Below are 57,671 nucleotides of genomic sequence, written 5' to 3' on the forward strand. Positions count from 1 at the left end.
GCTGCCTTTATACATCTGGGTCCGTGTACGGCCATGAATGGTAAGGGCTTTAATACCTACATCCTGGAGCCTTTCAGCTACATCTTCAATATTTTTTGTTTCCTCATCCCAGCCCAAACGGGTTTTAATGGTTACCGGCAGCTTGGTGGCCTTTACCACGGCAGCAGTAAGTTTAACCATTTTAGGGATGTCTTTCAGGATACCGGCGCCGGCGCCTTTACAGGCTACCTTTTTCACCGGGCAGCCAAAATTTATATCCAGCAGATCGGGGTTGGTGGCTTCCACGATTTGTGCGGCCAGCGACAGGGATTCCTCGTCTCCCCCGAAGATCTGGATACCTACCGGCCGTTCATAATCGAAGATGTCCAGTTTTTTCCGGCTTTTGATAGCATCACGTATCAACCCTTCAGAAGATATGAACTCTGTATACATGAGATCAGCCCCGTTATCCTTGCACACCGCACGAAAAGGCGGGTCGCTCACATCTTCCATGGGCGCCAGTAATAAAGGGAATTCTCCCAGTTCAATATTTCCTATCTTCACCATAATTTATATAACCAGCGCAGCTTTTGCCGGAGTTATTATTTTAATATTTTATATACTATTTCTTTTACAAGCAGGATTTCTTTGCAGTAACGGCTATCGTTCAGCAGTTGCGGTAAGCGGTAAGCATCTGCAAAAACTTAATTTCGCGCTGTAAATTTACGCAAAAAATACAGTATCTTTTTATGTCCGGTTATCTGAAGCAGTCACCCGTTTCATTGCAGTTTGTAACATTCCTGGGCTTTGCCTTTGGGTTCTTTGCCCTGTACCTTTATGGGCTTCAGGCGATTACACCGGGTGTAACCGGTCAAACGCTGGAAGCGCTTCAGTCGGGCACACTTACCGACCCTAACTCGATCGGCTATCTGAAAATAACACAATTCCTTTACACCCTCATCGCCTTCTTTGTGCCGGCGGCGCTTTTTGCTTACCTGTGGCAGCCTTATCCTGCAAAATACCTGGGTCTGAAAACACCATCCGGTTTGCAGATAATACTGGCATTACTGGCTATGTACGGCAGTTTACCCTTCGCCAATCTTTTGGGCCAGTGGAATGAAACCTGGCCTATTTCACAATCCGCCCGCGACCTGCAAAGTATGGCTGAAAAGCTGCTGGGCGTTATGCTGAAAATGCCCACCCTGCAGGATCTGTTCATCAACCTGGTACTGGTGGCCATTGTACCGGCCATTGCAGAAGAGCTTTTTTTCCGCGGCGTTTTTCAGCGGCTTATCATCAAAGCTACCGGGAAGGTATGGCTGAGTGTATTTATTACATCTATCCTGTTCAGCGCTATTCATGGTGAAATGCTGGGCTTCCTGCCCCGCGTGGTAATGGGGTTTGCCCTGGGAGCCATTTATGTGCTCAGCGGCAATCTCTGGCTGAGCATCTTTGCACATATCCTGAACAACGGGCTGCAGGTAATACTGCTATACCTGTTCCAACACGGAATGGTAAAAGAAGACCCGATGAAAAATACACCCGTAGAATGGTATTATATCGTCTTGAGCATTCCCGTAACCATTGGGCTGTTCTGGGCGTTAAGTAAGAAATCAACACCCATGCTGATGACAGACCCGGTGAACAGAAAGGATGGGGCAGAAGTAGAAGAAATAGGAGCAGACGAAAATTTTTAATCTTTATAAAAGATATTAAAGCAAATATTATGGAAAAAGACTGGGTGAAAATTTTCTCGAGCGACCGGCCATTTGAAGCCGAAATAGTAAAGGGAATGTTATTGGATAACGATATTGAGGCGGTTCTGCTCAACCGGCAATCCTCCTCTTACAATATTACCCTGCCCGGACAGGTAGAATTATATGTGCATGAGTCGCAGGAAAAAATAGCCAAAGACCTGGTGCATAATCACAATAACCTGCCTACCGGCGATCCGAACCAGCTGGAAGAGGAAGAATAGTGAGATCTCCTGCAAATAGTGCTCCTGGTAGCTTCCCTGAAAGGAATTTGCTCTGTAGGGTATTTTTATCCACTTTTGCGGGTAGAATTTAATCAACAGATACAACCATAATGAAGACATTTTTCACCCGCACTGCCTCTGCGCTTGTGTTTGTGGCAGTAATGCTGGGAGGGATCCTGTGGGCCGACTATACCTTTTTCCTGCTTTTCTTCCTGATCGGCTGTTTCGCCCTCCAGGAATACTTCAGGCTGCTTCGGGGGATTGACCCGGATTATACCAGTGTTTCCTCCTGGCATAAATGGGGCGCTACTATTGCAGGAGCGGCTATCCTGCTTACTTTTACCGGAGATAACTTTGAAATAGGCGGCATCCCCACAGGACTGCTGGGCTGGTGGACAGCTGTGATTTTCCTGCTGGTTATGCCTTTGGGAGAAGTGCTGATGAGTAAGGACTTTTCTTTAAAGAATATCGGTTACTCGGCTATCGGGTTACTGTATGTGATCATTCCCTTCGGATTGCTGATCCATATCCGGGTAAATGCCATCAATATTCATTATACCCCCGAAAATGTGGGCACAGCACCTGGCTGGTTGATTCCCCTGCTGCTTATTATATTCATCTGGATCAATGATACCATGGCCTATATTGTAGGCTCGCTGATAGGGCGCACACCATTTGCCCCGGCCATATCGCCCAAGAAAACCATTGAAGGCACAGTAGGGGGAATGATCCTGGCGGTGGCTACAGCCGGCGTTTACGGGCATTTCTGGGGCTACCGGTACCTGGCCCTGCAGCATTGGATAGTACTGGCCCTCATTGCCGCTATATTCGGCACCATTGGTGACCTGATAGAATCTAAGCTGAAAAGGATGGCTGGCGTAAAAGATTCAGGTAAGATCATGCCTGGCCATGGGGGATTTATGGACCGGTTCGATTCCCTGCTGCTGGCGGCTCCTTTCGCCTGGATCTATGTTCAGTTTTTTATGATGCGTTAACAAAACATTCGTATTCGAAAAAAATTGAATTAAAGTAACTTTGCACCCAGATTAAACACAAACATCAATCATCTAATAAAAAAACAATGAAGATCCATCGTGAAGGATTTGCTACCATTTCCCTTGTATTCCTGGTACTGGCGTTAATAAACGGAGCAGTATTTTATTGGTTCGGTAACGCGCCGGCGCTGTGCTGGACGGTATCCATTATTTCCCTTGCGTTCTTCCTGTTCATCGTTTCATTCTTCCGTATTCCCTCCCGGCAATATACAACTGGTGATTCGCTGGTAATTTCTCCCTGCGATGGTAAAGTAGTGGTAATTGAAGAAGTATATGAGCCGGAGTATTTCAAGGATAAACGCCTGCAGGTATCCATTTTTATGAGCCCTGCCAATGTGCATGTAAACCGTAACCCTATCAGTGGTAACGTGAAACTGTCGCAATACCACGCCGGTAAATACCTTGTGGCCTGGCATCCGAAATCATCCACAGAAAACGAGAGACATTCCGTGGTAATCGGCAATGGCAAAACGGATATCCTGGTAAGGCAAATTGCAGGCGCACTGGCCCGCAGGATTGTAAACTACCTGAAACCAGGCATGGAAGTAAGCCAGAACGAAGAAATGGGCTTTATCAAGTTCGGCTCACGTGTAGACCTTTACCTGCCCATTGGTACGGAAGTAACCGTTCAGCTGGGGCAGGTAGTCCAGGGCGGTATTACAGTTGTTGCTAAAATCTAGTATCTTTAAAAGCTAAACGGCATTTATCATGATAAAGAAAGCTTTTACCGGCGCAGCCGCATTACTGCTGATAGCAGGCATAGCATTGGCACAGGAAAAAACCCAAACAGCTTCCAAATCCAAAAAGGATTGTTCCGCTGCTACCTGTAAATCTACCGCTAAAGGTAAAAGCTGCTGCCAGCAGCCGTCAAAAACCGCCAGCCTGAGAATGGCCGCAGCCAACAAAACAAAAGCAAAAGCACAGCGATGAGCGCCTGTTAATACAGGGCTTCATTTGTTCCGGCATAAAGCAAAAAAGCGGGTGTATCAAAAGTATGATACACCCGCTTTTTATTCAGATACCCTGGCTACCATTTAAGTAAAGCTTAGCGCCTGAATTTATTTTGATACCTCTTCTTCTGCCTATAAAATATTTCTCAGTTCCCGCAGATGCCCGATCACATAAGTGGGTTGAAAATCGACCGGCGGCTTGGCCGGGTTAAAATATACCTGGTCCATACCCACACCATGCGCCCCTTTGATATCCAGCTCCATGGCATCCCCGACCATAATGCTCTCTGTTGCGCTGGTATTGGCTTTGCCAATGGCGTAGTCAAAAATTTCCCGGTAAGGTTTCAGGCTGCCTGCTGCTTCCGATGTAACAATATGGGTGAAGTAATGATCAATCCCGGCGTTCTTCATTTTCAGCAACTGCGTTTCCTCGAAGCCGTTAGTGATCATGTGCATAGGGTACCCCTTTGCGGCAAGGTATTCCAGCGTTTCTTTCGTTTCCGGGAACAACGCTTTTTTATACGGCAATATTTCGAGGAATTCATCGCTGATCTTCTGGGTCAGCTTTTCGTCTCCTATTTTGAAATCGACCAGTGTAAGGCGGAAGCGCTTGTCGCGCAACTCACGGCGCGTAATAAATCCTTTACGGAAGCGATCCCACAGGCGTTCGTTATGCGCCACATAAGAAACCGAGAATGCTTCAAAAGATGGTATCCCCCTGCTTTCCAGGCCATGGCTGTTGTAAAGCTCCAGCAGTGTTTCCTGTTCATTTGTTTCAAAGTCCCAGAGCGTATGATCCAGGTCAAAGAAAAGATGTTTGTATTTCATGACGCCGCAAAGGTACAAAATACCACAGAGATGGGAGAAGGGCGCTGGTGTATTCCAAAGTAAATTCCTTATTTTACTGCATTAATGAAAGAAACTATGAATGCAGTAATTACGGGCGCCAGCAAGGGCATCGGAAAGGCAATAGCGGAAAAACTGGCGCTGGAAGGATTCAATGTAGCGATTTGTGCGAGACATGCAGATACGCTCGCTTTGGCTAAAGCAGATATCCAACGGAAAAACCCTGCAGTAATGGTATTGGCAGAAGTGGTGGATATGGGGGATCAATCACAGGTACTGGCATTTGCCGATAAAGTGACTGCTGCATTCCCGCAGGTGGATATCCTGGTGAACAACGCCGGTATTTTTGTACCCGGAGCGCTTCACCAGGAAGAAGAAGGGCTACTTGAAAAGATGATGGCAGTAAATGTATACAGCGCTTATCATCTCACCCGTGCCTTATTACCCGCTATGATCACCCGGCGCAAAGGATATATTTTTAACATGTGCTCTACTGCCAGTTACCGGGCCTATCCCAATGGCGGCGCCTACAGCATCACCAAATACGCCTTGCTCGGTTTTACGAAGAACCTGCGGGAAGAGCTGAAACAACATTACATCGGGGTTTCAGCAGTTAGTCCCGGACCTACCTTAACCGCTTCCTGGGAAGGCTTTGAGGCCCCTCCCGACAGGATGATGCCCCCTGAAGACATTGCCGCTGTAATATGGGCTGCCTGGACCATGGCAAAGCAAACTGTAGTGGAGGAAATTATACTGAGACCCATGTTGGGAGATATTTAAACATCTTATTATATTGGATTTTTCAGCGGGCAGAAAATGTTCTTTCTCAAGATAACTAAATAAGAACATATTAGAATGATTTAACTAACTTTTAACGGGGTCTTACAGCGCTTCCGGCGCGGCTTTGGTTAAATTTGTTGACATAATTATGATGTACAGTTTTTGCATAAGGAAGTGTATTTACGCCATTTTGATTTGTATAGGATCGGTAGCCTGTGCCCAGGCGCAGGAGTTCCGCTTTACTACCACTGTGAGCAATAATGCCGTGACGTTGGATGAACCATTCCAGATCCAGTTTATGCTGGAGAATGGTGTGAATATCTCAAGTTTTACTCCCCCCAGTTTCAAGGATTTTGAAGTGTTGCAGGGCCCTTCTCAAATGCAGGGGCAATCCATTTTCAATGGTAAACGTTCTGAGTATATTGCGTTGAGTTACCTGCTGCAACCGAAACATGTGGGCAGCTTCACCATTGCCGGCGCCCAGGCGCGTGTAAACGGCAATCTCGTTAAATCAAACCCGGTTTTAATTGAAGTAAGGAAAGGCAATGCCCAGCAACAACAGCAGGCCCCGTCTCCCTCGTCCGGCTTCCCGCCACACCGCGGGTCCGGTGGCAATGAAGACATACAGGAAGGTATCCTGAAGAAAGGAGAAGATATCAATGAAAAACTGAAGAAGAATATTTTCCTGAAAGTAGAAGTAGATAAAACCAATTTATATGAAGGGGAGCAACTAACGGCCACGTATAAACTTTTTACCCGTCTTCCTACAAATTCCAGTGTTACCAAAGTACCCGCTTTCAAAGGATTTTCCGCCAAGGATATTGAACTGCCTAACCCTCCGCAGGCTACGGAAGAAAGGGTGAATGGTGTTCCCTATAAAGTGTTCACCATCCGGAAAACATTGCTTTTCCCACTGCAGTCGGGCACCCTGGAACTGGATCCCGTGGAAGTAGACAACCAGGTGCGCCTGGTAAAAATGGTGAGTAAAAAAGGAGGTAGCAACAGGGGCAGGGATCCTTTTGAAGATTTTTTCAACGATCCTGCATTCAGGGATCCTTTCTTCGACGATTTCTTCAATCGTCCGGAAGTGGAATACCAGGATGTTCCTTACAAAATTCAGAGCAACCCTATAAAGATCACGGTTAAACCAGTTCCTGTAGATGGACGCCCGATCAGCTACAACGGCGCCGTAGGCAACTTTAACATGACTGCCGTGGTGGATAAAAAGAAACTCACTACCGATGACGCCCTCACATTGAAGGTAACCATCAGCGGCCAGGGTAATGTGAACCTGCTGAATTCCCCTAAAGTGGAAACACCTACCGGCTTCGAAAAATATGATCCGAAAGTAACCGACGATATAGAGAAAAACAGCAATCCTCTTTCCGGCAGCCGCACTTTTGAATATGTGCTGATGCCACAGGAAGCCGGCGACCATACCATACCGGCGGTGGAATTCTCTTACTTCGACCCTGCAGCCAACAGTTACAAAACATTGCACTCCCAGCCTTTCAACATCCAGATTGAACAGGGCAAACATATCAAGCAGGATAAACAGGATTTCAGCGCCGGCAAAAATGAGCTGGTAAAAAATGAAACAGGTATCCTCGACTGGACACGGAATCATAGCTGGTTTATTCTCAGCCCCTGGTTCTATGCCCTACTGATTTTACCATTGCTGATAGCCGCTGGCATTATTTTCTACAAACGCCGCAGGGACTACAATACTACCAACGCCGCAGTATTGAAGCACCGCTACGCCAATAAAGTAGCGCTGAAACGGCTGGAACTGGCTGCCCGCTACCTGAAAGAAGGCAAGGATAAAGCCTTTTATGAAGAAACATCACGCGCAGTATGGGGTTACCTCAGTTCCAAACTGAAAATACCAATGGCCGATCTGAGCAAACAACTGATACAGGATAAACTGAGCGCCCGCCATATTAACGGCAGTAATACGCACGACCTGTTTAACCTGATCGATAACTGTGAAGTGGCCTTGTATGCACCGGGACAGGATAACCGGAAAATGCAGGGAACTTACGAACAGGCGGTGAGCATTATCACCAACCTGGAAGATGCGTTAAAGAACTAATTACTTAACGAAAGGCGAAATGCTGAACTACAGAAAAATTAAACCGGTATTATTGGCTGTTATATGCCTGTTGGCTTTCACAATGAGCCATGCACAAACGCCTTCGCAGCAGCAGCGGTTTGAGGATGCGAACAAACTCTTTAATCAAAGCAAGTTCACAGAGGCGGCCAGGATTTACCAGCAATTGCTGGATGAAGGTCATACACAGAAAGCGCTTTACTTCAACGCAGGTAATGCCTGGTATAAAGCAGGTAAAACCGGGCAGGCGGTTTATAATTACGAGAAAGCACTACAACTATCGCCCAACGATGGGGCTGTGAAGCATAACCTTGCCATAGCCAATCAGAAAGTAAACGGCTATGTGGAAGAGTTGCCGATGGTGTTTTTCCAGCAGTGGTGGTTACAGCTGCAACATCTCCATAAAGCCAATGGCTGGGCAGCAGGTACGGTGATCCTTTTCTGGTTGTTTATTGCCGCTATTGTGCTCAATGTATATCTTCCCGGGTGGAGGAATAAATTTTTACGTTGGGGCGCCTATGTACTGGGCACATTATGTGCGTTGTACCTCATCATGGCTGTAGATACTTACCTGTGGTCCAATAACCATGAAGCGGGGATTGTAATGAACGGTAATATCAGGGCAAAAACTTCTCCCGACGAAAACAGCCGGGATGCCTTTGAAGTGGGAGAGGGCATGAAAGTGCGGATTACAGATGCCACCCGCGACTTCTGCAAAATTGAGCTGGCAGATGGTAAAAACGGTTGGATCAGTTGTAATTATATCAAACGGTTATAGTTTTTCAATACGCTGCAGGAAATCCTGTTTCTTATCCCGCGCCAGCGGTACGCTGTAACCATCGCTCATTATAATCTCCCCGCCATCCCCCTTTATATATTTTTCCATAAAAGACAGGTTGATGAGGAAACTGCTGTGTACACGGAAGAATCCTTTATCTGCCAGCCACTGCTCCATTTCCATCAGGGTGCGGCATACCATTACCGGCTTTTCAGGTTCCTGTAAATGCAACCGGGTTTGCGTACCCGCGCCTTTGCAATAGATGATGTTCCTGGCGGTTACCATCCGCAAACCGTCTGACGTGGGCAGTGCCAGCCGTTCGTCCTGGTTCAGCTGCTCCTGCAGGAAATGAAGGAGGTCATCCACTTTTCCGGCCGTAACAGCGGTGGATTGGGAACCGGCCTTTTCTACAGCGTCTTTCAGCTCATTGCTGTCTATAGGCTTAAGGAGATAATCCAATGCACTGTGATGGATGGCCTGGAGGGCATACTGATCATAGGCAGTGATGAAAATAACGACGAAAGAGTGGTAATTACAGGCCTCCAGTACCTGGAATCCATCCATTCCCGGCATTTCGATATCCAGGAATACCAAATCGGGATGTAGTTGTTCAATGGCAGCCAGGGCTTCGGGGCCACTGCTGCAAAGTGCCTGTACAGCAACGTGCGGGCAGTACCTCTCCAACATCATATGCAGTGCATCCCGGCTGTGCTTCTCGTCGTCCACGATAATGGTACGCATGTAGGATCAGATTATGATAGGTAGTTCAGATGTAATGTTGCAGGTAAAAGTATATGGTCTTTGATTCCATTATCCGTGTAGAAATTAAGCAATTTACCGGACATTACCAATTAAAGCCTAGCCAGCCAGGGATTGGCGGGCGGCTACATGCTGCATACTGATAATAAGACGGTTACCGGAAGGCTCCCGTTCTTCATTATATACCTGTAAGGATTTTATGCTGGCTTTCATCTGGTATTTTTCGCTCATCATGTATAGCCGCTCTGAGGCGATATCGATCCCGGATGCCTGCCGCTCACCGGTATTGTCAAGCATTTCGGTGATCAGGATACCGTTGTCTTCCAGCTGGATCTGGAGCCGGTCGTTTTCCTTTGAGAGGATGATCCTGAGTTGCCCGCCTGATTTTTCGGGCCTTAGCAGGATCCTGTGCCAGATGGCATACTGCACATAGGGCTGGATGATCAGGGGAGGGATGAGGGTGAACTGCCGGTTCACTTCAGGGCTTACCACCAGCTGGTAGTTGAACTGTTCATCAAAACGCAGCTGTTCCAGCTGGATATACAGTTCCAGGGCATCCAGCTCGTCCTGGAGGGAGATCCATTCCTTATTGAAATTACCGATCATCAACCGCATAAGCCGGGAGAAGCGGGTAAGGTACAGGGAGGCCATGTCTGTACTGGTGGTAAGAATATAGTGGTGGATGGCATTAAGACTGTTGAATATGAAATGCGGGTCCATCTGCGCCTGGAAAGCATGGAGTTCCAGGTTAATCAACGCATGGGTTTTGGTGATTTCTTTCGCTGAGGCTCTCCTGATTTTTCTTTCCCGCAGGGTAAAAAATACTATTAGGGTAACGAGACTTAACAAAAAAAACAGCCAGAAGGGCCACTCCGCAGCAAAGACGATATCAGTATAATGTGCCACTAACTAGGTTTATAGGAAGTATACTTCTCTATTCTTATAAGCGCAATAAATATCGGCTAATTAATCTCCAATAGAAAGTGGGATTTACTATGAGGCGGGTTTTTACAGGAAACTGGGGAGAATGGGGTGAAAAGTGGCTATCGGGCTAATAGCCCTTAGCATTAAGCAAATACAGCGGAGATGGGTATACTTATCTACTGCTGCATTTGCCTAATGCCCGGATCAGGCTTCCGTGAACTTATAGCCCACACCCCTTACGGAGTGGAAGTAGCGGGAGTTCCGGCTGTCTTCTTCAAAATACTTACGGAAATTGAGGATGAAATTATCGATAGTCCTCGTGGTAGGATATACATTATAACCCCAAACCACCTGGAGGATCTTTTCACGGGTAACTACTTCCCCTTTATTTTCGATAAGCAGCTTCAGCAGCATGGCTTCTTTCTTACTCAGCTCATAGTGTTTACCATCTTTGCCCACACATTCCTGCGCGGCAAAGTCTATTACGTTATCACCAAAGCGGTATACATTGGGTACGCTGTCTTTATCCTGGATCTTTTTATTTTTTACGATGAGCTTTTCCACTCTTAAAAGGAGTTCTTCCAGGTTAAAGGGTTTGGTCATGTAGTCATCGCCGCCTTTTTTGAGGCCCAGTACACGGTCTGCACTGCTGTTTTTGGCGCTCAGGAAAAGAATGGGGATTTCATTATTCTGAATACGGATGTTTTCGCATACGGCGATACCATCCATTTCAGGTAGCATAATGTCCAGTATAATAAGATCGAAATATTCGTTTTTAACTGCTTTCAGTGCAGCTGTGCCGTTGTCCACTGCAGTAACCTCGTAACCTTCCAGCTCCAGGTTCAGCTTCAGGGCTTCCTGGAGATTTTCCTCGTCTTCCACCAGCAGTATTGATGCCTTTGTCGCTTCCTTCATGTGTTATTGTTTGATTTTACATCGAATCCGGATCCCGGTATTCATCAATCCGTTATCTAATTTACGCCGTTTGCACGGAATATTCAGGCCATGATATTTCAAAACAGCTGCCGGTGGGTACATTGTCTTTCACTTCAATGTTGCCACGGTGTTGTTCCACTATCTTGGCGGTGAGGAACAGGCCAAGGCCGGAGCCTTTCGCCTTACGGGTGTTTTCATTGCCTACCCGGTAAAATTTCAGGAAGATCCTGAGTTTTTCTTCTTCCGGGATTCCCGGACCTTCATCTATCACCTGTAATTTCAGCTGCTGGTTGCTTTCAAAGAGTTTTACAAAGATGGTGGTATTTTTAGGGGCATATTTTGCGGCATTCTCCACCAGATTGCTCAGTACAATTTGTAAGGTCAGCTTATCACCCTCCATCCACACATGCGGTAAAATATCTGCTATGATCTGGTGGGTGCCAATGCGGCCATCAAGATCCTTGATACTGTTTTCCACCAGGGCTGAAAAATCCAGGGGCTCTTTAAACACCTGGTACTTGTGTGTTTCCAGCTGCGCTGCCAGCAGGATGTTATTACACAGCTGGTCGAGGCGGTTGGTTTCACGGATGGTGTTATTGATCAGCTTCAGTTGTTTTTCTTCATCGAGCCGGTGTTTACGGATTGTTTCAAGATTCAGCTTGGCTGCAGCGATAGGCGATTTCAGTTCATGCGTAACTGCCATCATAAAATTCTGCTGTTGCCTGCTGAGCTTCATATATTTCCACACGGCCCTGTATACAAAGAGTGCGCCGAGTAAAATGATCCCTAAAAAGATAAGGCCTTCACCGAGGTATTTGAAAGCGCGCATCCGTTCTTCTTTATTGATGCGTTGCAGTTCCAGCTGGTGCTCTACCGGCTGTGTAAGGCTATCTACCCTGAGGGAAAGGTTCTGCTGTTCGAAGGCGCGGATCTGTTCACTTTGTCTGAACAACAAAATGCCCCACCATACCAGTGCGGCAATTGTATACGCCATTACTAAAAAATAGACGAAGGAAACGGACTTCCCTTCCTGCATTTTATTGAAAATTCTTTTCATCATGGCCTTGTGCCGGCTTTCTCAATCCGCAAGCCAACATTCATTACATAGGGGAGCGGATTTTGCCGCATATTTTGTTCAAAGGTAAACCTGTAGGTACCCGGTTTATTAAAAATAGCGCGTTGCTGGATGAAGATACGGTGCTCATAAATATCATCCAGGCCTGTACCGGACCATTTACCGGTTACATCCGCAAGCGGCAGTTCCACCCGCTGTTCTTTTACTGTACTGTCGCCGGGATATTGCGTACCTACCAACACCCAGATATTACTGTAAGGATAGGCATCTGTATGCCTGATGTTTACACAGATATTGTAAAGGTACGCAGTATCTTCCGGTTGTATTTTTACTTCAAAAGATGGTTTATAGTCATATGTCCACTCATGCCCGGGAATTTCCAGGTTCTTTTCGTAAGTGTCCATTTTAGGTGGCTTGCAGGCTGCAGCCAAAAGTAACAAGCCTGCTGTGGCCATGAAAAGTTTGTTCATACGGTATTCGCCTTACTATAAAACGTTTAATACTTGTTCTTTGGCTTTTTCCAGTTCATCTTTCATCAGCACCACCCATTGCTGTATACCGGCATCATTGGCTTTGGAGCCGGTAGTATTGATTTCCCGGCCTATTTCCTGTAACACAAAACCCAGTTTCTTTCCTTTGGCAGAATCGTTGTCTTTCAGGATTTCCCTGAAATACCGGAGATGATTCTCCAGGCGCGACAGTTCTTCTGAAATATCCAGTTTCTCCAGGTAGAAGATGAGTTCCTGTTCCAGGCGGTTGGCATCTACATTTTCTTTTCCCACATGCTCGGCCAGCAGCCCTTCAAGACGCTGGCGTATACGGTCTTTGCGGAGCGGGTCCAGCTCGCGGACCTTCTGCATATAGGCATCTATATTATCGATGCGCTGCTGCAGATCGGCTTCCAGCATCTGCCCTTCATCCTGGCGATGCGTATCCAGGTCTATCAGTGCTTCACGCAATGTATCTTCCACATCTTTCCATTCTTCTTCAGTTATTTGCTCTGTAGCCGGGCTTACCACTTCGGGCAGTTTCATCAGTACATTGAGCATATCTCCCTGGGGAAGCTCCAGCTGGTTAGCCAGCATGGTAATAGATTGATAGTAATATTTTGCAAGGTCTGTATTAATCACAACCGGGCGGGTGGCGCCATTCTGGCGGATATTAATGGTTGCATCCAGGGTTCCGCGCTGCAAGGTTTGCTGCATAAGGGTACGGATGTCAAATTCATAGGGTCTTAACAAAGGAGAAAACTTCAGATTCACCTCAAACTGCTTTCCATTCAGCGATTTGATCTCCACTACGATACTAGTTTCGCCTCTTGCGCTTTCTGCCCTTCCGAAGCCGGTCATTGATTTCAGCATAATACAAATTTGTAGGTGACAAACCTAGTTAAAAAAGCTGAAAGCATAAAGCGTAAAGCAAAAAGCGGGAGCCTCAGCCAACGGGGAGGATATCTTTACGCCGGGAATGCAACAGTTACCGCGCCCTTAGCTTTAATTTCCGGTAGATCTCTTCCCGGCCCATTTCCATGATGTCGCCCGACCGCATGCCTGCAACGGTGATATGCTCCATGCGATAACGGACAAGCCTCAACGTAGGAAAACCGACAGCAGCTGTCATACGGCGTACCTGCCTGTTTTTGCCTTCCTGCAATACCATTTTGATCCAGGGGGCAGGAATAGATTTGCGGAAACGGATGGGAGGATTACGCGGAGGCAGCAACGGCTCTTCATCAAATATTTCTGCCCGGCACTTTTTGGTGCGGTATAGCTTACCATCTACATTGATCTGTACACCCGCCTCCAGCTGCTGTATTGCTCCCGGCGTAACAGCGCCATCCACCTGTACCCAGTATTCCCGCTCATGGGCATGTTGCGGCAACAGCAACTGCTGGTTCAGCGCTTTATCGTTGGTAAGGATCAGCAACCCTTCACTATCGTAGTCCAAACGCCCCACGGGGTATACATCGGGAGGCACTTTAAAATAGTCTGCCAGGCAGGCCTTATTTCCTTCCGGCGTAAACCGGGTTAATACCTCATATGGCTTATAAATAATATAATAATAAAGCGACACGAATGCTTTTGCTTTGGTTAAGGAGCCGTAATTTAGTACTTTTGCAAATTGATTATGGCTACACCGTTCCACAATCCTTCATGCCATCATTGCAAGGATCGTTTCTCGTCAATTTTCTGCAAGGCAGAGCAATGCAATCTCGACCAGATTGCAGAAGCCAAAGTATGCTCTGTATACAGGAAAGGCCAGGTGATCTTCCATGAAGGCGCCTATCCTTTTGGCGTATACTGTGTGAATGATGGCAAAATAAAACTCTCGCACAGCGGAGACGATGGCCGGGAACAGATCATACGCCTGGTCAAGGCAGGGGATATCATGGGTTACAAAGCGCTGTTAAGTAATGAAAGATATACGGCTACCGCTACCGCCCTGGAAGATTCTTCGATCTGCTTTATACCTAAAGACCTGTTTCTCAACATTCTGCAGAAAGATGCATCTCTTTCTTTTGAGATGATGCGCATTTTATCCAGCGAACTGCGCAAAGCAGAGCTGAAAATCACCCACCTTGCACAAAAACCGGTAAGGGAACGCCTTGCCGAAACCCTGCTTTTTATCAAGGAAACCTACGGCCTTGAGGAAGATGGCCACACCCTCAGCGTCCGCCTATCCCGCGAAGAGATCGCCAACCTGGTAGGCACTGCCACAGAATCCGCCATCCGCCTGCTTTCTGAATTCAAGAAAGACGGTATGATAGAGCTGGAAGGTAAAAAGATCCGCCTGCTGGATATGGGCGAGATTATCAGAACCGCCAACCTGCAGGAGTAATGCCCTGTTCCTGACAAATATCATATTCTCCCTTGACGCATATCATTGCCCCCCTCTGCAGCTACCGGTACTTTTGTAACAGTTCAAAAAACCACCATGCTCGCGTACTCCGCCAATACTCATACCGCCTGCTATCACTGCGGGGAAAACTGTACTGCTAACGATATCACCTTGCAGGATAAGGTATTTTGCTGTACCGGATGTAAAACAGTATATGAAATACTGCACCAGCACAATCTTTGCGAATATTATAACCTTAATGATAAACCGGGCATCAGCCGGCGGGTAATAGTGCGAAGCGATAAATTTGCTTTTCTTGACGATGAGAAAATTGCACAACAGCTCTATCTTTTCAAAGACAACACTCAAACACATATTTCCTTTTACATACCGCAGATCCACTGCAGCTCCTGTTTATGGCTGCTGGAAAACCTGCATCGTTTAGAGGAGGGAGTACAGCGGGTAACTGTTAATTTCAGTAAGAAAGAAATACTTGTCATTTTTAACCACACCCTCACCTCTTTAAGAAAGATCGCCGAGGTTCTGACGGCCACCGGGTATGAACCTTATATCAGCCTGCAGGACCTGCAACACAAAAAGCCTGCTGTTAACCGGCAGCTGGTATACAAGCTGGGCGTTGCAGGATTTTGCTTCGGTAATATTATGTTGCTGAGTTTCCCCGACTACTTCGCCGGCGCGGGCGGTCTTGATGCAACATTTAACCAACTGTTCAGGTATATGAACCTGGCATTGGCATTACCGGTACTGCTGTACAGCGCACAGGCATTTTATAAGCCGGCCTGGAGCGGCTTAAAGCATGGCTTCCTCAACATAGACATACCCATTGTGCTCGCCATCTTCGTCACCTTTATACGTAGCCTCTCAGAGGTATTCAACGGTGAGCCCGGATACTTTGATTCTATGACAGGTATTGTTTTCTTTATGCTCATTGGAAGGATGCTACAGGACAAAACCTACCGGGGGCTTACATTTGACCGGGACTACACTGCCTATTTTCCTATAGCCGTGAGCGTTATAAAAGAAGAAAAAGAAGTTCCTGTCACGCTGCCAGAGCTTAGATCCGGCGATACCATCCGCATTCATAACAATGAACTGGTACCTGCGGATGGCATTATTGTAAGGGGCAAAGCGCTGATAGATTACAGCTTTGTTACGGGGGAGAGTGCTCCTGTAAGCAAAGCCATCGGCGAAATTATTTATGCCGGTGGAAGGCAGCTGGATGGTAACCTGGAAATACTGGTCATCAAGGAAGTAGCGCAAAGCTACCTGACCAGTTTATGGAACCGCGATGAGCTAAAAAACAGGAAAGAAAAACAGGTATCGTTTGTACACTTGCTGAGCCGTTATTTTACCTGGATAGTACTATTGATTGCCACACTTACCGCCTGCTATTGGTGGATGTATGAGCCCGCCCGTATATGGCCGGCGGTTACGGCTATCCTCATCATTGCCTGCCCCTGTGCATTGCTCCTGGCCTCCTCTTTTACCAACGGCCATATCCTGCGGATCCTGAGCCGGCATAAGTTTTACCTGCGCAATGCACAAGCCATTGAAAACATGGCCGGCGTTACACATATTGTATTTGACAAAACGGGCACCCTCACCGGCAAAACAGGCAGCTCCGTTATTTATTACGGCAATTCGCTTACACCTGCAGAAGAAGTAAGAATAGCCGCGCTGGCAGCACAATCAACACACCCTTTAAGCAGGGCGATAGTTCAGTATTGCGGCGATCCATTGCCACAACAAACACAGGATTTCCAGTCGTTCCCCGGCAAAGGCGTATGCGGATGGGTGGATGGATATTTTATCCGGCTGGGCAATGCAGATTTCGCAGGCGCCCATCGTAAAAATGAACAAACAGGAAGCGTGGTGTATGTATCCATCAACGAAAAACTCTATGGCCTGTTTACGATCCGCAACAGCTACCGCAGCGGCTTGCGCCCGCTGATACAACAGTTGCAAACCAGGTATCCGTTGTCTGTGCTTTCCGGCGACAATAACCATACTATCAGTCAGTTGCAGCAGCTGATGGGCAGTGATGCCACGCTCCTGTTTGAGCAACAGCCGGCCGACAAACTCGCTTATATCATCTCCCTGCAAAAACAAGGAGAAAAGGTAATGATGATCGGCGATGGATTAAATGATGCAGGTGCGCTGAAACAGAGCGATATCGGTATTTCATTAACTGAAGACAGCAACAATTTTACTCCTGCAAGCGATGGTATATTACATGCGCAGCAATTGCCCCTGCTGCTGTCTTTCATCCGTTTATGCAAAGCGAACAAACGGATCATCCTGATCAGTTTTGTGTTGTCGTTGTTATATAATATTACCGGGTTATACTTTGCCGTGCAGGGAATTTTATCACCGCTGGTAGCTGCTATACTGATGCCTGCCAGCTCTATCAGTATTATCCTGCTCACCTTCGCATGCAGCGAATGGCAGGGCAAAATACTGTACAGTAAAGCGTTAGCGCAATTGAATGATAAAAGTCATATTCCTGGTTGAGTAAAGTCATTGTAGTAACGGTAGGCTCCTTTTACCTTTGCTATCATACGATGCATACACAATAAATCTAAGCAACACCTCAAATAAGCCCGTGCGAAATGGGCGTGTAAACAGCCGCTGAAAAGGCTGTTTACACGCAACGGGTGAGGCATGCCGCAAAAGCAGGGTAATTACATCACAACACAACATCCATGAAAGGAATGAACGTAATGCAGGTAGCTGGAAATGAAAAAGTGAAGAGTTGTGCTATACTGAAAACAAAACGCTTTGACGCCACCCTGCTCATTATGCAGCAGGGGCACCAGATTCCGCCGCATACATCGCCGGCTCATGCCATGATCCTTATACTGGAAGGGAAGGTAGCGTTTATGCTCAATGAAGAAGTGACCATCCTCGAATCCGGTGATGTTTTTTCCTTTGGCGCCAACGAAATACATGCCCTGCAGGCGCTGGAAACAGCAAGATTTATTCTCATTAAATAAATAGCCATGAGCGTTATCATCATTTTACTGGGCGTTAGTTTACTCGTAGCAATGGGCTTTCTCGCCGCCTTTATCTGGTCTGTAAAAAACGGTCAGTTTGAAGATGATTTCTCGCCGGCTCACCGCATTCTCTTTGACGATAAGACAGATAACGTGAACGAATAAACGCATTTATCAACACCTTCAAATACCGCTATGTCACTCGAAAAATTTTATTACGACAACCGCACGGTAAAATGGTTTGCCTACGCCTGCATGTTCTGGGGGCTGATAGGTATGCTGGCCGGGTTGTGGGCTGCGCTGGAACTGGTGCTTCCCGGGCTTAACATGGGATTTGCGCCCGTTACATTCGGCCGGCTGAGGCCCGTACATACCAACGCCGTCATTTTTGCATTTGTAGGCAATGGTATTTTCATGGGCGTATATTATTCGCTGCAAAGACTTTGTAAAGCGCGTATGTTCAGCGACCTGCTGAGTAAGCTCCATTTCTGGGGATGGCAGGCCATCATTGCAGGAGGCGCGCTCACGCTGTTCCTGGGTTATACTACCGGTAAGGAATATGCGGAACTGGAATGGCCTTTCGATATTGCCATTACACTTGTATGGCTGGTGTTTGGTGCTAATATGTTGGGCACAATCCTCCGCAGACGCGAATCGCACTTGTACGTGGCCATCTGGTTTTACATTGGTACATGGGTAGCCATTGCCATGCTGCATATTATTAACTCCTTTGAATTCCCTTTATCCCTGTTCAAAAGTTACAGCTGGTATGCGGGCGTACAGGATGCGCTGGTACAGTGGTGGTACGGGCATAATGCGGTCGCATTTTTTCTTACCACGCCTTACCTCGGACTGATGTACTACTTTGTACCAAAGGCCGCCAACAGGCCGGTGTATTCCTATCGCTGGTCCATCATCCACTTTTGGTCGCTGATCTTTATTTATATCTGGGCCGGCCCGCATCACCTGCTGTACACTGCTTTGCCTGAATGGGCACAATCGCTGGGAACAGCCTTCAGCATTATGCTCATTGCCCCTTCCTGGGGAGGTATGCTCAACGGCCTGCTTACCCTTCGCGGCGCATGGGACCGCGTGCGGGAAGATGCCATCCTGAAATTTTTTGTGGTAGCGCTTACCTGTTATGGTATGGCTACTTTCGAGGGACCGATGCTATCGCTGAAAAATGTGAATGCTATCAGTCACTATACCGACTGGACCATTGCACATGTGCACGTAGGCGCACTTGGCTGGAATGGCTTCCTTACGTTTGGTATCCTCTACTGGATGATCCCCCGCATCTTCGGCACACAGCTCTATTCCCGCAAATGGGCCAACACCCACTTCTGGATCGGCACACTGGGCATCATCTTTTATGTAATTCCCCTTTACTGGGCAGCCTTTACACAAAGCATGATGTGGAAACAGTTTACGGAGGAAGGACAACTGAAATACCAGTTCCTGGAAACAGTCACCACCATAGTGCCTATGTATGCGTTACGCGCACTGGGGGGCATACTATACATCAGCGGCCTGGTGCTCATGGTGGTAAACCTCTCCAAAACGATCCGGAAGGGCGCGTTTGTTGCCAACGAAGCAGCAGAAGCACCGGCGTTGCCTAAAGAAATTGTTACTCATGGTAAAGCGCACTGGCACAACTGGATAGAGCGCCGGCCTATACAGCTGGTAGTATTCAGTTTGGTGGTAGTAGCTATTGGCGGACTGCTGGAAATGATGCCCACGTTTCTTATCCGCAGCAACATCCCTACTATCAGCAGCGTAAAGCCCTATACACCGCTGGAATTACATGGCCGGGATATTTACCTGAGAGAAGGCTGTTATACCTGTCACTCGCAGATGATCCGCCCTTTCCGCGATGAAGTAGCCAGGTACGGCGAATACTCCAAAGCCGGTGAGTTTGTATACGACCATCCTTTCCAATGGGGCTCCAAGCGTACCGGCCCTGACCTGGCGCGGATCGGCGGCAAGTACCCTGATTCCTGGCACTTCAACCATATGCTGGATCCTACTTCTATGTCGCCGGGCTCTATTATGCCCGCTTATCCATGGTTATTTGAAGAGCGGGTAGATAAAAGCAAAACGCCTGCTATGATCAACGTAATGCGGAAACTGGGCGTTCCGTATGCCACCGGTTATGAACAACAGGCCTATACTGACCTTGAAAAACAGGCGCAACAAATTGCAGCATCCCTGCAAAAGGATAAGCTGCCTATTAAAGCAGATCGTGAAATTATCGCGTTAATCGCCTACCTGCAAAGGATGGGGAAAGATATTAAGTCGGCCTCCCAACCAGCGCCGGTAGCAGATAAAGCTGAATTCTAAAATCCAATATCATGAAGTTCATTAACTACCTGGAATCTATCGCCGGCATCAGTGTTTACCCGATGGCATCGCTGCTGTTGTTTACCACTTTTTTTGTGGCGGCTTCGCTATGGGCGCTCAAAGCTGATAAAAAAATGGTGGATCATATCAGCCGTATTCCATTAGAAAATGACGATACAAATCCCCAATAAAAGCAACATCATGAATAAGCAGTTTATACAGTTATTAACCGGCAGTTTATTATGTAGTATCCCCGCTTTTGCTGATAACGGCGCCAAGGGGCCTTCGGAGCTATCGGACCCCGTGGCGATCACTCTGCTGGTAGTAGCAGGAGCGCTATTACTGGCCATTGGTATACTGGCCAACGCGGTACTGGGCGCCATGGATATTTTCCGGGAGAAGATGAAAAAAGATGCCGGCAAAATGCTGGTAACCGGGGGGATTGTCGCGCTGACACTCATTGGCAACAGCGCCATTGCACAAGACGCCTCTGCCGCAGCCAGCCCTGTTGTTTCAAAGCTGTCGCAAACCTCTTTCTACCTGCTGGTATCGGTTATTGTGCTGGAACTGGCAGTAATCATCAGCCTTTTATTCCTGCTACGCTACCTGGTGGGCATCAAAAGAAAACGCAAACCGGCAAAAGTCCCTGCTCCGGATAAGCCCAAAGTATCCTGGTTCGAAAAGATCAATAAAACCAAAACGGTAAACGCCACAGCAGAAGCCGAAGAAGACATGGGGCATAACTTCGACGGTATCCGTGAGCTTAATAATCCTACGCCTCCGTGGTGGAAATGGGGGTATATATTCACCGTTTGCTTTGGTGTGGTGTATTTCTGGCGCACTGAAATTTCGCACTCTGCGCCCAGCCAGCTGGAAGAACTGGCTGCAGCTGAAGAGAAGGCCGCGATTGCCAGACAGGAATACCTGAAAAAAGCAGCCAATAACATCGATGAAAACAATGTAACCATGCTTACCGACCCGGCCGATATCGCCGCAGGCCAGAAGATATTCATTTCCAACTGCGCACCTTGTCATGGCCCGCAGGGACAGGGAGTAGTAGGCCCTAATCTTACCGACGATTACTGGCTGCATGGCGGTAAGCTCAATGAAGTATTCAAAACAATCAAGTACGGCGTAGCCGATAAAGGGATGAAATCCTGGCAGGATGATTTTTCACCTAAACAACTGGCGCAGGTGGCCTGCTATATCAAAACTTTACACGGCACCAATCCGCCGAATGCCAAAGAACCACAGGGACAGAAAGAATAAAGCACCGGTTATGAGCAACAGCACATTCAGAGATACAATAGCCACCGTTGACGGGCAGGGCAAACGCAACTGGATATACGCCAGGCAGCCTAAAGGCCGTTGGTATAATATCCGTAGCTGGGTGAGCCTCCTGTATTTTAGTGTTTTCTTCAGCCTGCCGTTTATTTCCATAAATGGCAGGCCTTTGTTTATGCTGAATGTGGTGGAAGGGAAATTTATCCTTTTTGGCGCTATTTTCTGGCCGCAGGACTTCTTCATTTTCGGCCTGGCCATGCTGGCCTTCATCCTGTTTATAGTAGTGTTTACCATGGCTTTTGGAAGGCTTTTCTGCGGATGGATGTGCCCACAAACCATTTTTATGGAGATGCTGTTCCGCCGCCTGGAATACTGGATAGAGGGAGATGCCGCTGCGCAGAAAATGTTAGAGCAATCGCCCTGGAACACCAACAAGATTATCCGGAAAACAGGCAAGCACCTTGCCTTTTATGCCCTGTCTTTTCTTATCGCGAACATCTTTCTCGCTTATATAATCGGCGCCAAAACACTGGGAAAAATCATCACCGAGCCATTATCAGCGCATGCCGGTGGCTTTATTGCCATCATGGTGTTTTCAGGGGTATTCTATGGCGTGTTTGCCTTTATGCGGGAGCAGATCTGTACGATTGTATGCCCTTATGGCCGCTTACAGGGCGTGTTGCTCGACAGGAACTCTATCCTGGTGGCCTACGATTACGTGAGAGGAGAGCCCCGCGGCAAATTCCGCAAAAATGAGTCCCGGGCGCAGGGCGATTGTATTGATTGCATGCAGTGCGTGAAGGTATGCCCTACCGGGATAGATATACGGAACGGCACCCAGCTGGAATGTGTGAACTGCACCGCCTGTATTGATGCGTGCAACTTCATGATGGAGCAAACCGGCCGGCCGAAAGGGCTGATCCGCTACGCTTCTGAAAACGGTATCGCCAGCAAACAAAAGCTACGTTTTACCCCCCGTCTTAAAGTATATGCTGCTGTGCTGACAGTATTACTAAGCGCTATCAGCTTTATGCTGGGAAGCCGGAAACCGGTAAGCGGCACTATTATGCGCACCGCCGGTATGCTATACCAGGAAAGAGGGGCAGATAGTTTATCAAACCTGTACCGTATAAAACTCCTGAATAAAACCGGCAGGGATATTCCGGTAGAGTTGAAACTGGAAGATGAAAGCGGGGAGGTTTCCATGATCGGCAACGCAGTGATCCATGTAAAAGCGGAAGGACAGGGAGAAGGTACTTTCTTTATCGTGTTGCCCAAAGCCTCCGTGCATCAGCGTAAATCTGCTATATACATCGGTGTTTATGAAAAAGAAGAAAGGATCATGCGTATACGCACCACGTTTTTAGGACCGGTGCAATAAAAGGCTAAGTCATTATATCATCTTAAAAAAATATTACCATGAACTGGGGACATAAGATCATCATAGTATTCATTGTGTTTGCAACCGGTATTTTAACGCTGGTCACCAAAAGCATGCGTACCCGGATTGATATGGTAACGCCTGACTACTACAGTGAAGAACTGAAATACCAACAGGTAATTGATGGAAAAGAAAATGCCGGCAGGCTGTCGGCCCCGGTAAATATATCGCAGGAAGATGCCGGGGTGCTGATCTCTTTTCCGCCTGAGCTGCGGAACCAGCCCATTACCGGTAAGCTCACTTTTTACCGGCCATCTGATTCCGGCAAAGATGTATTGATTCCTCTTCAGCCGGACCCGCAGGGGCAACAGTTTATCAGCAAGGGATTATTTATCCGCGGACAATATAAAGTGAAAGTAGCATGGACCATGAATAATTTGCCTTACTACCAGGAGCAATTGGTAAATATTAACTGAGCCTGGTTAGTTATTTAAAAAATTACAAAAGATATACGCATTATGATTGCCTCTTTCATACTGGGTTTTATGGGCAGCTTTCACTGTATAGGCATGTGCGGCCCTATTGCGTTAACGTTGCCTGTACAGCATCTTACGGGCGCCGGGAAACTGGCGGGCATCGGGTTATACAATGCCGGCCGCATCAGCGCCTATGCCATCCTTGGATTGTTTTTTGGCTGGCTGGGCAGGCAGTTATATCTGGGCGGGTTACAGCAGTGGTTATCGATTATTACCGGTAGTTTACTCCTGTTGCTGGTGATCCTGAAAAGTGCGGGTGTAAGATTAACAAAAGGCAGACATCTTCCCGGTGTTTTTACTTCCGGAATAAAATCCCTTCTGGGCCGCCTGTTAAGTGAACAGCGTTTCAGCACTTTATATGCCATTGGCTTCCTGAACGGGCTTCTTCCATGCGGGCTGGTGTACCTTGGTATTGCGGGCGCCATTGCCTCCGGCGATGTACTGAAAGGGATGTTGTTCATGGCAGCCTTTGGCGCTGGCACTTTACCTGCTATGGCCGGTGTTACTTACTTCAGTTACCTGGTTAGCTTACCGGTGCGCAACCGGATACGCAGTATGATACCGGTAGCGGTCAGCATCATGGGGGTGTTGCTGATTCTCCGTGGCCTGAACCTGGGCATTCCTTACATCAGTCCTGTGCTCACCTCCGGCAATGAACATGTAGTTGAAAATTGTTGTCATAAACCATCCAATCAACATGAGCCTCATCAGTAAATATAACGTAGCCGCACCGCGGTACACCAGTTATCCTACTGTTCCATATTGGGACGAGCAGAGTTTTCATCCTGAAAAATGGGAAACGTTGCTGAAACGTTCCTTCCTGGAATCGAACAGTAAAGACGGGATCAGTTTATACATTCACCTGCCTTTCTGTGAAAGCATGTGTACTTACTGTGGTTGCAATAAGCACATTACTGTTAACCATGGGGTAGAGGTACCTTACATTGAAACGTTGCTGAAAGAGTGGCGGCTGTATACCGATGCTTTCGGCGGGCGGCCGCGTATCCGGGAAATACATCTTGGCGGAGGTACGCCCACCTTTTTCAGTGCGGCAAATTTAGCGATGTTGCTGAACGGGATTTATCAAACAGCCGAACTGCTGCCCGATGCCAGCCTGAGCTTTGAAGGTCATCCGGGCAATACCACGCCGGAGCATCTGCAACAATTATATAACCTGGGCTTCCGGAGGATCAGTTTGGGCATACAGGACTTTGATATGCGGGTACAGGAAATCATTAACCGTTTGCAACCTTTCGGAATGGTGGCTTCTGTAGTAGAGAACGCCAGGAAGATCGGCTTTACCTCCATTAATTTCGATCTTATTTATGGGCTGCCGTTGCAAACGCTGAAGAGTATGCAGGGCACTATTGATAAAGTTGTCCGGTTACGCCCCGACAGGATCTCTTTTTACAGTTATGCACATGTTCCCTGGATAAAAGGAACTGGTCAGCGACGCTATACAGAAGCGGATCTTCCCAGGGATGAAGAGAAAAGACAGCTGTATGAGCTGGGCAAATTACTGTTCGACAGCAATGGTTATACAGAGATTGGTATGGATCATTTTGCACTGCCGGGAGAGGCCTTGCACAATGCTTTCCTGCAAGGCAGGTTGCACCGCAACTTCATGGGATACACGGCATCCCATACCTCATTGCTGGTTGGTTTGGGCGCATCTTCCATTGGCGACAGCTGGTATGCTTATGCCCAGAATGAGAAGAAGGTGGATAAGTACCAGGAGCTGGTGAACAATGGCCGGTTTCCGGTTGTGCGGGGCCATATCCTGAATGAAGAAGACGGATTGCTGCGTAAGCATATTCATGAGCTGATGTGCAGGTTTGAAACTACCTGGAGCAAAGCAGATACACAATGCGATGCGGTGACTGAAGGGCTGCAGCGATTACAGGAACCTGAGAAGGATGGCCTGGTACAGGTACTGCCTCAGAAGGTGTTGGTAACACCTGAAGGAAGACCGTTTATCCGTAACATCTGTATGGCGTTTGATGCAAGGCTATGGCGACAAGTACCACATTCACAATTATTTAGCACCGCTATATAAAGCCTTTAATTTTGTCTTATTCAGGATGATGATCACATTTTTAATGACCGGTTAAATGCAAAAGCAAATAAAAACTCAAATCAGTATAATCATCATCATCCCGGATAAGACAATTTCCCCGCTTTTGGGGTAGGAAAACCCAAAATTTGAAAAAATGACGATGTTCACCGGTTTATGCATTTACCGGGAAATGGGTATAAAAAAGAGGATCAGAGCAATGTGAATTTTAGTAAGATGAAAATGCAATCTGCTGTAACGCTTTATTCATGCGGGTTTCAAAGGCAATAAAAAAAGTCTGACCGTTGGAACAATCAGACTTTCTTGTTATGTGAATGGGTTAGTAAGTACAGGGAAACAAAATTCCCTACACAATATTAAAAAGAATTTCATCACAAAAGAAAAAATTTACAAAAAATTTTATTCACACTACTAAAATAATTGTGGATAACAGCAGATTGAAAGTTTCAAATCCCGGTTATCATGCCTTCATATTTTGATTGTTGCAATCCTCGATTTACTACCTTTGTTGCTTCTTAAACATCATTCAATAATTCAGAGTATATGAAGTTCGAAGCACCTGTTGCAGTAACGGAAATAGCAGCATATATAGGCGCAGAGCTGGTTGGCAATAGTCAGCTGATGGCCACAGGCATCAATGAAATACATAAGGTTACACCGGGAGATATTTCGTTTGTTGACTTTGAAAAATATTACAACGCCAGTCTGCAATCGGCAGCAACCATCATTATCATTAACAAAAAGGTACCCTGTCCTGAAGGCAAGGCAATTCTGGTACTGGACGACCCGTTCAGTGCGTATGTAAAACTGGTTAAAAGATTCAGGCCATTTGAGCCGGCAACCAAAGCCATCAGCGACAGTGCGGTAATAGGAGAGGGCACCATTGTTCAGCCCAACGTGTTCATTGGCAATCATGTGCGCATTGGCCGGAACTGCCTCATTCATCCCAACGTTACTATTTACGACTACTGTGAAATTGGCGACAATGTAATTATTCATGCAGGCACAGTGCTTGGCGCAGATGCTTTTTACTTTAAGAAAAGAGCTGACCGGGAAGTGATGTACGACAAGCTGGAGAGTTGCGGAAGAGTGATTATTGAAAGCGATGTGGAACTGGGAGCCGGCTGTACTATCGACAAAGGTGTAAGTGGCGATACTATCATAGGCAGGGGCACCAAGCTGGATAACATGATCCATGTAGGTCATGGTACCGTGATAGGCAGGAACTGCCTTATTGCTGCACAGGTAGGTGTTGCCGGTAAAGCTAAAATCGAAGACAATGTAATCCTCTGGGGCCAGGTAGGTGTGAATAAAGATCTTACCATCGGCAAAGGCGCCGTTGTACTTGCACAAAGCGGCGTGCCTTCTTCTCTGGAAGGTGGCAAGGTGTACTTTGGTTACCCGGCAGAAGAAGCCAGGGAGAAAAAGAAAGAACTTGCCTGGATAAAACGTATCCCCGAAATATGGTCAAAACTGACAGAAACCAGATAGTCATTAACACCGGGGCGCACTAACAGCCCCGGTGTTTCAATAGTCAAATTACCCGCTTCATGAAATATCTGCTTACCGCATTACTCCCCCTGTTGTTCTGGAGTTGTTCCACTACCAAACCCACCATTGCCAAATCATCCTTATACACCAGCGACCAGGAATGGCCGGTAAAGGTGAAAGACGGCTGGCTTACTGCCAAAACCATTTCTTTTGGCCTTTATTCCACTACTTCCCGTAAAAACGGGGTAGCGGAAGCCACCTTCATTAAAGACCCTAAAAACGCCTTTAATTTTTATCTGAACGGCAATGAGGAGCACCTGTTGATACAAACCATGAATACTACCGCCATTGTATTCTCGAACCGTGATTTGCCGGCTTATTTAAGCGGGTTACCCGGCGGCACGGAGCTGCGCTATGTATTGATCAACGGCACCAGGAATGAGCCTTTAAAACGCTGGGAAATGATTGTTAAGAGCCCTCATTACCTGGAGCTGAATGAAAACAAACCGGCAGGAGTGCTGAGATCTACGGATACAGATATACGCATTACCGCCAATAACCGGTATGGCAAAGTAAATTCGTATGAAAACGTGTGCTACGAATTTCAGTACCGCGGGCAACCCGTGGCGGCAGTGATCCCCGGTGAAAAGCCCAGGGTATGGATGAGCAGGGAAGTGCCTTCTGAAATAGGCAAAACATTATCTGCAGCAATAGCTGCCTTCCTTTTTTGAGTACCACGCGGATTTTGTCTGACGCGGATTTTGTCTGACTCAGGATTATGATGATTACGCTGATTACCCTGATTTTATTTAGGGAATTTGAATATTTGAATAATAATAATTAAGGGAGATAAAAGCGGATATATTCGCTTTTATCTCCCTTAACTATTCTAAAAAATATATAAATAAATCAGGGTAATCAGCGTAATCATCATAATCCTGAGTCAGACAAACTCCGCGTTCCGCGCTCGCGGAGATAAGCAGCTGAAATATTACGGATGGTTTCCTCCAGTGGCCGGAACCGGAACCCCGGTAAGGCCGCCAGGATCTTATTGTTTTCGTAGTATACCTTAAGCTGTGCAGTATGGGCGGTTTCCCTGGTGATCAGCGGAGGCTTCCCGGTGAGCAACCCTTTCACTTTTTCAAGCCGCCACACCACTTCTGCCATCCATGGCTTTGCGGCAATATGGGGCGGCTTTTTACCCAGCGCCTGTGCCATTGTGGTAAATAATTGCAGGTAGCTCCAGTTGGCGGCCGACAGGATGAACCGTTGCTCATTAATGTTGCTGTCCATCAGCCGGATCATGGCTGTTACCACGTCTTCTACATCTACAAACCCATTTACACCCTGCGTATAAAAAGGGAATTCCTTCCAGGCGTTTTTGAGCAGGGAGCCGGAACCATCGTCCCAGAATCCCGCCCCCAGGATAATGGATGGATTAACCACTACCGCTTCAAGCCCTTCCGCAATACCTCTCCATACTTCCATCTCTCCCTGGAATTTGCTGACGCTGTAACGGGAATTATTTTTACTGTCTTCCCACTCGCATTCCTCATTTACAGCCGCACCTGGCTTTGCCCTTCCGATAGCGGCTACAGAGCTTACATACAATAGCTTTTTAACGCCTGCATCCAATGCCATGTTCACTACATTGGCGGTGCCTTCCACGTTAATTTTCAGGAGCCGGTCTTTGTCTGCTGCCTGAAAAGAAACCACGGCAGCACAGTGATATACCTGTGTTACACCCTGCATGGCATCTTCCAGGGCGCACACATCCAGGATATCTCCCGGCACCCATTCTATTTTATCTGAAATATCCTGTAACCGGGGAGAAGGTTGTTTACGGTACAATGCTCTCACAGGTTTCCCTGCAGCAACCAATGCCCTTATTAAATGACTACCCAAAAAACCTGTACCGCCGGTTACTAAAATCATGAAGACTAAAATTCTTTTTTCTGAAGAAGGCTCAAAAATAACTAAAACCTGTTATTGTTCGTACCTGTAAAAACCCAATCCTGTTTTACGTCCCAACTTTCCTTCCTTCACTCTTTGTTCCTGCAGTGCATTCGGTTTAAAACGGGGCGCATGATCAAAGGCATCGTACAGGGATTGTGTTACTGCCAGGTTAATATCATTACCTATAAGGTCCATTAATGCAAACGGGCCCATTTTAAACCCCGCTGCTTCCAGGAGCTGGTCAATGGTGCTGAAGTCTGCCAGCCCCTGTTCTGCAATATGCATAGCTTCCAGGTAATAATGCCGGGCCACCCTGTTCACAATAAAGCCGGGAGCGTCTTTTACCCTTACCGGCACTTTCCCCATTTTCTGCGCCAGCTCATAAATAGCTTCGGCCACTTCGGGGGCTGTTTCTTTTCCGCTTACTACCTCTACCAGCTTCATCAGGTGTGCAGGATTAAAGAAGTGCATGCCTACCACCCTCGACGGGTGAACACTGATGGCGGAAGCAATTTCAGAAACAGACAGGGAAGAAGTATTGGAGGCAAAAATGGTTTCAGCGGAATTGATGGCTGCCAGCTGGTTGAAGAGTGCGGTTTTGGCGGTTATTCTTTCCACGATAGCCTCTATGATCACATCGGCTATACAGTCGTTGATACTGGTGGTAAAGCGAAGCCGCTGCAGTACACCGGCTTTATCTGCAGGGGTTAGCTTACCTTTCTCCACGGCTGCCGACAGGCTCCTCTCAATCTGTGCGCCGGCCTTGTCAAGACCATCCTGCCGAATATCAAACAACAAAGTAGTAAATCCGCTATAGGCTGCAATCTGTGCTATCCCGGCACCCATAGTGCCAGCGCCGCATACGGCAATAGTTTGAATCACTTTTTGAGGTTTTTCATCCGGTTTTCATATAAATGCAGCGAAAAAATCCGCTGCATTTATATGAAAACCAAATAGGCCCGGTAATAATAATATTTATACTGCTCCTTCAAACTGTTCCAGGAAACGGGTATCATTTTCAGAGAACAGGCGCAGGTCTTTGATCTGGTATTTCAGCATAGTGATGCGTTCAATTCCCATCCCGAAAGCAAAGCCGGAATATTTCTCAGGGTCAATTCCACAGTTGGCCAGTACTTTCGGATGCACCATTCCGCAACCGAGTATTTCCACCCAGCCGGTTTGTTTGCATACGTTACAACCGGTACCACCGCAAATAAAGCATACAATATCCATTTCTGCGCTTGGTTCCGTGAATGGGAAATAAGAAGGACGGAAACGGATACCGGTGTTTTCCCCAAACATTTCCTGTACAAAGTGATACAGTGTTTGTTTGAGATCTGCGAAAGAAACATTTTCGTCTATATACAATCCTTCTACCTGGTGGAAGAAGCAATGCGCACGGGCGGAAATAGTTTCATTACGGTATACCCTTCCCGGGCTGATAATGCGGATAGGCAGTTTGCCTTCCTCCATTACCCTTACCTGGGCGGAGGAAGTTTGGGTACGCAGCAGCCAGTCGGGGTTTTTGCTGATAAAGAAAGTATCCTGCATATCACGGGCCGGGTGGTTTTCCGGCAGGTTCAATGCGGTGAAGTTGTGCCAGTCGTCCTCTATTTCCGGGCCTTCGGCAATGGTAAAGCCCAGCCGCTCAAAAATGCGGATGATCTTATTCCTTACCAGGCTGATAGGGTGCCTGGTGCCTAAGCGGTGAGGAGCCGCCGGTAAAGTATAATCTATATCGCCGGTATCGGCGCCATCAGCTTCTTTCAGATCACTGAACTGCTCATAGCGGGCCTCTGCGAGTTGCTTAAATTCGTTTAATATCTGGCCAAATTCTTTCTTACGGTCGTTCGGTACCTGTTTCATCTCCCCGAAAAGAGCCTTCACAATACCTTTTGTACCCAGGAATTTTATGCGGTACTGTTCCAGATCCGCTGCGCCGGCAGGCGTAAAAGCCGCTATTTCTTCTTTGTAGGCTGCTATTTGCTGTACTAACTGTTCCATAAACAACAAAGATAAGCGTTTAGGCGTAAACTGGCGAGGTTTCCCCCCTGCTCCTTTTTTGCCGGAAATGACGTATATTTTCGTGAGCAAATCAAGGGGGTTATGCCTGTCACTCTAAACACTGTTATGCTGTTACTGGCTGCAGCCGGCATTGTCATTCTTTTTCTCCTCTCCCTGCATTACCGTTCCCGTTACCTTTTTCTCAAAGGCAGCAGCGAAGCTTTGATCCGGAACAACCACCAACAGGAAGAAGCAACCCTTTTTTTAAGCCGGCAACTGACGGAGCTTAAGCTGGTAAATCTGAAATCCCAGGTAAATCCTCATTTCCAGTTCAATTGCCTCAACGGTATCTATACCACGCTTATGATGGGAGAAACCGCGCTGGCACAGGAATACATCGCCCGGTTTGCCGGCCTGCTGAGAAAAGTGCTCATGCTGGCAGATAAGAATTTTATTCCGTTACAGGAAGAAACAGATATGCTGGAACTTTACCTGAAACTGGAGCAATTACGCACCAATAACGGGTTTGAATATACGCTCTTTACCGATCCCCGCATCGCCGCCACACAGCTGTATGTACCCTGTATGCTGGTACAGCCTTTTGTGGAAAATGCCATCTGGCATGGCCTGATGCATAAAGATAAAAACCGGCAGCTACAGGTGCAGTGGATACAGCAGGGACCTAACCTGTATACCTGCGAAATAACAGATAACGGTATCGGGAGGGTACAAGCCCTGCAATATCATCATGATGGGCTGAAAAGCGGTAACCACCACTCCAGGGGCATGGAAATATGCATGGAAAGGGCCACTCTTTACCGCGATATGTACCATAAACAATTCAATATTGAAATCTCCGACAGGCCCGGAGCAGAAAATACGGTGGAAGGAACCCGGGTATGCATCACCTTCGAATCCGACCCGGCAATGAACCACTAAAAGATCAGTTTATATCCCACCCCCCGGATGTTTACAATTTGTACACGGGAATCATCTTTCAGGTACCGGCGGAGCTTCGTAATAAATACGTCCATACTGCGGGCATTAAAAAAGTTATCATCTCCCCAAAGATCCAGCAGCACAGCTTTGCGTTCCATCACTTCGTTCTTGTTATCGTACAAACGGCGTAAAATTGCCGCCTCGCGGTGCGACAGGAACTCGATGGAATTATTCCTGGCAAGGGTTTGTTTGGTATAGTTAAAAATATACTGGCCAATGGTTACTGCGCCTTCTTCCATTTCGCGGGCGCCTGGGTTATCGCCAAAACGTTTCAGCAACGCTGTGATGCGCACAATCAGCTCATCCATGCTGAAAGGCTTTTTCAGGTAATCATTCCCCCCCAGCTCAAACCCTTTCACCACATCGGCTGTTTGCGACTTGGCGGTCAGGAAAATGATAGGAGTGAATTTATCCTGCTTACGGATTTCTGCAGTTACAGAAAAGCCATCCATATTGGGCATCATGATATCCAGCACTACCACATCGGGGCGATCCTGCTGGTACATGCGCAGCCCCTCTTTACCATCGGCTGCATACAACATTTCGAACCCCCGCATTTCAAGGCTGTCTTTCACGATTTGTCCGAGCTGTACCTCATCTTCTATCAATAATACTTTGGGCATAAATCTCTTTTATTATGGTTAAGCAGAAGGGATGATAATAGTAAATTCGCTGCCTTTGTCAGGCTCACTCTGCACATGGATGGAGCCGCCATGCATCGCCACTATTTTCTGCACATAACTTAATCCCAGGCCAAATCCTTTTACATTATGCAGGTTGCCGGTAGGTACCCTGAAAAATTTATCAAAGATACTACCCTGGTATACCCTCGGGATACCAATGCCATTATCTTTCACCCTGATCTTTAAGATACCGTTCTCCAGGCTGGTTTGCAGGTATAATTGTACGTGTTCTCCCGAATATTTAATGGCATTATCCACCAGGTTGTTCACCGCATTGGCCAGGTGGGTTTTATCCACGTGCACCGTTTTACCTGCCAGGTTATTATCATAGCGCACCTGGAGCTGTTTCCCGGCTTTCAGCTGGTGATTGGAAAGTATATTGTCAATTACTTCATTCAGGTCTGTTTCTTCACGGAACAGCTCTATATCCTCCTTTTCTTCCGCAGCAATATGCAATACTTTTTCCACGAGGTCAGACAGGCGCTGCAGCTCGTTCTTGGAGATGTCGAGATAGGTTTGTGTTTTACGCTGATCGTTCAGTGCATTGAAGTTCTGTAGTGCCTCCACCGCTGCAGACACCGTAGCTATGGGCGTTTTCAGCTCATGCGTCATATTGTTGATAAAATCATTTTTTACTTCCGACAGCTTTTTCTGCTTCAGGATGGTTCTGAGCATGTATATAAAACTGAGGGTAGTAAGTACCAGTAACACCAGTGAGCTGAGCAGGGTCCAGATCATCTTCTGTAAAATAAATTGCAGGGGGGAATCGAAGCTGGCCTGCACAAACAGGTTACTGGCAGGATTAAAAGGAATCTTGGCCGTTTGCCTGGGCTCCCTGCGACGGATACTGTCCCTGAATGTTTCTCTCTCAAAACCGCTGTAGTTCAAATGGAAGGTATCCAGTTTATAAGGCGTGGCAATTTGCCGGTTGGCTAATTCTACTTTGAATACAGAATCCAGTTTTTTAAGATTGGTACTATCATTATGTAAGTTGCTGGTAATGAGGAATTCAGAGATCTGCCTGGCCAGCGTGTCTACATATACCGTGCTGGGAGAGTCGCCCTGGGCAGCTTCTGTAGGAGGGGGGCCCGGGTAGCGCTGGTTCTTAAAGTGGCGGCCCCTGGGCATGCCGATTTCTTCCAGCTGGTTGGCCAGCCCGCGCATAGGCAGCTTCAGCGAGTCTTTATCTTTGCCAAAATAACGGATATAGCGGCGTACATCAGAAAACTGCTTGTTGAATACCGCCATCCGGAGCGATTCATTGATCTCTTTATTAAACTGCTCCTCCCTTAATTTGTAAGAATTATACAGCCAGTATCCCTGGAACAGAAATATGCCCAGGATACAGACAGACATGAGGATGAGAATATTTCTGATTCTTTGTCGCATGAAAGATTTTAAGATCCTTACAAAACTATCCATTCCACGGGGAAAACAAGACAATCCCTTAACAGTAATTAACAGTAAATAAGGAAGATTAACGCTTACAGACAGCCCTTAACAGTAAATAACAGTAAATAAAGGTTTTTAACCGAAAAAATGAAAGCGAAGATCCACTTTTGTATTATAAAATCAATCTGGTATGCACCGAACTATCCGTTTATTCATTGCAGCAGCTACGCTGCTATCCGCCACCACCCCGGCATTTGCGCAACAATCAGGTGTTATAGAGTATGAAGTAACCGCTAAAACAGATCCCGAGCGTATGCGCGGTTTCCAGCGGGGCGGCGATGATGCACCCGAAATCCCGGATGTTATCACCTTTAAACAGGTATTTACTTTTAACAACAACATTGGCAAGCTCACCACAGAACGACCGGAAGGCGCCGGTTTTGGCGGCAGAAGACAACGCCCGGGAGGAGATACCTCTGCCCCACGCGGACCCCGCCCCGGCGGCATGGGAATGGGAATGGGCCGCGGCGGAGGCTTTAACGCACAGTATATAGATCTTGCCAATAAAAAATATGAGCAGGTGTTCAGCACCTTCGGTGATGATAAGAAAACTTATTACACGGAAGAAGACTACATCTTTACCGCTAGTAACAAATCATCCGACAAAACAAAAAAGATAGCCGGATATACCTGCAAAAAGGCCACCATACAGCTGAAAGACGATACCTACACCGTTTGGTATACCACCGAACTGCCATTCAGCTTCTCGCCGGTGAACGGATTATTGCCCGACAGTAACGCCGTAGTGCTTTCTGCCGAAGGCAGCAGACGCGCTTTCACCGCCAAAAGCGTTAGCCTGAAAGCTATAACAGATACGGATCTTGCCCTGCCTGCCGGTGCCGAAAAAGTGAGCCAGGAACAAATGAGGGAAATAAGGAGACAGGAAATGGAGAAATTACGTAAGCGGCAACAACAATAAATAAATTTCATCCTAACTTCCCCTTTCCTGTTAATTTCAATTATGAAGAAACTTATACAACTCTTGCTGATACTGGGTTTGGGCATTATACATGTGCAAGCCCAGGCTCAACAAGGAAAGATTAAAGGCCAACTGACTGACTCCACCTCCAGGGATCCCATGCCCGCTGCTACGGTAGTGCTGCTGAATGCAAAAGACTCCAGCGTTGCCACCACCACCATGACCGACAACAAAGGCAACTTCGAACTGACCAATGTGGCCGACGGCGCATACCGGCTGTATGTAAGCTTCCTGGGGTACAAACCCATCAACAGATCATTGCAGATTAACCAGGATCATAAGGAACTATCACTCGGCAACATCCCGATGGTGCTCAAAGGAGTAAACCTGAACGCCGTGGAAATACTGGATGAAAAGCCCCCCATTGTAGTAAAAAAAGATACCCTTGAATTTAATGCAGATGCTTTTAAAACCCGTGAAAATGCAGTAGTGGAAGACCTTCTGAAGAAACTTCCGGGTGTTACGGTAGATAAAGACGGCGCCATTACCGCACAGGGTGAAACCGTTACCAGGGTACTGGTAGATGGTAAACCCTTTTTTGGCAACGACCCCAAGCTCGCTACCAAAAACCTTCCGGCTAATATTATCGATAAAGTACAGCTGATAGACCGTAAATCAGACCAGGCACAGTTCACACAGATCGACGACGGACAAACAGAAAAAACCATCAACATCACTATTAAAAAAGATAAAAAGAAAGGATTGTTTGGTCGCGCTACCGCCGGCTATGGCACCGACGACCGCTACGGCGTATCCCTCAGCTTAAACCGCTTCAGGGAAAACCAGCAAATGTCGCTGCTCGGCGGGGGCAATAACGTGAACAATATGGGCTATACCCAACAAGATGCCATGAGCTTTAGTTCTGCCGGTGGCGGAAGAGGCGGGGGCCGAGGCGGCGGACGTGGCATGCAGATGGCCCTGGGCGGAGGCAATAACACCGGCATCACACGTAACTGGAATACCGGCCTCAACTTCAACCAGGACTTCAGCAAAAACCTGATCGTTAACGGCAGCTACTTTTTTAATGATACCAAAAACAATATAGAACAAAAAACGGCGAAGCAAACTTTCAGCACCGACAAAGAAGGCAACGCCACCACCAACTACGATAACACCAATTCCACTTCACAAACAGACAACAGCAACAACCGCTTTTCTGCCAGGGTGGAATATACGATCGACTCCCTTCATTCATTGATTTTTTCCCCCACGTACTCCCTTACAAACGGCAACAGCTACAGCGTTACAGAAAACCTGTCGCTGAATACCAGTAAGGATACACTAAACAGGGGACTTACCTATAACGATGGGCAGGGCCATAATGAAAACTATGGCGGCTCCCTGCTGTTCCGCAAACGGTTCAGAAAACCTGGCCGCACGCTGAGCATTAACTTTAATTACAGTAACAGCGACAACGATCAGCAGAATTACGTAAAGTCCAGTATTAACTACGTTTCCGCCGATAGCCTTGTTAACTTTAACCAGCGCAACCAGATAAATACCAACAGCCGCAACCAGGGCGTGAACCTTACTTATACAGAACCCCTGGGCAGGGATCGTTTCCTGGAAGCCAATTATGGCATCACCAAATATAACAGCACCAGTACAAAATACACGTATGATTATGATGATGGAAAAGGAGAGTATAATATCATGAACGACTCGCTGAGCAATGCTTTTACCAACAGCACTTTGAACCAGCAGGCCGGCTTTGCCATCCGCACCAATAAACTGAAATACGATTACTCCATCGGGTTGAATGTGTTGTTCAATAATCTTGACAACAACACTCATTCCTTCCTCACCGGGAAAGACAGTTTAATCACACAACACACGGTTAACTTCTCGCCGCAGGCATCTTTCAATTATACTTTTTCAAAGAACAAACGGTTACGGGTAAACTATAACGGAAGCACCCAGCAACCCTCTGTTCAGCAACTGGCGCCGGTTCCGGACAACAGTAACCCATTGTATATTCAATTGGGTAATCCGGACCTGAAACCATCGTTCAACAATAACCTGAGCGTTAACTTCAACTCGTTTAACAATATCACCTTCAGGGGGCTGTTTGCCCGGTTGAACGGCGGATACACGGTAAATAAAATTATCAATGCCACCACGCTGGATCCGGAAACCGGTAAACAAACCGTAAGACCCGTAAACGTAAACGGTAACTTCAACGTGTCCGGTATGGTGCATAACTCTATTCCCCTGTCTAAAACACCAGGACAAAACCTGAACACCGGAACTTCTGTAGGTTATAGTAAGGATGTGATTGTGAGCAATGGAAGAAACAGCAGCACCAATACATTTCAGCTGTCGCAATCTGCCAATGTGAGCTACATGTACAAGGAACTTTTTGATATTTCACTGGGGGGCAGTATCAACTACAACGCTACTAATTACTCACAGGCAAGCGCCGGTGCAAGCGATACCCGCTACCTGGATTACAACATCAATACTGATTTCAACGTCAATCTGCCACTGGGTTTTATGATAGGCAGCGATATCACCTGTACCATGAACCGCGGCAGGCAGGCAGGGTATAACCTTACCTCTACTATGTGGAATGCTAACGTTTCCAAGTATGTATTTCCTAAAAAACAGGGGATGATCAAGGTGCAGGGTTTTGATCTGCTAAGACAGTATATCAGTGTATCCCGTACCGTAGCAGACAACTATATCCAGGATGTGCAGAGCAATGTATTGCAACAATACTTCATGGTAAGCTTCACTTATTTCCTGAACAAGTTTGGCGGCAATACCGGCAGGGGTGAAAGGGGCAACCGTATGGGATTCCCGCCGGGAGGCGGTCGTGGCGGAATGAGGCCAGGAGGATTCTAGGTTAACTGTTTTATAAAACAAGGGCATTATTAATCCACACTGGTTAATAATGCCCTTGTTATTTTAGTGAATTATTTAAATAGACATCGATCTTCTGGGAGCCCTTACCCGCTTCAGGATCCAGGCGAGGGTAAATGTGGGAATAAAGTCGGTTCCCGGGAACAGTTCCTCCATGAAGTTAAAAACACTACCAAAAGTACCAATGGTGCCGCCAAACATTCGATAGAAAATGATGGCAGAAACAGGGGCCCAAATAAAATCGCTTACATCTCCTAATACCGGCACCGCATAACTGGCGCATCCCAAAACATCCATCAGGATGCAGATCCACAAACTGGGCGTATATTTTTTTTCCATATTCAACCTCCGCTTTTCAATACATAAACAAATTACTTACCAAATTCGAAACTAACTGCAATCTACAATATTAACGCGGGATGAGCGCGGTTGGTTTTACTGGAAAAATAAAATGCGTATTTCCACGTTATTTTGCCTCTAAAAAAGAGCGCCACACTTGTAAGTACGCATAATTTCGACTACATTGATGGCAGTTTTAAAAGCAAACCTTTTTATGCACCAGGAAAACTCACGCCGCGATATGATTAAAAAAGTGGCCACTATGGCATTGGCATCCACAGCGTTATCATCCCTTTCCAACAGGGTATCTGCCCACGAACAGGCAGTAGACGGAAAACTGAAAGGTAAAATCAACCACTCGGTATGCGCCTGGTGTTACAATATCCCACTGGATGAACTGTGTAAAGCCGCAAAGCAAATAGGCATTCACTCCATAGACCTCGTTGATCCGAAGGATTTCGACATCCTGAAGAAGAATGACATGATCACCGCCATGGTAGCCAGTAACGGGCCGGATTGGGGAATTACCAAAGGATTTAATAAAGTAGCTCACCACGATAAACTGGAAGAGTATTTTAAACATTATATAGATGAAACTGCAAAAGCCGGTTTCACTAACCTGATCTGTTTTTCGGGTAACCGGGAGGGTATGAGCGACCAGGAAGGCATTGAAAACTGTACCAAAGGCCTGCAACGGGTGATTAGCTATGCAGAGAAGAAAAAAGTAACCCTGGTAATGGAGCTGCTGAACAGTAAAGTAAACCACCACGACTACCAGTGCGACCATACCGCCTGGGGCGTAGAGCTCTGTAAATCAGTGGGTTCTCCAAACTTTAAGCTGCTGTACGACATTTACCATATGCAGATCATGGAAGGGGATGTAATCAGTAACATCCGCCAGTACCATGAATATTTTGCGCATTACCATACCGGTGGCGTACCTGGCCGTCATGAAATTGATGAAACCCAGGAGCTGTACTACCCGGCTATCATGAAAGCGATCTATGAAACAGGCTTTAAAGGACATGTGGCCCAGGAGTTTATTCCGGCTCATAAAGACCAGATCGCATCGCTCCGCCAGGCCATAGGCATCTGCGATCTCGCTTAAATTCATAAATATATCCTACTTTCGCGGACCAGTCTACCAAAACAGTAGGGTATACATATGAATCAATATTATAAAAAGCCTTTATCATGGCTGCTCAGCGAGTCGGCCAATGAAAACAAAGATACCCTCAAACGTACGCTGAATGGCTTTCAGCTACTGATGCTGGGCCTGGGTGTTATTATCGGTGCGGGGCTGTTTTCCCTGACAGGACCTGCAGCCGGCAATAACGCCGGGCCGGCAGTTACGATTTCCTTTGTGGTGGCTGGTATTGGCTGCGCCTTTGCCGGCCTTTGCTACGCTGAATTTGCATCTATGATCCCGGTAGCGGGGAGTGCATACACCTATGCCTATACGACGATGGGCGAACGGCTTGCCTGGATCATTGGGTGGGACCTGGTGCTCGAATTTTCCGTAGGCGCCGCCACGGTGGCCATTAGCTGGTCCAACTACCTGGTGGCTTTTCTCGCGGGCTACAAAATATACATCCCTGCACAGTTTTCACATTCTCCCTTTGAAACCGTTACCCTGGCCAATGGCGTAACTACGCACGGCTATTTCAATCTTCCTGCAGCACTGGTGATTATTCTTATGTCGGCCATCCTGATGCGGGGCACTAAGGGCTCCGCCATATGGAATGCGGTGGTAGTGTCGCTGAAAGTAGGCGTAGTACTTGTTTTTATTGCTCTTGGCTGGAAATATATACAACCGGCTAACCTTACCCCTTATATCCCGAAAAACACCGGCAATTTTGGAGAATATGGGGTATCAGGTATTCTGCGCGGGGCCGGCGTTATCTTCTTTGTATACCTGGGCTTTGATATTGTGAGCACCGCCGCCCAGGAAACCAAAAACCCGCGGCGCAATATGCCCATAGGCATCCTCGGGTCACTGGCTGTTTGTACGGTCCTTTTCATTCTTTTTTCGCATGTGCTCACGGGCCTGGCGCCTTATAAGGAATTCAAAAACAGTGCAGCCCCTGTGGCCATTGCCATTGCGCATACGCCTTACAAATGGCTGGGACAAATGATCATCCTGGCTATCATAGTTGGATATACCTCTGTCATCCTGGTAGATTTATGGGGCCAGTCGAGGGTATTTTACAGTATGTCTAAAGATGGCTTACTGCCAAAGATCTTTTCGGATGTTCATCCCCGTTACCGTACTCCCTGGAAATCGAATATTCTTTTCTGTGTGTTTGTAAGTTTATTTGCTGCACTGGTACCTATAAGGGTAGTAGGGGAGATGACCAGCATTGGTACGCTGCTGGCGTTCGTAATTGTATGTGCAGGAGTGTGGATCATGCGGTATGCTATGCCCGATGCGCCACGGGCATTTAAAACGCCATGGGTACCATTTGTGCCCATCATGGGCATTTTAACCTGTGCGGTGATGATGGCCTTCCTGCCCTGGGATACCTGGCTGCGTCTTATTGTATGGATGGCAATAGGTATGGCGATCTATGAATTTTATGGTAAACAACACAGTAAAGTGCGCAACCAGCTGAAAAGTTAATATTTCCAGTCCTGCCGCAATACCCCCATTACCACCATGTCCACATATTGCCCATGCAGTTTGGCACTGTGACGCAGGATACCTTCTTTGGCAAATCCCAGCTTAATGGGGATTTGCCCGCTACGCTCGTTCTGCAGCACAAAGCGGATCTCTATTTTATTCAGGTACAGCTTCTTAAAGGCGAAGGAAATAAGCCCTTTGCAGGCGGCGGTAGCAATACCTCTTCCCTGGAATGCTTCCCCTATCCAATAGCCTATTTCAGCCTTCTGCAGCTGGTGGTCCCACCCATGCAGGTCAATCACCCCGCAAAACTGGTTTTTATACCATACGCCCAGTGCAATGGCCTCCTGTTCTTCAGCCTTGCGTAACATCAGTTCTATAAAACGAAGGGAATGTTCTTCATTGGTATTGTAATCTACCCAGGGCAAAAACCTGCGCAAACTTTTACGTGATACATCCAGCTGTTTATATACCAAAGGGGCATCAGGGGCTTGTAATTGCCGAAGGTATATATCTTCATTAACGGTTATTTCGAACATAACTGGATTTAAAAGGGTGCTAAACTTACACCGATTTCCTGTAAAATCCAATTAGCACGCAGTAAATAGCCGCTGACCTTTAGTTCTGTTACATAAAACCAAAAGCCAGCGGCTGTTTATTCTCTACTTACTACCGTTTACTGTTTAGCTAACAACTGTTGCTTTGCCATATCTCTCACCACCTGCTGAGCATATAATACGGCCATTCTTTCTGTTGTTGGCGGGTCGAAAGACTGTGACTGTACAGAGTACAGCATTTGCCCGCTCTTCATATCATACAGGTTAGCTTCCCATTGATACTTGGTGTTATAGGTATAGTATCCAGGAGCATACATCCTGGATGACCACATAGAGTAATAAGGCCAGAAGCCATAATAACCGTAGGGCGAGTAACTGGGAACAAAGTTTCTTTCCCTGCCTTTATCCAGCATTACAATAGTCATGATCTGGTTTACATCACTACCCTGTAATTGCTTCAACACCTGCTTTTCCGTCATCTTAGCCATGTCGTTGGGGCCGTAGGTTTGCAGTGCGGATACAGCATTATATCCTTTTTTCCTCAGTTCCGTTACGGTATAATTTTCCATCTGGCTGCGCAGCGTACGATCTTTCTGAGGTACCAGCGCCATTACCATTATTTTGTTATCCTTTTGCAGTTGCTGTGCATCATTTGAACGCCAGGAAGACGTTACTTTGGTGCTTGAACAGGCTGCCATGGCCATGATTGCAAATCCTGCCATGATAAGACCCAGCTTTTTCATATTCCCTCCTTTAGTTTGATTAGTTTGTACCTGTTAGACGTAGAACAGGGCAATTTGTAACATGTACATGATAGTTTTAACAATTCTTTGAGGCTTGTTAATAATTTGCTAATGAATGGCTTACACACAATAAAAAGGGCATGCCGCAGTTGGCATGCCCTTCAAACATCAATGCTTTTTTATCAGTAATTGATCACCTGCTCTTCGATAGCGGCAGGCAGCTCCCTGAATTTGTATAGTTGTGTACGCAACTGTGGCTCAAAACCGGCCTCACGGATGGCCTCCTGCATAGACAGGTAAGTAAAGCGGTGAGGGGCGCCGGCAGCGCTTACCACGTTTTCTTCAATCATGATAGACCCAAAATCATTAGCGCCGGCATGCAGGCAAAGTTGCGCCACCTGCTTGCCCACCGTTAACCAGGACGCCTGGATATTTTTAATGTTTGGCAACATAATACGGCTCATGGCAATCATGCGGATATACTCTTCTGCGGTGGTCATGTTATGTACGCCACGGATCCTTGCCAGCAAGGTATCTACATCCTGGAAAGTCCATGGGATGAAAGCGGTGAATCCATAATGCCCTTCCGGCTTTTCGCTTTGCACCTGCCTGATGTCAACCAGGTGCTCAAACCGTTCCAGCACTGTTTCCACATGGCCAAACATCATGGTGGCGGAAGAGGCAATGTTCAGCTTATGCGCTGCGCGCATTACATCCAGCCATTCCTGGGCGCCGCATTTTCCTTTAGAGATCAGCCGGCGTACCCGGTCGTTCAGTATTTCTGCACCGGCGCCGGGAAGACTGTCCATTCCCGCTTCCTGCAGCGCGCGGAGCACTTCTATATGCGTGCTTTTTTCCAGCTTGGTAATATGCGCCACTTCCGGCGGACCAAGGGTGTGTAATTTTAATTCGGGATATAACTGCTTCAGCTGCCTGAAGAGATCTACATAAAAGCTGAGGCCCAGCTCCGGGTGATGCCCGCCTTGTAACAACAGCTGATCGCCGCCATACTTAAGGGTTTCATCGATCTTTCTTTTGTACTCTTCAATCGGTGTGATGTAAGCCTCCTTGTGGCCGGGAATACGGTAAAAATTACAAAACTTACAGTTGGCCGTACATACGTTGGTGGTATTTACGTTCCTGTCTATCTGCCAGGTTACCTTCCCATGCGGAACCTGTTGCTTGCGTAACTCGTTGGCTATTTCCATCAATTCGGCCAGCGGAGCATTTTCAAACAGGTAAACGCCCTCTGCTGCTGACAGAAACTCGAAGTTCTGCGCCTTTTTGTATAAATCCTGAAGTTCCATGTGCTATATTTCTAACCCTGAAAAACTTTAACAAAGGTAGTATTTAGGCAATTAACCGCCTGTAATAAAAATATTTTATACGAACACTATTTAATGTTAAATTTATAGCAATACAAGATCCCTGCATCAACCACGTATGCTTAAACCAATTCTGTTACGCTTTATGCTGCTTCTGGCAGCTGCCGGTACATCAATGAGCGCTAAAGCCGGAAATGCCACGTTCGATAACGATAGTACTCGCGAAGCTATGCTGATTACCCGCTTCCATTTCAAACAATACTACGGGGGAGTAGTAGTGGTACAGGCATTGGTAAGCAACTACCCCGATACCCTTCAGTTTATTCTCGATACCGGCAGTGCAGGCATCTCACTGGATACAACCACCTGTCTGAGGCTGGGCATAAGTATGGAGCCTTCAGACCGGATCATCAAAGGGCTCGGCAGTTCCAAACCCGTTTCCTTTGCACGGCATCATTCCCTGAAGCTTCCCGGCCTGAAGGTAGACAGTCTCGATTTTCATATCAACGACTATGAGCTGATCAGCCAGGTGTATGGCATACAGGTAGATGGCATCATCGGGTACAGTTTGCTGAGCCGGTATATTGTTACGATCGACTATGATACAGAAGAAATTATCATTTACTCCAAAGGGAAATATACCTATCCCAAAGGCGGGCAGCTGTTGCGGCCATCTCTTACGCAGATCCCGCTGATATCCGCTCCCCTGAGAAACGCGGTGCGTACCATCACCAACCGCTATTATTTCGATACCGGCGCGGGTATGTGCCTGCTGCTATCTTCCCAGTTTGTAAACGACAGCAGTGTGTTACAGGGCAAAAGGCGCCGGGCCAAAAAGATCATACAAACCGAAGCCCAGGGCCTGGGCGGCAAAATGACCATGTCGCTCACCACCGTAAGTGAATTCCGGATCGGTAATTATAGTTTCCGGAATGTACCCACCTATGTGTTTGACGATAAAAGCAACGTTACCGCTTATCCTTTTCTTGGCGGTATGATAGGCAACGATCTGCTCCGCCGTTTTAACATCACGCTTAACTACGGTAAAAAGGAAATATACATGCTGCCCAACACGCATTTCCGTGATATGTTCGATTATTCCTACACAGGCCTGATCATTTACCTGATTAACGGAAGAGTAGAGGTAACCGATATTATCAAGGGCTCACCAGCTGAAAAGGCCGGCTTCCGCACTGGCGATATTATCATGGGCATCAACAACAACCTGGGCCCCAACCTCCAGCTGTTCCGCGAATTGCTCAAAAATATAGGCACCCGCGCTACCTGCCTGATAAGCCGTGATAAAGAGCTGCTCATTAAAAAATTGCCAATAAAAAGTATTCTTTGACGTTATTTGTGTCATGTGGCGCTTTTTATTGACAGTAACCATCTTATACAGCTTTGCCCTAATGCCTGCCTATGCCCAGCGCAGAGGCTCGCCGGCACCCGCAACAGATAATTCCAAACCGGTAGCCGTTATTCCCTTTGAGCTTATCAACCGGCAGGTGGTTATTCCCGTAGTAGTTTCCGGCAGCGCAGACACCCTTCATTTTATTTTTGACAGCGGGGCGGAAGTTACTGTTATGCACACCAATACAGCCGCCAGGTTACAGCTGAAAAATGCCGGCAATGCCTTTTTAACCGGCACCAATAACGCAATGGCTAAAACAGAACTGGCCACCATTAATGCCATTTACCTGAAAGAGCTCCGCATCCCATACCTGAAAGTATACCTGGAAAACCTCAGTACCCTTGGCCCGGTAGATGGGATCATAGGCATCGCTTTGCTGAAACTGTATATTGTAAAAATAGACTACCGTTCCAAACAACTTGTACTCTATAAATCAGGGAAAACACCCGTTGGCAATACCGGCCGTTTACTGCACTTTCAGCTTAATTTCAGTACCCCGGTGATTGATGCTTCCATCCAGCTGCCGGATGGGCGCCGGTTGCCCGGGCACTATCATATTACCACCGGTGGCGACTACGGCATTCTTTTTAACTGGCCCTACGTGGATAAATACAAACTCAATACCCTGCTTCCCACTATCAATACAGACCGCGTACAGGATATGCTGAAGGTATTGTACTATATCAATAGCTCAGTGCCTTCCCTGGAAATGGGAGGACGCAGCATTCCCAATGTGCCGGTAAGCTACAGTAAAGACATCGACGACCTGGGCGTATTCACCGAAGTAGCCGGCTCCATTGGCTATGATATCTGGAAAGACTATACCCTTACCATTAATTACGACAAAAAGGAACTGTACCTGGAGTAGCTTTTTACTGGTTTGGGCTAAAAGCTTACGGTAATTCCCTATTTTTACCGTATTGACCAATAAAAAGATATGATCCATTATAATAAGTTTACGCTGGCAAACGGACTGAGGGTAATTGTGCACGAAGACCATACTACGCCAATGGCGGTATTAAATGTACTTTATGATGTAGGAGCAAGAGATGAAAACCCGGCACAAACAGGCTTTGCCCACCTGTTTGAGCACCTGATGTTCGGTGGGTCCATCAATATCCCCTCTTACGACGAGCCTTTACAGATGGCAGGCGGTGAAAATAACGCCTATACTACCAGTGACCTGACCAATTACTACATCCAGTTGCCCGCAGAAAATATCGAAACGGCCTTCTGGCTGGAAAGCGACCGTATGCTTTCCCTGGCCTTCGACGAAAAAAGCCTGGATGTACAACGCAAGGTGGTATCGGAAGAATTCAAGGAACATTATATCAATAAACCTTATGGAGATGTATGGCATAAAATGAGGGAGCTGTCGTACACTACGCATCCCTACCGCTGGATGACCATCGGCAAGGAACTATCCCATATAGAGAATGCAAAACTGGAAGATGTAAAAGCATTTTTCTTTAAATATTACCGCCCGGTAAATGCCATCCTTGCCGTAGGCGGCAACGTTACGGTAGACCAGGTGAAAGCCCTTGCGGAAAAATGGTTTGGCGATATCCCTTCCGGAGAAAAGTACCAGCGCAATTTGCCGGTGGAACCACCCCAGACAGCAGCGCATAAACTGGAGGTAAAAGCCAATGTGCCACTGGATGCGCTGTACAAATGCTATCACATGTACGCCCGCACGGATAAACGCTACTACGTAGCCGACCTGATCTCCGACATCCTGGGCGGTGGCAGCTCTTCCCGTTTGCACCAGGTATTGGTAAAAGAAAAAAAACTATTCAGCAATATTGAGTGTTATCATTTTGGCAGCCTCGATGCCGGCCTATTAACTATAGAAGGAAAGCTGGTAAAAGGCGTTAAAATGAAAGATGCAGAAAAAGCTATCCAGCTGGAACTGGAAAAACTGCAACAGGAGGTGATCTCAGAACGGGAATTGCAAAAAGTAAAAAACCGCGTCGAAAGTTTACTGGCCTTCGAAGATATGAGCTTACTAAACCGCGCCAACAACCTGGCCTTTTACGAACTGCTGGGCGATGCTGCACTAATGAACCGCGAATTTGAGAATTATGAAGTAGTGACTGCTGCTGCCATTCATGAAGAAGCAGCGTTGCTTTTTGATGAAAAAAATTCAAATACCATTTACTATTACGCTGCCAGCTAGTACAGTGGCTTCATCCGGCCCTCACCCTTTAAATAACGCACCATGAACAGAACGATTGCCCCTCCCATTAAAGATGCGGTGGATTTCGATATAAAACTGAAACCGTATGAACAGTACACACTGGACAACGGCATCCCGGTATATGTAATGAAATCTGATGAACAGGAAACATTACAGCTGGAACTGGTATTTCCTGCAGGCACCTGGTATGAAAGCGAAAGCCTGGAAGCTACTGCTACCAACTTTCTCATGAAAAATGGCACCAGTAAGCACACCTCCCAGCAAATCAACGAAAACATAGATTATCATGGCGCTTACCTTAACCGTAATGCCTACCATGAAAACGCCACCTATACGCTTCATTGTCTTACCAAACACACGGAGGTATTGCTGCCGGTGCTGCAGGAAGTGATCCTTGACCCGGTATTCCCGGAAGAAGAGCTGAACCTGTATAAACAGAACCAGAAACAAAAGCTGGCCGTAAACCTGCTCAAATGCGATTTTGTTGGTAACCGCTTTATTGATAAATACCTGTTCGGCGAGTTCCATCCATATGGCCGCGTAAGCTCCATGATGGCTTATGATGCCTTACAGCCCGAAGGCTTACAGGCCTTCTATAAAAAGCATTATACTTACAATAACTGTAAGATCTTTGTAGCCGGTAACCTTCCGGCCAACATGATCCAGTTACTGAACCAATACTTTGGCGCCACCAAATGGAATGGGGAAACACACCTGGTAAAACTTGACCTGCCCATACAACCCGCCGAAGAAAAGAAGTTCCGGATCTTCAATGATGAAAACGGGGTACAGGGCGCTGTGCGCGTTGCCCGTCATTTTCCCAACCGCTATCACCCCGATTTCCCGAAGATGCTGGTGTTAAACACTATTTTTGGCGGCTATTTCGGTTCCCGCCTGATGAGCAATATCCGGGAAGAAAAAGGTTATACATACGGTATATATTCACAGCTGTATAACTTCCGGCAAACCAGCGCACTCAATATTCAGACAGAGGCCGGCCGTGATGTTTGCGAAGCAACGATCGATGAAATCTATAAAGAACTGCAACGCCTCCAGCAGGAACCTGTTCCAAAAGAAGAACTTGATCTTGTGCGCAATTATATGATCGGTTCTATCCTCGGCGACCTGGATGGTGCATTCCAGCTGATCCAGCGCTGGAAAAACCTTATTCTCAACGATCTTGATGAGAGCTATTTCTACAACAATATCAAAACAATTAAAACCATTACTGCCGGAGAATTACAGCAACTGGCCCAACAATATTTTACACCAGGTGATTTTTACGAGCTTGTAGTGATTTAAAAAATACATTTTTAACAAAAAATAAAAGGTTTCCATTAGTGGGAACCTTTTATTTTTGGGGAACCTATATTATCCCCGGACACTATTTCATTAAAACGCAAATTATAATGGAATCCTTACCGGATTATATTGCTGTAAATAAGGAACTGTGGAATCAGCGTACAGGCGTTCATGCAGCCTCTGAATTTTACGATATCCCCGGATTTCTTGCCGGGAAAAACTCGCTTAAAGAGATAGAATTACCTTTACTCGGAACATTGCAGGATAAGAAGGTTCTTCACCTGCAATGCCATTTCGGGCAGGATACCTTATCACTCGCCAGGATGGGAGCCAGCGTAACAGGCGTGGATCTTTCAGATGCGGCCATTACGCTCGCCAATAAGCTCACCAGGCAATCAGGGCTTGAAGGAAAAGTCAGTTTTGTTTGCTGCGATCTATACAGCGCACCGGATCACCTGGATGGCGTTTTTGATACTGTATTTACCTCTTACGGCACCATTGGCTGGCTGCCGGACCTCAACAAATGGGCGGCTGTAGTAAATCATTTTCTGAAGCCCGGTGGCTCATTTGTAATGGCAGATTTTCATCCTGCTATCTGGATGTTTGATAATAATTTTAAAGAGATCATCTACAGTTATTTTAATACACAAACCATAGTGGAGGAAACAGAAGGCACATATACAGATGGAGGAAGCGGCATCCGGCATGCTTCCTATTCGTGGAATCATCCGCTGAGTGAAATCGTTACTTCTTTAACTACACAAGGCCTGCAGCTGCAGGTATTCCGGGAGGTCGATTTTTCTCCTTATAATTGTTTTAGTAACACTATTGAAAAAAACGGGCGCTTTTATATCCGCGGAATGGAAGGAAAGCTGCCAATGGTATATGCATTTAAATTCTTCAAACCATTGTAACATGAAATCTTTTTTTATCCTTCTTTTATTGGTTTCAGGCGCCATGACCGCCTTTTCACAATCCCAGTCGGAATTGAATAAGCAGGCTGGCCAGGAATATAAAAACGCAGATAAAAAGCTGAATGATGTTTACCAGCTGATACTGAAAGATTATGCGGCCAACAAAGCGTTTACAAAAAACCTGAAAGATGCACAGCGGATCTGGATACAATTCCGCGATGCACAGGTACAGGCCATGTACCCCGCTGCCGCCAAAAGCTATGGCAGCGCATTTCCCATGTGCCGGGCCAATTACCTGACCGAACTTACCAATCAGCGTACGGAAGCGCTGCGGGTATGGCTGAACGGGCTCCCACAGGGAGATGTATGCACCGGCTCCATCGGGGATAAACAAGGAAATTAATCCGGAACAGCACTAATATTAGTATTTTATTAAATATTTACCATATCTTTAACGGTCACACAGTACCTATGCGAAATCTAATCCTTTTCCTCACGGTATTCCTGTGTTCGAAAGCGTATTCACAAACACCACAACAAACGGCGCTGGACACACTTGAAAACCGCTACCAGCAATGCCTTGGCAGTAGCCAGGACATGTATAGCTGCGCAGTTACCTACTATAAGCAACTGGACAGTTTGCTAAACAGCACCCTTGAACATCTTTATTCCAGCCTTGATAGCGGCAAACAACAGCAATTGCAGGAAGAACAGCAATTGTGGGAAACAAAGAAAGAAGAATATTTTAAGAAGATAGATGAGCGGGTGGAAAAGATGCACAAACGTACGATGGAGGGACTGGATGATGAGATGATCTCCACGGATAATAAAGCTGCTTTTATCAAAGAAAGACTTACGACTCTGCTTAGTATTTAATACTTTTTCTCCGTACAATGGGCATTCATTGTACGGAGAAAAGATCTTCCCCGCCTGGTGTTTTTTTTTAGCCGGCAAACGCTTCAGAAACGTTGTTGCTGATGGCAGGGAGATGATTAAAGCCGCTCCTGGTGACGCAGCCAGCGCTCCGGCATTTCGTTGTTGCTGGCCATCAGGTAATCGTTGTATGCGCAAGGCACAAATTCACTATCGGGGAGCTGCATCCACCAGCGCCCGGTTTTCTTACTCTTCAGAAAAACGGTTTCTATATCGGAGAAGGCTATATGAAATTCCCAGAAAGCATCGCGGTCATCCAGCAGGGCTTCCTTATTTTTTACTGCGCGCCCATCCATAAAATACCACATCATCTGCGAGATCTGGCGGGCAGTTAAGTGCTCTTTATCTTTCTCAGGGCGATAACCATAAATACCAAAAGAGGAGAGACGGCTGCTCATACCGGCGTACCTGGCCAGGGAGCAGGCTTCTTCGCCACTGAAGCCATTGGGCGAAAGCTGGTTGGCGGGTGCATCTGTATGCCTGATAATGTTGATATCAAGGCTAAACAGATCTGAATGACGTAATACCGGTTCAGCCTCTTCCATGTTTTCCCGGATACGGCCCAGGCGGTAGCAGTCGAACCGGAGTTTATCCAATGTTTCTAACATCCGGGGGTGCACGAAATAACTCTGGAATCCGATATGATTGTAGTGCCGCAGGTAATTTGGCTGCTCGGTGAGTATATCCATCAGGAAGCGCTCACTGCGTATACCTGAGTCTTCCTTCAGGTCTATCAATGCATCTGCTACAGTAGCTTCAATAATCAATTGCTGCGACGCATATGCCTTATATTGCGGGTAAGTAAGATCATGGGAACCACCGAGGATAATGACGGTTTTATTGGCGGCTAATAATTCTGCTACTACGGTTTTCATGGCAGCATATGCATCTGCCAGGAAAGCGCCGGGCAGCAGGTTGCCTACATCCGCCAGTTTAATATCGCGGTGCCAGTTGTAAAGTCTGAAGAACTCTCTGCGTATGGCATCAGGGCCATGCGTATTTGTTTTACCGGATACATCCCCTCGTTCTTCTCCTACGCCCAGCAGAATAATATCAGCGGCATCTATATCCGGATGGTGATCATCTTCGTATGCATCCACTACGCCTCCTACCTGGAACGGATCGTATTCCTGGTCGTCGTTTAAAAATGCTTTTGAAACAGGATGTAAGAAATCCTGCAGATGCGAAAAATCGGCCATCAGTAAATTGCGTTTATTTGATGGCAAACGTACAACAAGAATTTAAAAAAAAGCAAAACCAGGCAGATAAGGCAGCGGGTCAAAGCTACTATAACGGGAATTTTGTAGAGGTAAGGCTACTAGTTCTTGTGAATAATAAATTCGAATGGCTTATGCGACTTACGTGAAATTGCTTTTTCCAGCACGGTTCGTTTGCTGGTAATCCGACTCTTGTTACAATCCATAACTTCCATAACTGCACAGAGATAATCCATCGTCTCAATCAACGAAAGCATTTCGCTGATTTGTCTCACCGCAGATTGGATCTGCTGTTCCGTGTACCTATCTTCATGTAGCAGGATTAATAAATCTCTATCTACAGGTTTCATGAATAAAAAATTTGACTGTTCCCCGAAATATTGTTTGGCCAAGGTATCAAAGGATAGTTCAAAAAGATAAGGCAAAAATTGTTAGTTGTCAGTCGTTGTCAAAGTCGTCGTTGCTATCAAACAGATCTTCTTATCAGTGCATTCTTTTTTTATTCATGGTAGGACAACCGCAATCGTTTTTCTTAAAAACTTTACATCCTTCCATCACTAAACATCCGCAAAGAAAAAAAACTACGATCCATTTTATACTTTTCATACTGCAGTTTATATACTTGGCTATTTTTAAATCCCTTCTTTAAAGTGTTTACCTTTTCTTAACAATGCCCTTTTGTAATTTAAGCTAAATTCGTAAAAAATATTAAAATATTTGTCCACAATTATTGCGTCCCGGAAAATTTTAATCGTTCCCCTGGATTGGGGTCTTGGACACGCCACCCGGGATATTCCGCTCATCCGTGAAATGCTAAACGCAGGTTGTCAGGTATTTATTGCAGCCGAAGGCAAACATGCGGCCTTATTACAGCAGGAATTTCCTCAACTGACCATACTCCCTTTACCTGGTTACCGTATTCAATATGCCCAAAAAGGGCAGTTTTTCGGGTTGAAAATCATTCAGCAAATACCCAAGATTTTCCGCTCGGTAAACTATGAACAACGATGGTTGAAGAAGATAGTAGCTGAGTATCAGATCAATGCAGTGATTTCAGACAACCGTTTCGGGTTATATCATAAAAATATACCTACCGTTTTCATTACGCACCAGCTCCTCATCAAAACACCGTTTGGCGGTTGGATAGAGCGGACCCTGCAGAAAATAAATTATCGTTTCATTAACAAATACAACGCCTGCTGGATCCCCGATTTCGCCGGCAACAATAACCTCTCCGGCGAACTGGCCCATCCCGGTCAGTTGCCCGGGCATGTCACTTATATCGGCTGCCTTAGCCGGTTTGAGCCCCAACCCGGCGTAACCAAAAAGTACGACCTGCTGGTACTGATCTCCGGCCCCGAGCCACAGCGCTCCAACCTGGAAAAGCTGGTACTGGACCAGATCAAACAGTTATCTGTCACCGCACTCATTGTAAGCGGGAAACCAGGTACACCTCAGCATGTGCAGGTAGCTCCGGGGATTACACAAGTTAACCACCTCAATGCCAGTGAACTGAACGAGGCCATGCTGGCTTCTGATATGGTATTAAGCCGTTCCGGGTACACCACCCTGATGGATCTGGCCAAACTGAATAAAAAAGCAATCCTTATCCCTACACCTGGTCAGTCGGAGCAGGTTTACCTGGGTGAATACCTGATGGAGAAAGGGTATTTCTATTCTCTTCCGCAGGAACGTTTTCATTTGAAAACCGCACTGGACGAAGCTGCCCGTTTCCCCTTCCGGTCTTTTCACCATGAACAGGATATGAACCAGTACAAGCAGGTAGTACAGCAGTTTGTACAATCCCTCTGATGTTATTCAACAAAAGAGGCCGTCCGGATCATCGGACGGCCTTCCTTAAAGACAGCATCTGTCACATCTCCCTTAAATATTTTTTACATCAGCACCGGCATAAATCTTTCCGTTTGTAATCGCTACCGGGCGTTTCAGGAAAGAGTACTCCTGCAATATCAGGCTGCGGTAATCATCTTCCGTTAATTGTTTTTCATGCAACCCCATCGGCCGGTACTGCTGTGATCTGCGGCTGAACAAAGATTCATAACTGCCGGAAAGCGCTTTCATTTCATCCAGCTGGGCAGGAGTGATCTTCTCTTTCTTAATATCCTGTAGTATAAATCCACGCTCCTTAGCCTTTGTTTCTTCCAGTATCTTTTTACAGGTACTGCAGGTCGACAAATGATAAATTTTATTCATTCTTTTTTATTTTTTTTATTTGTAAAGTTACATCCTCACCTTATATGGTAGTACTATCTTAATTTTGCAGATTCAAATTAAATCATGTAGGTTTAGCAATGGAAAAGAAATTATTTTTACTGGACGCCATGGCGCTGATTTACCGGGCTTATTACGCCCTGATCAGGAATCCCCGTCTCACCAGCGCGGGAAGAAACACCAATGCGCAGTTTGGTTTTACCACTACCTTACTGGACCTCATCAACAAGGAAAAGCCCACTCATATAGCCGTTGCGTTCGACACGCACGCGCCTACCGAACGTCATACTACTTACACCGATTATAAAGCCAATCGCGAAGATGCCCCGGAAGATCTCCTGGATGCATTGCCGGATATAAAACGGATCATTGAAGGGTTCAATATTCCTGTAGTGGAGCTGGATGGCTATGAAGCAGACGACGTAATAGGCACATTGGCGTGGCAGGCTGCAGATGCAGGTTATACGGTGTACATGGTAACTCCGGACAAAGACTACGGGCAGCTGGTACGTGATAACGTATTTATCTACAAGCCACCATACATGGGCAACAAGGAAGAGATCATGGGACCGAAGGAAGTCTGCGAAAAATGGCAGATCAAAGACGTGCACCAGGTAATTGATATCCTCGGCCTGATGGGGGATGCGGTAGATAATATTCCCGGTATTGCCGGCATCGGCGAGAAAACAGCGATGAAGCTGCTGGCACAATATCATACCCTCGAAAATGTGCTGGACAACGCTGATACCATTGGCGGTAAAATGGGAGAGAAGATTAAAGCCGGCCGTGAAAATGCCCTGCTCTCCAAAGAGCTGGCCACTATCATCACCAATGTACCGGTTACCTTCCATGAAGAGGATTTTTGTATCAAAGATTGTGATAAAGGAAAGCTCACCGATATTTTTATGGAGCTGGAATTTAAAACACTCGGCAAAAGAATCCTCGGAGAAGGCTTTGCCGGCAGCGCCAGTGTGGAAGCCAAAGCACGGGTAGTACAAACAGATCTTTTCGGTACCGCCACCGTAGTTACAGAAGAAATTACAGTGACCACAGAAGAAACAGTGGAAACCGGCAATATCCTGCAGGCAGATAAAAACATTCATAATACCCCTCATGAATACGAGGTAATTGATACACCCGAAAAAAGAGCCGCCCTGCTACAGCAATTACTGCAGCAGTCCGAAATTTCTTTTGATACGGAAACAACCGGTACAGATGCCAATGAAGCGGAAATTGTAGGCATGAGCTTTTCCTTCAAAAAAGGATCCGCCTACTATATTCCCATGCCGGCAGACAATACCGCGGCACGCGCCATCATTCATGAATTTACGCCGCTCTTCCAGCACCCCACTATTGTGCTCATTGGCCAGAATATCAAGTATGATATGCTGATCCTGAAATGGTATGGCATGGAAATAACCACCACCCTGTTTGATACCATGCTGGCACACTACCTGATTGAGCCGGAAGGCCGCAGAAGCATGGATGCGCTCAGTGCCCAATACCTCCAGTATGAGCCGGTTTCCATTGAATCCCTCATCGGCAAAAAAGGAAAAGGCCAGGGTAACATGCGGGATGTGGAGATAGAAAAAATTAAAGAATATGCCGCGGAAGATGCCGACATCACATTGCAGCTGAAAGAAAAATTTGCGCCGATGCTGCCAGAAAAAGCAGTGGACAAAGTTTTCTACGATATTGAAAATCCACTCGTAAAAGTGCTCGTCGACATGGAGTATGAAGGCATTGCCCTCGATACCCAGGCGCTGGCCGATTACTCCAGGGAACTGGAAACAGAAATCAAACGGGCGGAAGAAAGTGTATACGAACAGGCAGGCGTACGTTTCAAACTCGCATCTCCAAAGCAACTGGGGGAAGTATTGTTTGAAAAATTACAACTGGATCCCAAAGCAAAGAAAACACGTACCGGCCAGTACGCCACCGGCGAAGACGTGCTGCAGAAGCTTTCCAATAAACATAAAATTGTAGAGGATATTCTTATTTTCAGGGAACTGAGCAAACTGAAATCCACCTACGTAGATTCGTTACCGTTATTACTGAATAAACGCACCAACCGGATCCATACTTCCTACAACCAGGCAGTAGCAGTAACCGGCCGCTTAAGCTCCAATAACCCTAACCTGCAGAACATCCCGATCCGCACAGACCGGGGACGCGAAATCAGGAAAGCATTTATTCCACGTAACGAGGAATATGTGCTGCTTTCTGCCGATTACTCACAGATTGAATTGCGCATTATTGCCGCTATCAGTGAAGACAAGGAAATGATGGCCGCCTTTCAGCAGGGAATAGATATTCACGCTGCTACTGCCGCAAAAGTATATAACGTGGCGCTGGAAGATGTTACACCGGATATGCGCCGTAATTCAAAGAGCGTAAACTTCGGGATCATTTATGGTGTAAGCGCTTTTGGATTGTCTGAAAACCTGGGCATCCCCCGCAGCGAAGCCAAAATGCTGATCGATAACTATTTCGCGCAGTATCCGTCTATAAAAAAATATATGGACGACCAGATAAAATTTGCTTCTGAAAAAGGATATGTGCAAACCCTGCTCGGGCGCAAACGCTGGCTGAAAGATATTAACTCTTCCAATGCAGTGGTACGCGGCTTTGCGGAAAGGAATGCTATTAATATGCCTATCCAGGGCACAGCTGCAGACATGATAAAGCTGGCAATGATCGCTATACATAAAGCATTCAAGGAACGAAACCTCAAATCCCGCATGCTCCTGCAGGTACATGATGAATTGGTTTTTGATGCGCACCGTTCTGAACTGGATATTATTAAACCCCTTATATTAGATCTTATGCGTAACGCCTTACCCCTGGCCGTTCCCGTTGAAGCGGAAATGGGCACTGGTAATAACTGGCTGGAAGCGCATTAAAACACGGCTGTAGCAGGTGGCTTTTAGCAGGTAACAACTGCCCCGGGAATTTTTTCCCGGCGGATCGTTAAATGCTAAAAGCTAATGAATTAAATGCAAAAAGCCGCTATTGTATTTCCCAAAACAGTTTACTAGTTTTCAAACATGATCCAAACACCTCGACTACAATTGTTGCCGTGCTCACTGGAGTATTTCGAATTGCTATTACAGGGCAACGATCACCTGGCCGACCTGCTTGGTATTTCTATTCCGGAAGGTTGGACAGAGTATCCTGAAATGGTACTGGTAGCATATGATAAGTTACGTAACGACCCCACCATGCTGGGCTGGTTCTTTTACCTGGTAATTCACCGCGCGGATAAGCGTTTAATTGGCGCCGGCGGTTTTAAAGGCAAACCCAATGAAGACGGGCTTGTGGAAATGGGCTACGAAATAGCCGCCGATTACCGGGAAAGGGGACTGGGCACCGAAATGGCGGAAGGGCTTATCCGTTTTGCATTCGGGCACTCATACGTTCACCGGGTAATTGCCCACACGGAAGAAGAATATAATGCCTCCGTTAAAATATTACAAAAAGCGGGGATGCGATTTGTAGGTACATTTAAAAATAAAGAAGGAGAAGATCTCTGGGAATGGGAAATTACCCGGAATCAATACCAGGAAAAATAACTGTAATTCAAGTGAACAATCATTAAAAAGAAGCTGTAGCAAGCCCCGTTCATCCATCTTTTCATCTGTCAAATACCCGCTTTCCCTTATTTTTGGTCCTTGTTTTAAACCAATCATTGATATACTCATGAAGAAATGGATAATGTGCGCTGCCATGCTTTGCAGCGTTGGAGCCTATGCACAAAACAGTACCAACGTGGAGGGAAGCCGCTACCAGTTTACCGTTTTAAAAAACCTGGATGCAGG

58 protein-coding genes (1 of these 58 running past the window's edge) are annotated in these 57,671 nt (G+C 46.6%); 37 read left to right on the forward strand and 21 right to left on the reverse strand.

Annotated features, from left to right (window positions below):
* Positions 1 to 546, reverse strand: a 546-nt coding sequence (locus VIM72_RS19630) for a tRNA-dihydrouridine synthase family protein (protein WP_332004517.1), incomplete at its 3' end; no start/stop codon positions are given.
* A 182-nt stretch (positions 547 to 728) separates the two neighbouring features.
* On the opposite strand from VIM72_RS19630, the gene VIM72_RS19635 reads away from it, so the two are divergent.
* The 5 genes from VIM72_RS19635 (at position 729) to VIM72_RS19655 (ending at position 3,942) form a co-directional block, all read left to right on the forward strand.
* Positions 729 to 1,676 (forward strand): type II CAAX endopeptidase family protein, encoded by a 948-nt coding sequence (locus tag VIM72_RS19635; RefSeq protein ID WP_332004518.1) that lies wholly within the window; start codon positions 729 to 731, stop codon positions 1,674 to 1,676.
* A gap of 29 nt (positions 1,677 to 1,705) precedes the next feature.
* A complete protein-coding gene (locus VIM72_RS19640) occupies positions 1,706 to 1,957 on the forward strand; it encodes a DUF2007 domain-containing protein (protein ID WP_209855785.1) in 252 nt (83 codons plus the stop codon).
* A 110-nt stretch (positions 1,958 to 2,067) separates the two neighbouring features.
* Positions 2,068 to 2,952, forward strand: a complete 885-nt coding sequence (locus VIM72_RS19645) for a phosphatidate cytidylyltransferase (protein WP_332004519.1) — start codon at positions 2,068 to 2,070, stop codon at positions 2,950 to 2,952.
* Between the two features lie 86 nt (positions 2,953 to 3,038).
* Positions 3,039 to 3,692: a phosphatidylserine decarboxylase family protein gene (locus VIM72_RS19650; RefSeq protein WP_332004520.1), complete on the forward strand. Its 654-nt coding sequence runs from the start codon at positions 3,039 to 3,041 to the stop codon at positions 3,690 to 3,692.
* A gap of 28 nt (positions 3,693 to 3,720) precedes the next feature.
* A complete protein-coding gene (locus VIM72_RS19655) occupies positions 3,721 to 3,942 on the forward strand; it encodes a hypothetical protein (RefSeq protein ID WP_332004521.1) in 222 nt (73 codons plus the stop codon).
* 152 nt (positions 3,943 to 4,094) lie between these two features.
* On the opposite strand, the gene VIM72_RS19660 is transcribed toward VIM72_RS19655, so the two are convergent.
* Entirely contained in the window at positions 4,095 to 4,790 is a 696-nt protein-coding gene (locus VIM72_RS19660) for a YjjG family noncanonical pyrimidine nucleotidase (protein ID WP_332004522.1), read from the reverse strand.
* A gap of 96 nt (positions 4,791 to 4,886) precedes the next feature.
* On the opposite strand from VIM72_RS19660, the gene VIM72_RS19665 reads away from it, so the two are divergent.
* The 3 genes from VIM72_RS19665 to VIM72_RS19675 all read left to right on the forward strand — a co-directional run bounded on the left by VIM72_RS19665 (position 4,887) and on the right by VIM72_RS19675 (position 8,476).
* Positions 4,887 to 5,588, forward strand: a complete 702-nt coding sequence (locus VIM72_RS19665; RefSeq protein WP_332004523.1) for an SDR family oxidoreductase — start codon at positions 4,887 to 4,889, stop codon at positions 5,586 to 5,588.
* A gap of 190 nt (positions 5,589 to 5,778) precedes the next feature.
* On the forward strand, positions 5,779 to 7,680 hold the full coding sequence (locus VIM72_RS19670; RefSeq protein ID WP_332004525.1) for a BatD family protein: 1,902 nt from the start codon (positions 5,779 to 5,781) through the stop codon (positions 7,678 to 7,680).
* A gap of 19 nt (positions 7,681 to 7,699) precedes the next feature.
* Positions 7,700 to 8,476: a tetratricopeptide repeat protein gene (locus tag VIM72_RS19675; RefSeq protein ID WP_332004527.1), complete on the forward strand. Its 777-nt coding sequence runs from the start codon at positions 7,700 to 7,702 to the stop codon at positions 8,474 to 8,476.
* On the opposite strand, the gene VIM72_RS19680 is transcribed toward VIM72_RS19675, so the two are convergent.
* The 7 genes from VIM72_RS19680 to VIM72_RS19710 form a co-directional block, all read right to left on the reverse strand.
* The gene (locus tag VIM72_RS19680) at positions 8,471 to 9,217 is read right to left on the reverse strand and encodes a LytTR family DNA-binding domain-containing protein (RefSeq protein ID WP_332004528.1); all 747 of its coding nucleotides are present in this window, start codon (positions 9,215 to 9,217) and stop codon (positions 8,471 to 8,473) included. The genes VIM72_RS19675 and VIM72_RS19680 overlap by 6 nt on opposite strands.
* Before the next feature lie 117 nt (positions 9,218 to 9,334).
* The gene (locus VIM72_RS19685) at positions 9,335 to 10,141 is read right to left on the reverse strand and encodes a sensor histidine kinase (protein WP_332004530.1); all 807 of its coding nucleotides are present in this window, start codon (positions 10,139 to 10,141) and stop codon (positions 9,335 to 9,337) included.
* A 222-nt stretch (positions 10,142 to 10,363) separates the two neighbouring features.
* Positions 10,364 to 11,074, reverse strand: coding sequence for a response regulator transcription factor (locus VIM72_RS19690; protein ID WP_079471554.1), 711 nt, complete (start codon positions 11,072 to 11,074; stop codon positions 10,364 to 10,366).
* Positions 11,075 to 11,135: 61 nt separating this feature from the next.
* Complete coding sequence (locus VIM72_RS19695; protein ID WP_332004531.1) at positions 11,136 to 12,155, reverse strand: sensor histidine kinase; 1,020 nt, start codon at positions 12,153 to 12,155, stop codon at positions 11,136 to 11,138.
* A complete protein-coding gene (locus VIM72_RS19700; RefSeq protein ID WP_332004532.1) occupies positions 12,152 to 12,640 on the reverse strand; it encodes a gliding motility lipoprotein GldH in 489 nt (162 codons plus the stop codon). The genes VIM72_RS19695 and VIM72_RS19700 overlap by 4 nt, the downstream gene beginning before the upstream one ends.
* Positions 12,641 to 12,655: 15 nt before the next feature.
* On the reverse strand, positions 12,656 to 13,531 hold the full coding sequence (locus VIM72_RS19705) for a YicC/YloC family endoribonuclease (RefSeq protein WP_332004533.1): 876 nt from the start codon (positions 13,529 to 13,531) through the stop codon (positions 12,656 to 12,658).
* 115 nt (positions 13,532 to 13,646) lie between these two features.
* On the reverse strand, positions 13,647 to 14,243 hold the full coding sequence (locus VIM72_RS19710) for a pseudouridine synthase (protein WP_332004535.1): 597 nt from the start codon (positions 14,241 to 14,243) through the stop codon (positions 13,647 to 13,649).
* Between the two features lie 54 nt (positions 14,244 to 14,297).
* On the opposite strand from VIM72_RS19710, the gene VIM72_RS19715 reads away from it, so the two are divergent.
* The 13 genes from VIM72_RS19715 to VIM72_RS19775 all read left to right on the forward strand — a co-directional run bounded on the left by VIM72_RS19715 (position 14,298) and on the right by VIM72_RS19775 (position 27,859).
* Positions 14,298 to 15,008, forward strand: coding sequence for a Crp/Fnr family transcriptional regulator (locus VIM72_RS19715; RefSeq protein WP_332004536.1), 711 nt, complete (start codon positions 14,298 to 14,300; stop codon positions 15,006 to 15,008).
* A gap of 96 nt (positions 15,009 to 15,104) precedes the next feature.
* A complete protein-coding gene (locus tag VIM72_RS19720) occupies positions 15,105 to 17,540 on the forward strand; it encodes a heavy metal translocating P-type ATPase (RefSeq protein WP_332004537.1) in 2,436 nt (811 codons plus the stop codon).
* Positions 17,541 to 17,731: 191 nt separating this feature from the next.
* A complete protein-coding gene (locus VIM72_RS19725) occupies positions 17,732 to 18,022 on the forward strand; it encodes a cupin domain-containing protein (protein WP_332004538.1) in 291 nt (96 codons plus the stop codon).
* Between the two features lie 6 nt (positions 18,023 to 18,028).
* On the forward strand, positions 18,029 to 18,187 hold the full coding sequence (ccoS, locus tag VIM72_RS19730) for a cbb3-type cytochrome oxidase assembly protein CcoS (protein WP_332004539.1): 159 nt from the start codon (positions 18,029 to 18,031) through the stop codon (positions 18,185 to 18,187).
* Positions 18,188 to 18,217: 30 nt separating this feature from the next.
* Positions 18,218 to 20,362, forward strand: coding sequence for a cytochrome-c oxidase, cbb3-type subunit I (gene ccoN, locus VIM72_RS19735; protein ID WP_332004540.1), 2,145 nt, complete (start codon positions 18,218 to 18,220; stop codon positions 20,360 to 20,362).
* Between the two features lie 11 nt (positions 20,363 to 20,373).
* Complete coding sequence (locus tag VIM72_RS19740) at positions 20,374 to 20,553, forward strand: CcoQ/FixQ family Cbb3-type cytochrome c oxidase assembly chaperone (protein ID WP_332004541.1); 180 nt, start codon at positions 20,374 to 20,376, stop codon at positions 20,551 to 20,553.
* A 10-nt stretch (positions 20,554 to 20,563) separates the two neighbouring features.
* On the forward strand, positions 20,564 to 21,631 hold the full coding sequence (locus VIM72_RS19745) for a cbb3-type cytochrome c oxidase N-terminal domain-containing protein (RefSeq protein WP_332004542.1): 1,068 nt from the start codon (positions 20,564 to 20,566) through the stop codon (positions 21,629 to 21,631).
* 10 nt (positions 21,632 to 21,641) lie between these two features.
* Positions 21,642 to 23,027 carry a cytochrome c oxidase accessory protein CcoG gene (ccoG, locus tag VIM72_RS19750; RefSeq protein ID WP_332004543.1) on the forward strand — a complete coding sequence of 462 codons (1,386 nt, stop codon included), beginning with the start codon at positions 21,642 to 21,644 and terminating at the stop codon, positions 23,025 to 23,027.
* A gap of 38 nt (positions 23,028 to 23,065) precedes the next feature.
* Complete coding sequence (locus tag VIM72_RS19755; RefSeq protein ID WP_332004544.1) at positions 23,066 to 23,503, forward strand: FixH family protein; 438 nt, start codon at positions 23,066 to 23,068, stop codon at positions 23,501 to 23,503.
* 42 nt (positions 23,504 to 23,545) lie between these two features.
* Positions 23,546 to 24,277 (forward strand): sulfite exporter TauE/SafE family protein, encoded by a 732-nt coding sequence (locus VIM72_RS19760; protein ID WP_332004545.1) that lies wholly within the window; start codon positions 23,546 to 23,548, stop codon positions 24,275 to 24,277.
* Complete coding sequence (hemN, locus tag VIM72_RS19765; RefSeq protein ID WP_332004546.1) at positions 24,261 to 25,619, forward strand: oxygen-independent coproporphyrinogen III oxidase; 1,359 nt, start codon at positions 24,261 to 24,263, stop codon at positions 25,617 to 25,619. Before VIM72_RS19760 ends, hemN begins: the two co-directional genes overlap by 17 nt.
* Positions 25,620 to 26,180: 561 nt before the next feature.
* Positions 26,181 to 27,128: a UDP-3-O-(3-hydroxymyristoyl)glucosamine N-acyltransferase gene (locus VIM72_RS19770; RefSeq protein WP_332004547.1), complete on the forward strand. Its 948-nt coding sequence runs from the start codon at positions 26,181 to 26,183 to the stop codon at positions 27,126 to 27,128.
* Positions 27,129 to 27,187: 59 nt separating this feature from the next.
* Positions 27,188 to 27,859: a hypothetical protein gene (locus tag VIM72_RS19775; RefSeq protein ID WP_332004548.1), complete on the forward strand. Its 672-nt coding sequence runs from the start codon at positions 27,188 to 27,190 to the stop codon at positions 27,857 to 27,859.
* 199 nt (positions 27,860 to 28,058) lie between these two features.
* Here the strand turns inward: VIM72_RS19775 and VIM72_RS19780 are convergent, their stop codons facing one another.
* From VIM72_RS19780 to pheS, 3 genes are all read right to left on the reverse strand, one after another.
* A complete protein-coding gene (locus tag VIM72_RS19780; RefSeq protein WP_332004549.1) occupies positions 28,059 to 29,063 on the reverse strand; it encodes an NAD-dependent epimerase/dehydratase family protein in 1,005 nt (334 codons plus the stop codon).
* A gap of 51 nt (positions 29,064 to 29,114) precedes the next feature.
* Positions 29,115 to 29,966 (reverse strand): 3-hydroxyacyl-CoA dehydrogenase NAD-binding domain-containing protein, encoded by an 852-nt coding sequence (locus tag VIM72_RS19785; RefSeq protein ID WP_332004550.1) that lies wholly within the window; start codon positions 29,964 to 29,966, stop codon positions 29,115 to 29,117.
* A gap of 93 nt (positions 29,967 to 30,059) precedes the next feature.
* Complete coding sequence (gene pheS / locus VIM72_RS19790; protein WP_332004551.1) at positions 30,060 to 31,088, reverse strand: phenylalanine--tRNA ligase subunit alpha; 1,029 nt, start codon at positions 31,086 to 31,088, stop codon at positions 30,060 to 30,062.
* A gap of 102 nt (positions 31,089 to 31,190) precedes the next feature.
* On the opposite strand from pheS, the gene VIM72_RS19795 reads away from it, so the two are divergent.
* Positions 31,191 to 32,027 (forward strand): sensor histidine kinase, encoded by an 837-nt coding sequence (locus tag VIM72_RS19795; protein WP_332004552.1) that lies wholly within the window; start codon positions 31,191 to 31,193, stop codon positions 32,025 to 32,027.
* On the opposite strand, the gene VIM72_RS19800 is transcribed toward VIM72_RS19795, so the two are convergent.
* Together VIM72_RS19800 and VIM72_RS19805 are read right to left on the reverse strand one after the other, a co-directional pair.
* Positions 32,024 to 32,710 carry a response regulator transcription factor gene (locus tag VIM72_RS19800; protein ID WP_332004553.1) on the reverse strand — a complete coding sequence of 229 codons (687 nt, stop codon included), beginning with the start codon at positions 32,708 to 32,710 and terminating at the stop codon, positions 32,024 to 32,026. The genes VIM72_RS19795 and VIM72_RS19800 overlap by 4 nt on opposite strands.
* An 18-nt stretch (positions 32,711 to 32,728) precedes the next feature.
* Positions 32,729 to 34,159: a HAMP domain-containing sensor histidine kinase gene (locus VIM72_RS19805; RefSeq protein WP_332004554.1), complete on the reverse strand. Its 1,431-nt coding sequence runs from the start codon at positions 34,157 to 34,159 to the stop codon at positions 32,729 to 32,731.
* A gap of 193 nt (positions 34,160 to 34,352) precedes the next feature.
* On the opposite strand from VIM72_RS19805, the gene VIM72_RS19810 reads away from it, so the two are divergent.
* Together VIM72_RS19810 and VIM72_RS19815 are read left to right on the forward strand one after the other, a co-directional pair.
* Positions 34,353 to 35,141: a hypothetical protein gene (locus VIM72_RS19810; RefSeq protein WP_332004555.1), complete on the forward strand. Its 789-nt coding sequence runs from the start codon at positions 34,353 to 34,355 to the stop codon at positions 35,139 to 35,141.
* A gap of 42 nt (positions 35,142 to 35,183) precedes the next feature.
* The gene (locus VIM72_RS19815; protein WP_332004557.1) at positions 35,184 to 38,045 is read left to right on the forward strand and encodes a TonB-dependent receptor domain-containing protein; all 2,862 of its coding nucleotides are present in this window, start codon (positions 35,184 to 35,186) and stop codon (positions 38,043 to 38,045) included.
* A 75-nt stretch (positions 38,046 to 38,120) separates the two neighbouring features.
* On the opposite strand, the gene VIM72_RS19820 is transcribed toward VIM72_RS19815, so the two are convergent.
* Positions 38,121 to 38,402 carry a hypothetical protein gene (locus VIM72_RS19820; protein ID WP_332004558.1) on the reverse strand — a complete coding sequence of 94 codons (282 nt, stop codon included), beginning with the start codon at positions 38,400 to 38,402 and terminating at the stop codon, positions 38,121 to 38,123.
* A 214-nt stretch (positions 38,403 to 38,616) separates the two neighbouring features.
* On the opposite strand from VIM72_RS19820, the gene VIM72_RS19825 reads away from it, so the two are divergent.
* Together VIM72_RS19825 and VIM72_RS19830 are read left to right on the forward strand one after the other, a co-directional pair.
* Complete coding sequence (locus VIM72_RS19825; RefSeq protein ID WP_332004559.1) at positions 38,617 to 39,510, forward strand: hydroxypyruvate isomerase family protein; 894 nt, start codon at positions 38,617 to 38,619, stop codon at positions 39,508 to 39,510.
* Positions 39,511 to 39,567: 57 nt separating this feature from the next.
* The gene (locus tag VIM72_RS19830) at positions 39,568 to 41,022 is read left to right on the forward strand and encodes an amino acid permease (RefSeq protein WP_332004560.1); all 1,455 of its coding nucleotides are present in this window, start codon (positions 39,568 to 39,570) and stop codon (positions 41,020 to 41,022) included.
* On the opposite strand, the gene VIM72_RS19835 is transcribed toward VIM72_RS19830, so the two are convergent.
* From VIM72_RS19835 to mqnC, 3 genes are all read right to left on the reverse strand, one after another.
* Positions 41,019 to 41,561, reverse strand: coding sequence for a GNAT family protein (locus VIM72_RS19835; protein ID WP_332004561.1), 543 nt, complete (start codon positions 41,559 to 41,561; stop codon positions 41,019 to 41,021). The genes VIM72_RS19830 and VIM72_RS19835 overlap by 4 nt on opposite strands.
* A 137-nt stretch (positions 41,562 to 41,698) precedes the next feature.
* Positions 41,699 to 42,322: a hypothetical protein gene (locus tag VIM72_RS19840; RefSeq protein WP_332004562.1), complete on the reverse strand. Its 624-nt coding sequence runs from the start codon at positions 42,320 to 42,322 to the stop codon at positions 41,699 to 41,701.
* 182 nt (positions 42,323 to 42,504) lie between these two features.
* Entirely contained in the window at positions 42,505 to 43,629 is a 1,125-nt protein-coding gene (gene mqnC / locus VIM72_RS19845; protein ID WP_332004563.1) for a cyclic dehypoxanthinyl futalosine synthase, read from the reverse strand.
* 136 nt (positions 43,630 to 43,765) lie between these two features.
* Between mqnC and VIM72_RS19850 the strand changes: the two genes are divergently transcribed.
* The 7 genes from VIM72_RS19850 (at position 43,766) to VIM72_RS19880 (ending at position 50,347) form a co-directional block, all read left to right on the forward strand.
* The gene (locus tag VIM72_RS19850) at positions 43,766 to 44,995 is read left to right on the forward strand and encodes an aspartyl protease family protein (protein WP_332004564.1); all 1,230 of its coding nucleotides are present in this window, start codon (positions 43,766 to 43,768) and stop codon (positions 44,993 to 44,995) included.
* A 61-nt stretch (positions 44,996 to 45,056) separates the two neighbouring features.
* On the forward strand, positions 45,057 to 45,926 hold the full coding sequence (locus VIM72_RS19855) for a retropepsin-like aspartic protease (RefSeq protein WP_332004565.1): 870 nt from the start codon (positions 45,057 to 45,059) through the stop codon (positions 45,924 to 45,926).
* Between the two features lie 69 nt (positions 45,927 to 45,995).
* A complete protein-coding gene (locus tag VIM72_RS19860) occupies positions 45,996 to 47,234 on the forward strand; it encodes a pitrilysin family protein (RefSeq protein WP_332004566.1) in 1,239 nt (412 codons plus the stop codon).
* Positions 47,235 to 47,276: 42 nt separating this feature from the next.
* Positions 47,277 to 48,557, forward strand: a complete 1,281-nt coding sequence (locus tag VIM72_RS19865; RefSeq protein WP_332004567.1) for a pitrilysin family protein — start codon at positions 47,277 to 47,279, stop codon at positions 48,555 to 48,557.
* 107 nt (positions 48,558 to 48,664) lie between these two features.
* Entirely contained in the window at positions 48,665 to 49,471 is an 807-nt protein-coding gene (locus VIM72_RS19870) for a class I SAM-dependent methyltransferase (RefSeq protein WP_332004568.1), read from the forward strand.
* Position 49,472: 1 nt separating this feature from the next.
* Positions 49,473 to 49,874 carry a lysozyme inhibitor LprI family protein gene (locus VIM72_RS19875; protein WP_332004569.1) on the forward strand — a complete coding sequence of 134 codons (402 nt, stop codon included), beginning with the start codon at positions 49,473 to 49,475 and terminating at the stop codon, positions 49,872 to 49,874.
* 68 nt (positions 49,875 to 49,942) lie between these two features.
* Positions 49,943 to 50,347 (forward strand): lysozyme inhibitor LprI family protein, encoded by a 405-nt coding sequence (locus VIM72_RS19880; RefSeq protein WP_332004570.1) that lies wholly within the window; start codon positions 49,943 to 49,945, stop codon positions 50,345 to 50,347.
* A 116-nt stretch (positions 50,348 to 50,463) separates the two neighbouring features.
* On the opposite strand, the gene VIM72_RS19885 is transcribed toward VIM72_RS19880, so the two are convergent.
* Positions 50,464 to 51,603: a formimidoylglutamase gene (locus VIM72_RS19885; protein ID WP_332004571.1), complete on the reverse strand. Its 1,140-nt coding sequence runs from the start codon at positions 51,601 to 51,603 to the stop codon at positions 50,464 to 50,466.
* A gap of 119 nt (positions 51,604 to 51,722) precedes the next feature.
* A complete protein-coding gene (locus VIM72_RS19890) occupies positions 51,723 to 51,971 on the reverse strand; it encodes a hypothetical protein (RefSeq protein ID WP_079471515.1) in 249 nt (82 codons plus the stop codon).
* Positions 51,972 to 52,338: 367 nt separating this feature from the next.
* Between VIM72_RS19890 and VIM72_RS19895 the strand changes: the two genes are divergently transcribed.
* Positions 52,339 to 53,433, forward strand: coding sequence for a glycosyltransferase (locus tag VIM72_RS19895; RefSeq protein ID WP_332004572.1), 1,095 nt, complete (start codon positions 52,339 to 52,341; stop codon positions 53,431 to 53,433).
* A 72-nt stretch (positions 53,434 to 53,505) separates the two neighbouring features.
* Here VIM72_RS19895 and VIM72_RS19900 read toward each other — a convergent pair whose 3' ends face one another.
* On the reverse strand, positions 53,506 to 53,835 hold the full coding sequence (locus VIM72_RS19900) for an arsenate reductase family protein (RefSeq protein ID WP_332004573.1): 330 nt from the start codon (positions 53,833 to 53,835) through the stop codon (positions 53,506 to 53,508).
* A 98-nt stretch (positions 53,836 to 53,933) separates the two neighbouring features.
* Between VIM72_RS19900 and polA the strand changes: the two genes are divergently transcribed.
* The 3 genes from polA to VIM72_RS19915 form a co-directional block, all read left to right on the forward strand.
* Entirely contained in the window at positions 53,934 to 56,756 is a 2,823-nt protein-coding gene (gene polA / locus VIM72_RS19905) for a DNA polymerase I (protein WP_332004574.1), read from the forward strand.
* A gap of 144 nt (positions 56,757 to 56,900) precedes the next feature.
* A complete protein-coding gene (locus tag VIM72_RS19910) occupies positions 56,901 to 57,425 on the forward strand; it encodes a GNAT family N-acetyltransferase (RefSeq protein ID WP_332004575.1) in 525 nt (174 codons plus the stop codon).
* Positions 57,426 to 57,552: 127 nt separating this feature from the next.
* Positions 57,553 to 57,671: the 5' end (the start) of an aminopeptidase C gene (locus VIM72_RS19915; RefSeq protein WP_332004576.1), read on the forward strand. 1,027 nt of this gene lie beyond the right edge of the window; only the first 119 of its 1,146 coding nucleotides appear in the window; it begins with the start codon at positions 57,553 to 57,555; the stop codon falls past the right edge of the window.

Source organism: Chitinophaga sp., from assembly GCF_036569185.1.
GTDB lineage: Bacteria > Bacteroidota > Bacteroidia > Chitinophagales > Chitinophagaceae > Chitinophaga.

Bases quoted from the DNA above. Each gene is read 5' to 3' on its own strand.
- VIM72_RS19635 (WP_332004518.1), top strand. From the start codon at position 729: ATGTCCGGTTATCTGAAGCAGTCACCCGTTTCATTGCAGTTTGTAACA.
- VIM72_RS19640 (WP_209855785.1), top strand. From the start codon at position 1,706: ATGGAAAAAGACTGGGTGAAAATTTTCTCGAGCGACCGGCCATTTGAA.
- VIM72_RS19645 (WP_332004519.1), top strand. From the start codon at position 2,068: ATGAAGACATTTTTCACCCGCACTGCCTCTGCGCTTGTGTTTGTGGCA.
- VIM72_RS19650 (WP_332004520.1), top strand. From the start codon at position 3,039: ATGAAGATCCATCGTGAAGGATTTGCTACCATTTCCCTTGTATTCCTG.
- VIM72_RS19655 (WP_332004521.1), top strand. From the start codon at position 3,721: ATGATAAAGAAAGCTTTTACCGGCGCAGCCGCATTACTGCTGATAGCA.
- VIM72_RS19660 (WP_332004522.1), bottom strand. From the start codon at position 4,790: ATGAAATACAAACATCTTTTCTTTGACCTGGATCATACGCTCTGGGAC.
- VIM72_RS19665 (WP_332004523.1), top strand. From the start codon at position 4,887: ATGAATGCAGTAATTACGGGCGCCAGCAAGGGCATCGGAAAGGCAATA.
- VIM72_RS19675 (WP_332004527.1), top strand. From the start codon at position 7,700: ATGCTGAACTACAGAAAAATTAAACCGGTATTATTGGCTGTTATATGC.
- VIM72_RS19680 (WP_332004528.1), bottom strand. From the start codon at position 9,217: ATGCGTACCATTATCGTGGACGACGAGAAGCACAGCCGGGATGCACTG.
- VIM72_RS19690 (WP_079471554.1), bottom strand. From the start codon at position 11,074: ATGAAGGAAGCGACAAAGGCATCAATACTGCTGGTGGAAGACGAGGAA.
- VIM72_RS19695 (WP_332004531.1), bottom strand. From the start codon at position 12,155: ATGATGAAAAGAATTTTCAATAAAATGCAGGAAGGGAAGTCCGTTTCC.
- VIM72_RS19700 (WP_332004532.1), bottom strand. From the start codon at position 12,640: ATGAACAAACTTTTCATGGCCACAGCAGGCTTGTTACTTTTGGCTGCA.
- VIM72_RS19705 (WP_332004533.1), bottom strand. From the start codon at position 13,531: ATGCTGAAATCAATGACCGGCTTCGGAAGGGCAGAAAGCGCAAGAGGC.
- VIM72_RS19715 (WP_332004536.1), top strand. From the start codon at position 14,298: ATGGCTACACCGTTCCACAATCCTTCATGCCATCATTGCAAGGATCGT.
- VIM72_RS19720 (WP_332004537.1), top strand. From the start codon at position 15,105: ATGCTCGCGTACTCCGCCAATACTCATACCGCCTGCTATCACTGCGGG.
- VIM72_RS19725 (WP_332004538.1), top strand. From the start codon at position 17,732: ATGAAAGGAATGAACGTAATGCAGGTAGCTGGAAATGAAAAAGTGAAG.
- ccoS (WP_332004539.1), top strand. From the start codon at position 18,029: ATGAGCGTTATCATCATTTTACTGGGCGTTAGTTTACTCGTAGCAATG.
- ccoN (WP_332004540.1), top strand. From the start codon at position 18,218: ATGTCACTCGAAAAATTTTATTACGACAACCGCACGGTAAAATGGTTT.
- VIM72_RS19740 (WP_332004541.1), top strand. From the start codon at position 20,374: ATGAAGTTCATTAACTACCTGGAATCTATCGCCGGCATCAGTGTTTAC.
- VIM72_RS19745 (WP_332004542.1), top strand. From the start codon at position 20,564: ATGAATAAGCAGTTTATACAGTTATTAACCGGCAGTTTATTATGTAGT.
- ccoG (WP_332004543.1), top strand. From the start codon at position 21,642: ATGAGCAACAGCACATTCAGAGATACAATAGCCACCGTTGACGGGCAG.
- VIM72_RS19755 (WP_332004544.1), top strand. From the start codon at position 23,066: ATGAACTGGGGACATAAGATCATCATAGTATTCATTGTGTTTGCAACC.
- VIM72_RS19760 (WP_332004545.1), top strand. From the start codon at position 23,546: ATGATTGCCTCTTTCATACTGGGTTTTATGGGCAGCTTTCACTGTATA.
- hemN (WP_332004546.1), top strand. From the start codon at position 24,261: ATGAGCCTCATCAGTAAATATAACGTAGCCGCACCGCGGTACACCAGT.
- VIM72_RS19770 (WP_332004547.1), top strand. From the start codon at position 26,181: ATGAAGTTCGAAGCACCTGTTGCAGTAACGGAAATAGCAGCATATATA.
- VIM72_RS19775 (WP_332004548.1), top strand. From the start codon at position 27,188: ATGAAATATCTGCTTACCGCATTACTCCCCCTGTTGTTCTGGAGTTGT.
- VIM72_RS19780 (WP_332004549.1), bottom strand. From the start codon at position 29,063: ATGATTTTAGTAACCGGCGGTACAGGTTTTTTGGGTAGTCATTTAATA.
- pheS (WP_332004551.1), bottom strand. From the start codon at position 31,088: ATGGAACAGTTAGTACAGCAAATAGCAGCCTACAAAGAAGAAATAGCG.
- VIM72_RS19795 (WP_332004552.1), top strand. From the start codon at position 31,191: ATGCCTGTCACTCTAAACACTGTTATGCTGTTACTGGCTGCAGCCGGC.
- VIM72_RS19800 (WP_332004553.1), bottom strand. From the start codon at position 32,710: ATGCCCAAAGTATTATTGATAGAAGATGAGGTACAGCTCGGACAAATC.
- VIM72_RS19805 (WP_332004554.1), bottom strand. From the start codon at position 34,159: ATGCGACAAAGAATCAGAAATATTCTCATCCTCATGTCTGTCTGTATC.
- VIM72_RS19810 (WP_332004555.1), top strand. From the start codon at position 34,353: ATGCACCGAACTATCCGTTTATTCATTGCAGCAGCTACGCTGCTATCC.
- VIM72_RS19815 (WP_332004557.1), top strand. From the start codon at position 35,184: ATGAAGAAACTTATACAACTCTTGCTGATACTGGGTTTGGGCATTATA.
- VIM72_RS19820 (WP_332004558.1), bottom strand. From the start codon at position 38,402: ATGGAAAAAAAATATACGCCCAGTTTGTGGATCTGCATCCTGATGGAT.
- VIM72_RS19825 (WP_332004559.1), top strand. From the start codon at position 38,617: ATGCACCAGGAAAACTCACGCCGCGATATGATTAAAAAAGTGGCCACT.
- VIM72_RS19830 (WP_332004560.1), top strand. From the start codon at position 39,568: ATGAATCAATATTATAAAAAGCCTTTATCATGGCTGCTCAGCGAGTCG.
- VIM72_RS19835 (WP_332004561.1), bottom strand. From the start codon at position 41,561: ATGTTCGAAATAACCGTTAATGAAGATATATACCTTCGGCAATTACAA.
- VIM72_RS19840 (WP_332004562.1), bottom strand. From the start codon at position 42,322: ATGAAAAAGCTGGGTCTTATCATGGCAGGATTTGCAATCATGGCCATG.
- mqnC (WP_332004563.1), bottom strand. From the start codon at position 43,629: ATGGAACTTCAGGATTTATACAAAAAGGCGCAGAACTTCGAGTTTCTG.
- VIM72_RS19850 (WP_332004564.1), top strand. From the start codon at position 43,766: ATGCTTAAACCAATTCTGTTACGCTTTATGCTGCTTCTGGCAGCTGCC.
- VIM72_RS19855 (WP_332004565.1), top strand. From the start codon at position 45,057: ATGCCTGCCTATGCCCAGCGCAGAGGCTCGCCGGCACCCGCAACAGAT.
- VIM72_RS19860 (WP_332004566.1), top strand. From the start codon at position 45,996: ATGATCCATTATAATAAGTTTACGCTGGCAAACGGACTGAGGGTAATT.
- VIM72_RS19865 (WP_332004567.1), top strand. From the start codon at position 47,277: ATGAACAGAACGATTGCCCCTCCCATTAAAGATGCGGTGGATTTCGAT.
- VIM72_RS19870 (WP_332004568.1), top strand. From the start codon at position 48,665: ATGGAATCCTTACCGGATTATATTGCTGTAAATAAGGAACTGTGGAAT.
- VIM72_RS19875 (WP_332004569.1), top strand. From the start codon at position 49,473: ATGAAATCTTTTTTTATCCTTCTTTTATTGGTTTCAGGCGCCATGACC.
- VIM72_RS19880 (WP_332004570.1), top strand. From the start codon at position 49,943: ATGCGAAATCTAATCCTTTTCCTCACGGTATTCCTGTGTTCGAAAGCG.
- VIM72_RS19885 (WP_332004571.1), bottom strand. From the start codon at position 51,603: ATGGCCGATTTTTCGCATCTGCAGGATTTCTTACATCCTGTTTCAAAA.
- VIM72_RS19890 (WP_079471515.1), bottom strand. From the start codon at position 51,971: ATGAAACCTGTAGATAGAGATTTATTAATCCTGCTACATGAAGATAGG.
- VIM72_RS19900 (WP_332004573.1), bottom strand. From the start codon at position 53,835: ATGAATAAAATTTATCATTTGTCGACCTGCAGTACCTGTAAAAAGATA.
- polA (WP_332004574.1), top strand. From the start codon at position 53,934: ATGGAAAAGAAATTATTTTTACTGGACGCCATGGCGCTGATTTACCGG.
- VIM72_RS19910 (WP_332004575.1), top strand. From the start codon at position 56,901: ATGATCCAAACACCTCGACTACAATTGTTGCCGTGCTCACTGGAGTAT.